The following is a 54,239-nucleotide window of genomic DNA, read 5'->3' as shown; positions in this document are numbered from 1 at the left end:
TCTGGTCGAACTCTCGACCGACCAAGGGTACGGTAGCGCCGACGAGACCGACTTCCTCAAGCCGAACCAGCAGTTCCCGAGCGTGGACGGCAAGCGCTCGATGCAGGTGTATCTCGCGCGGATGCGCGAGGCGCTGGAGGACTACGAGTCGGTCGCGGGTGCCTCTCACCCGGAGGACTTCGCGTACATTCCCTTCCACACGCCGTTCCCCGGGATGGTCCGGAAGGCGGGCCTGCTGGGCTACCGCCACATGATTCGGAACACGTCCGTCGAGGAGGAACTCGCCGAGGAGATAGGTCTCCAACCGCGCGAGGAGGACTACGAGGACCGGGAGGCCTACGAGGAGGCCATCCGGAACCACATGGACGACCTCAAATCGACCGCCGAGTACCAAGAGTGGTACGGCGAGGTCATCGAACCGACCCTCTCCATCGCGCGACAGGTCGGCAACTGGTACACCGGGTCGGTCCACATCGCCCGCGCCTCCGCGCTCAAGAGTGCGGCCGAGACCGGAGTCGATCTCGCAGGCGAACGCCTGCTTGTCGGGTCGTACGGGTCCGGCGCACAGGCCGAAATCCACGCCGAGACCGTCCGGGACGGCTGGAAGGACGAAATCGAACAGCTCAACGTGGACGAGCAGATCGAGGGTCGCTACGACCTCTCGTTCGAGGAGTACGAGAACGTCCACGACCGTCACAACCACGACAAGACCATCGAGATGGAGGACTTCACGGTACCGGACGAGGAGTTCGTGTTCACGGGTCGCGGCCGGATGAACGAGCGCCTCTACGACTTCGTGGAGTAGCGAATTAGAGCGTCTCTCTCCGCTTCTTCTCGAACTTCTCCCCCAATTTCCGACCTTCCGCAGTCTCTGTTCCTCGCCCCGCCCATCGGCTCCAGTTGTCGAGACCGGTGTGTCCGCTTCGACGAACAGATGAAGAGAACGAGCGCTAGCCACCGGCCTCCCCGCACGGCCACGCACCTGCACCGCAACTGCGGGTCTCCGGAACCCAGTTCGGAACCCGAAGCCGAAACCGCCGCCGTCAGAGTCCTTATAAACGAGGACCCCTGAACGTTCCTTCATGAGCGACGTTGGCACGGAAGGTGCGGGTGGCGCGACGCGTGCCGACCCCGAGTCGGAGGGCCCGCGAATCGCCGAGTCCGAGCGCGGCGCGGACTCGCCGGGACCCGAAGTCGAATCGACAGTGGCCAGCGACGCGTTCGAGGCGCTGGGCAACGAGGTTCGGATGTCGGTCCTCCGTGCGTTAGTGGACGACTCCGCCGAGCGTGGGGACGGCGGAGGCGACGAACTCGTCTCCGGCCGGACCATGACGTTCTCGGAACTGTTCGAGGCGAGTCCCGCCGACACCACCGCGGGGTTCGCCTACCACCTCCGACAGTTGACCGACCTGTTCCTCGACGCCGAGGACGACGAGTACGCGCTGACCTACGCCGGACTGCAGGTCGCCCGCGCCATCAGCGCCGGGACCTACACCGACCGCGTCTCGTTCGGCCCGGTGCCGACCGGCGACCCCTGCCCGCTCTGTGAGTCGGGGGAACTCGCGGCGGTCTGCGAGGCCAACTACGTCACGGTGGCTTGCGAGGACTGCGAACGTGCGGTCCTGACGCTGCCGTTTCCGCCGAGCGCGCGCCGGGACCGCGACCCGGAGCGTCTGCTCGACGCGTTCGACCGCCACCATCGCCACCGCCTCTCGGTGATGTCCGACGGGGTGTGTCCAGAGTGCGCCGCCACGATGGACGCCGCGCTGGCCGCCCCGCCGGAGTCGGTGACCGAGCAGTTGCCCGACGCCGAGGCCGACCGAGCGCAGGTCCGCCTCGACTGCCAGCAGTGCGGGTGTCGGCTCCGCGCCCCGGTGACGCTCGCGGTCCTCGAACACCCCGCCGTCGTCTCGCTCTTTCACGACCACGCGCTGAACGTTCGCGACAGACCCATCTGGAACGTCGGCGAGGAGTGGCGCGAGACCGTCGTCTCCGACGACCCCTGGTGCGTCCGGGTCAGCGCGGAACTGGACGACGAAGTGTTGGACCTGTTCGTCACCGGTGACCTCTCGGTCGCCGGGACGCGCCGCCGGGACGTCGAGGAGATTCGGCAGGCGTCGTAAATTCCGTCGTTGCTTCCTTCGTTCTGTCATTTCCGACGACGGAGCGCTGTCATCTGCGAGTTCGAGAGCGGAGCGACCGTCGCACTCACCCCTCCTAAACTACTTACTGCTATATGAAATACGGTCGAGCGTACCGGAACACAGGTTGAGAGGAGGACCGGTTTCGTCCTCCTTCGAACGGTTTTGGTACAATCCAGTAGGTATACACGCTCGAAATAGAGAGAAAACGTACTGATGTATCTCGTTACGTTTCGCCTCGACCCGGGAGAGTACGACGCGGAGTTCCACGAGTTGAACGACGCGATACAAGCGGCCGCCGAGGACACGGAGGGGTATCTGGGCAAGCGGACGTGGCACGCCCCGGAGAGCGAGGAGGTCCTCGTCGTTTACTACTGGGAGTCGCTGGACGCGCTCGAATCGTTCGGAGCAGATTCTGATCACGAACGGGCGAAACAGCGGTGGACCGAGTGGTACGACGCGTACGAAGTCACCGTCACGGAAGTCGTCGAAGCGTACGGAAGCGGGTTCGGCGACGACGCGGACCCGCCTGCGTAGGAGGGCACGGTCGCAGTGGGCGAACTGCACGACGAATAGGAGTGTCGCGAAGTTTCTCGCGATACCCGGCCTCGCGGAACCTGCCCGTCGAATTTAGGACTCACGACGACGTTCGGAAGCGCGACGCGGCGGACGCAGATTACTTCTCGGTGGTCGTGTCCAGACGCGCCAGCGACTCGTGACACCTCGACGTCGGAATTCCGAGTTCGCCCTCGGGTTCGACGACGAGCGCCCGGAGGTCCTTCTGAGGGGTCACGTAGACGCACGTTCCGTTCCACCCGGGGGCCGACGGACCGGTCGCGTCGAACTCGCGGGTGACGCTGGTTCCGTCCGCGAGGCGCGCCACCAGTCGGTACGTTCCCGTGCGCACCGCGAGGTTGGCGACGACCACCAGCGAGAGGTCGGTCGGATACGTCTCCGCGAGGACGCGGTCGCCGCTCCCGACGTGGGTGAGCCAGACCGCCACGGCGGGGTCGTCGGGGTGGAAGTTGTACAACTGAAGCTTCAGCGGTGCCTCCTCTCGATGCCCGTCGTCGTCCGTGTCGAGGGTCGCGTTCTCGCTGGCTCGGGGGCTGACGTAGGGTTCCTCCCGGCCGACGCACCGGTAGGCGTTGTAGGGAATCGTGACGTGACGGTCCGGGCCGACGTAGTGCGTGACGAAGTTGTGGTTCCGGGTCCCGCTCGCGGAGCGACTCTCGGGACAGGCGTACTCGACGTGTCCGCTGATAGCGGACGCGACGTAGACGCCGACGTCGTCGGTTAGCAGGACGCGAGTCGTCGGCTCCTCGACGTCGATGGATTTCGCACCGCCGCAACCGCCGGGGTCTACCTCGACGCCCCCGCCCTCTCCGGGATTTCCCGGGAGCAGTTGGTTGTAGACGGTGGCGCGCTCGTAGTCGCGGACGAACCGTTCGGCCGACTCTGGCGAGACCGTCTCCGGCGGTTTCGGGGTCGGTCTCGGGTCCGAGAGCGTCGTCCCGGCGTACGTCTCCGTCGCCGTGGCGTCGGGGTCGGCGACGCGGTCGTTCGGACTCGACTCACAGCCAGCGAACAGGGCGGTTCCGAGGGTCGCGAGGAGGGCACGACGGCGCATAGTTCGACTCTGTCCGGGCGTAAAATAAACGTGCGGTTATCTGTCTGACGTGTCGGGGCGAGCGCGTCTCAGGACGCCTGCGGACCGCCGTCCTCGTCGAGCAGTCCGAGCGCGTCGAGCGCGTTTCGGCGGTCGTCGGTCGGGAGCGTCCGGTACCCCGACTCCGCCGTCACGGTACCGACCGCCACCTCGGCGGGCGAGAACGTCGCGTCGTCGGGGGCCGCGAGCGCTTCCAGTGCGAGGTCCACGCCCGATTCGAGGTCCGCGTCGGCGGCGTACTCGGCTTCGAGGAACTCCCGAATCTCGCCGCTCTCGCCGCCGATGGCCGCGGCGTCCCACGCCGAGGGCGTCCCCGAGGGGTCGGTCTCGTAGAGCACGGGTCGCCCGTCCGTGACGCCCCCGACGAGCAGGGCAGTCCCGTACGGGCGCGCGCCGCCGGACTGGGTGTACTCCTGCACGTGGTCGGCGACTTCCTTGGCGAGCGGTTCGACCGGCATCGGTTCGTCGTAGGTCAGGCGGTCGCGCTGGACGGTCTGACGGGCGAACTCTACGAGTCGGCGGGCGTCGGCCGCGTTGCCCGCCGAGATGACGCCGAGGTGGTCGTCCACCTGATGGAGTTTCTCCACGCTCTCGGCGTCCATCAGCGGCGAGCGCACTCGTCGTCTGGCGGCGAGAACGACGCCTCCGGCGGTCCGGACGCCGACGCTCGAACTGCCGCGCTCGACCGCCTCGCGGGCGTACTCGACCTGATAGAGCCGACCGTCCGGCGAGAAGATGCTGGTTCCGCGGTCGTAGCCCTGCTGGTCGCCCTGCATCAGGCCACCTCCTCGCCGTCGCCCGGCGACTCCGGCGCGGCGGAGTTGCGTTCGCCCTCGTACAGTGCGGCGGGGTCGTCGTAGGTCTCGATGGTCGCGCCGTCCGCGGTGATTTCGGCCACGGTGACACCGTTTCCGCTCGCAGTGTCGCGCTCGATGGCGCTCGCCACGGCGCGGGCCGCGGCGTCGGTCGCTTCCTCGACGCCGAACCCGGGCCGGAACTCGCGTTCCAAGACACCGAGCGCGAACTGGGTCCCGCTGCCCTTGGCGGCGTAGGGCGCTTCGAGGACCGCGCCGCCACCGTCGAGGTCGTAGACGTGCGGTCCCTCGCTATCGACGCCGCCCAGAATCGGCTGGACCATGCGGTAGGGACCGTTACGGAGGAGGTTCCCCGCGTAGGTGGCGAAGGCGTCCACGCTGGGCGGGTCGCCGCGCCGGACGTCGTACTGGTCGGCGTGGGACCGAAGTCGCCGAGTGTAGTCCTGACTGCTTCCGACCGCGCCCGAGAGCGCGACGGCGGCGGTCGGGTGGACCTGCTCGACTTTCTGCGTGTCCTTGCTCGTGACGAATCGGCCGCCCACGCTGGCGCGCCGGTCGGCCATCACGACCACCGCGTCGTCGGCCGCCACGGCGACGGTCGTCGTGCCGGTCTTGGTCAGTTCCGGGTCGGCGTCGGTCGACGAACCGTGTCCGTGTCCGCTACCGGTCTCGCGTCCGCTGCCGAATCCCAGTCTGCTATCGAATTCGTGGGGTGTACCGAACGTCGGTCGGGGGTTGGCGTCTGGCATACAGATGAGATAAGAGTCCCTCCACCGAAAAGTGTTAGCTAAAATATATTTTAGCCGGGGGTGAGAACCGAAGGTCCGACGGGCGTCGGACGGCGGCCTGTCCGAACAGCGTCGCGTCCGGACAGCGGTCTGTCAGAGCAGCGGTAGCGTCCAGACGACGGCGGCGGGCCGACCCCCGAGTGCGGAGAAGAGAAGACCGGTGACAGCGGGCGAAGGACGGAAGACGGCGAGCGAACGGTAGCGGAGGCGTTCAGGGGAGTTCCCGGAGCGCCTGCAACACGTCGTCTATCGGTTCGTTCGTCACGGCCAGCGAGAACCCGTCGAGTCGGGCCATCTTCGGCGCGTGTTCCCAGAGGTCCTCGCGGTCGAGTCCGTGGAGGACCACCGCGTTCGGCGTGGGGTTCACCACGCGCATGGCGACCAGCGGCGACTCGCCGCGAGTGACGTTGGTGAACATCAGCGCCCGACTGGTACTCTGGCCGTAGAGTCGGTAGAACTCCTCGCTGGAGAGTCGGGTGATGGCCTGAATGCTGTCGATGACGGTGTGACCGGTGACGTGTTGCTGGTCGCCGCCCGCGAGTTCGGTCGCGCCCACCGCGTCGTAGAACCGGTCGAGCGCGACCGTGGTTGGGTACTCCCGGAGGTCGTTGACGATGTCGCTCTCGAACCCGGCCGACAGGACACGGGCGTACTGGCGGATGCGGTCGCCGCCGCGGCGTTCGTCGATGTCGAGCAGGCCGGTCACGACCCGCGCGACGACGCCGATGCCCGGACTCGCCCGGCGACCGCTCTCGTAGTCGCTGACGACCGACGACGACACGTCGAGTTGGTCGGCGAGGTCGGTCTGGGAGACCCCGAAGTCGGTCCGCCACTTCCGGAGGGTCGCGCCGGGGTCGTCGCTGAGCGTTATCTCGCCCGCGATTCGCTCGGCGAGGTCCTCGCGGGGGTCGGTGGCTTCGGTCATGGCTTCGACTGCGACGCTCCGGAGCAAAAACGTGTCGAAGTCCGGGTTCGACGGGCGACGAACGCACCGGGACACTGATAACGAGCCACGTTCACTATCCCCACGAATGCCCTCGACGGTTGTCCACGTCGCGCTCGCCGGTCTGGTCGGGACGGCCCTGCTCGCGGAACAGTTCGACGGAAAGGCCGTGGCGGTCGTGATGGCGGCCACCGCGCTCGTGGACTTCGACGTGTTTCTGGGGTTCTGGATACCGGGCGCACACCGGGCGGCGTTCCACACGCTGCTGGTACCACTGTTCGGGGGCGTCCTGCTCTGGGCGGACCTCAGACGACGAGACCAGTCGCTCGTCCGTTCGCGGTGGGGCGCACGTGGCGTCCGGGTCGCGTGGGTCAGTCTCGTCGCGGTCACGTTCGCGGGCATCGGTCTCGACGCGTTCTTCAACGGCGTGAACCTGTTCTACCCGGTCCACGACCGCTTCTACACCTTCTCGGGGAAACTGTTCTACTCGACCGAGGAGGGATTCGTCCAGACGCTCGTGAACGTGGACTTCGAGGCGCTGGTCGAGGCGTTCGCTCCCGAAACGTCCGCTGGCGCGGGAGGCGAAGCGAGTGCTGGCGGCGGCGGCAGTGGAGGCAGTGCGGGCAGTGGCGGAGGCGGTAGCTCCGACCCCGTACGGACGACCGAGAACACCCACTACAGCACGGGCATCGACCCGAAGAAGGGGTCCGAATCGGGCACCGTCGAGCGCCTCTTTCCCATCGCCTACACCGGCGAGCGCGCGCTCCTCGCACTGACCGGTTACTCGGTGGTCGGTCTCCGAGTGTGGATGGAGCGACGCGACTGAGTCAGAGCGGTCCCACCGGCGGAAGAATCCCGGTCTCGACTCACAACTGCTAACAACCTCGTCCGCCAACCGCGGGGTATGACCGACGCCGAGAACGTCCGACTCCGCGCGTACGACCCCGACCGCGACCCCCGCGACCTGTGGGACCTCAAGCGAGGGTTCGAGTTGGGTCTCGGAACGGGCACGGGCGACGACGACAAGCGGGCGACGTACGAGGCGAAACTCACCGAGGAGTACGGCGAGCGGTACCTCGACTGGGTGTTCTGGTGTACGAAACACGACCCGCGGTGCGTGACCGTCGCGGCGGTGGAACCCGACCGGACGACCGCCGACGGAGCGAACGCGGAGGAGGGCAACGCCGACCAAGCCAACGAGGACCGCACTTCGGAAGCGGAGACCCCGGCGCTCGCTGGCTACGTCTTCGTCCTCCCCCAGCAACTGGCGATGATATGGGACGCCGCCGTCCTGAACGAGATTTACGTCAGGCCGGAGTACCGCGGCACCCAAATCGCGGACGACCTGATGGACGCCGCCGTCGAGTTCGCGGCCGACCAAGACCTGCCGCTCGACCGTCTCGTCCTCGACGTGGACCGCGAGAACGACCGCGCCGCGGCGTTCTACGAGCGACACGGCTTCGAGCACTGGGGAGAGATGGTGGCCCGGAAGTTGGAGTAGGCGCGACCGCGAATCGTGGCTACTGGCTCTCTATCGAGTTCCCGCACTCGCTACACAGGTTCAGTTGCCACGAGACCGTCTCCACGATTGGCTGTTCCTGTCCGCAGTACTTACACAACTTCTGCATAGAGAACCAGTCACACGCCCGGCCTTTAGTGGTATGCGAACGTTTTGCACAGTAATTCCGATCGTCAGATCTCTGTCCGCCCTTACTCGTCTTCTCGCGCCACGTAACCGACGGTCGGTGGTGTTCCTGCTCCGCTTTCCGAGGGGTAGTAGACGATTAGCGTCGCGGAAGTAATCACTAACCGAGAACTGTACTCGGACGACCCGACTGCGCCCGTGTCCGCCGAACCGACGCCACTCGGAGCGGTCGTTCGAGCGCCGCGTTCAATCCGCTAACCCGACGGCGGTTCCACCGACCGCGCCGAGGACGAGGGGATAGACCGTGCCCGCGAGCAGAACCGCGGTCACGGGGTCGGTCGAGATAGCTGCCTCGGTGGTCCCGATGGCGTGAGTGGTCGCGAACGCGGCCGCCGCCGAGAGCGGGAGGTAACCGAGCGCGACGGTCGCACCCGCCGCGGCCCGTTCGGCGAGTCCGCCGCGACGACCGTACGCCGCGACGACGCCCGCGGCGAGCAAGAGCACGACCGGGAGCGCCAGCGTCAGCGCCGACCCGCCTTCGCGGGTCACGAAGTTCGCCGTGCGGGTTCCGCCCGCGATGGTCGGGAACCGCGTGGCGACGAAGTGGGCGTTGAGGAAGAGCCACGTCACGCCCTTCCACGCCGGAACGGCCTCGCCGCCGAGCAGTCGAGAGACGAACCCGACGCCCTGCAGCGCCTCCGAGACGGCCGCCGATTTCGAGACGTAGACGACCAGATAGCCGAGCAACCACGCCCCGACGCCCGCAGTCGCGCCGCGGGCCAGCGTGGCGCGCCCGACGAGTCGGTCGGTCTTCCGAGTCGCACGCTCTGCCGTAGACATACAGCGGCGTCCCACGGCCGACGGGAGTATCTTGTGGCCCTGCCACGGCGCGGTTACCATCCGGACACTGCGACTCCAGTGACGGGGGCGGACCGAAGCGTGCCACGTGAAATCACTATTCGCGGGATTCAAGAGACAGGGACAGAAACGTCCTACAAATGATTCTTCGCAACGTCCGCGTGCTGGACGGGAGGGGCGAACGCTTCGAAGGAGCGTCGCTCCGGTTCGACCCCGAGTCCGGCCGAGTCGACGCGGTGGGCGACGCCGACCCCGGAGGCGACGAACCTGTCTACGACCTCTCCGGGAAGACCGTCGTACCGGGACTGGTGGACGCGCACGTCCACTTCTCGCTGTCGGGCGAGGCCACCGTCGCCGACGTGATGGCGATGAACGACGCCGAACTGCTGCTGACCGAAGTCGGCAACGCCCGAAAGACCCTCGAATCCGGCGTCACGGGCGTCCGCGCGATGGGGGCGCGCGACCTCGACGTAGTCCTCGCCCAGTACGTCGCTCGCGGCGAGGTGGCCGGTCCCCGCATGACCGCCAACTGCCGGTCCATCACCATCACGGGCGGACACGGCCACCACCTCGGGCAAGAGGTGGACGGACCGACCGAGTGCAGGCGAGCGGTCCGCGAGCAGGTCAAGCGCGGCGCGGAGTTCATCAAGGTCATGGCGACCGGCGGCGTGACGACGCCCGGCACGGACCCCGACTCGGCCGCGTTCACCGACGAGGAGATGGCGGCGCTGGTGGACGAGGCCCACCGCCGCGGCGTCCACGTCGCGGCCCACGCCCACGGCGCGGCGGGCGCGCGCGCCGCCGTCGAGGCGGGCGTGGACACCATCGAACACGGGACGTTCCTCGACGAGGAGACCATCGACCTGCTCGTGGCCGAGGACGTGGTGCTGGTGCCGACCCTCTCGGCCCCCTACCACATCGTCCGGAACGCCGACCACGCGACCGACGACGCGCTCCAGAAGACCAACGACGTGTACGAGCGCCACCTCGAATCGTTCGCGGCCGCCGTCGAGGCGGGCGTCGATATCGTCGGGGGGACCGACGCCGGGACGCCGTTCAACTACCACGGCACGAACGCCACCGAACTCTCGTTCATGGTGGAGTACGGGATGGACCCCCACGACGCGCTCGTCGCCATGACCGGCAGGGCGGCGGAAGTCGTCGGACTGGAAGACGCCGGTGTCCTCGAACCCGGGGCCTTCGCGGACTTCCTCGTGCTGGACGACGACCCGCTCGAAGACATCGGCGCGGTCCGCGACCCGAGGACGGTCGTCAAGGGCGGCGAGGTGGTCGCGGGCGACGCGTTCGGCGTCGGCGAACTCAGTGGGTGAAGAGGAGAATCCGGTCGGACTCGCGGACGACGCAGAACCGACCGTCGGGCGAGTTGAACCTGTTGTTGCGTTTCTCGGAAATCAGCAGGTCCGAGAAGGCGTCGCCGCAGGCCGGGCAGTCGAGGCCCTTCCGGTTCTCCCAGAACTGGGTGTCGCCGGTGTCCTTGCGGAGTTTCAGCGCGTGCCGGTGGTCGTGAACGTCGAATCGTTCGTCGGTCATGGGGGTCGGTTCTCGTCAGTCCCCCTTCGTCGCTTCGTTCCACTGCTCGCGGGTGACCGTGTAGCGGTGCAAGTCGTCCACCTCGTCGCCCATCGGGACCCAGTTTCGAAGGACACCGTCGTACTGCCCGCCGAATCGCTCGACGTACTTCTCGATGGCGCGCTCGGACCGTTCGTTGCCCTCGTTGAACCCCGCCGTGACGAGTTCGAGACCGAGGCGGTCGAAGGTCAGTTCCATCAGGGCTTCGGCCCGCTCGCCCGAGTATCCTCGACCCCAGAACGGTCTGCGCAGGACGAGTCCGAGTCGTCCGGTTCGGCGCTCCCACTCGCAGTGGAGATGCGCGGTACCCGCGATTTCCCCGGCACGGGGTTCGCCCTCCGTCGGTCGCACCACGTACTCCGCGGCGGTGCCCTCCCGCCAGCGTTCCTCGGCGTCGTCGATGCGGTCGTGGGCCTCCTTCGGCGTGTTCCACGGGTCCTGCGGGACGTACTCGAACACCTGCTCGTCGGCGACGCCCGCCGCGAAGCAGTCGTAGAACGCGAGGGTATCGACCTTCTCGTGGCAGAGTCGTTCCAACAGTAGGCGGTCGGTCTCGATGCGCTCCGGGAACAGGTCGGTCATCTCCCATCGCCCCCCTCGTTGCGGTCGTTCGCGGTCGCTTCGTTCCACTGCTCGCGGGTGACCGTGTAGCGGTGAACGCCCACCGGCCCGTCGGGGGCGAGTCCGGCGTTCCGGAGCAGGCCCTCGTGCTGGCCGCCGTGGGCCGCGACGTACTTCTCGATAGCCCGCCGGGACTTGTCGTTGTCCGCGTGGTGAGTCACGGCTACGACTTCGAGGTCGAGGCGCTCGAACGCGACCCGCATCAGGGCCGCGGCGCGTTCGCCGGAGTACCCCCGGCCCCAGAAGGGCTTGCGGAGCCACGTCCCGAGGACCGCGGTCAGGCGCTCCCAGTCGGCGTGGAGTTCTGTCGCGCCCGCGATTTCCCCCGCGCCGTCCTCGCCCTCCTTCGGACGAATCACGTAGGCGGCGTCTTCGCCCGCCGACCGCGCCTCCGTGCGGGATTCGAGGAACTCCGCGGTCTCTTTCGGCATCTCGTGGGGGTCCCACGAGAGGTACTCGGTTATCTCCCCGATGTTCGGGTTCCGGCGGGAGACGCAACGGTAGAACTCCAACACGTCCACGTTCTCGGGCGTCAGCGGCGTCAACTCCAGTCGCTCGGTCTCGATTCGCTCCAGGAACAGGCCGCCCTCGGTCATCGGTCGGCCTCCGCGGCGCGCTCCGTCGACATGCTTCGAGCGTCGGAGGCCCGAACTAAAAGCGTTGCCCGGGGATGGGGACTGGTGACACTGACTGGGTTCACAGCGCGTCGATCGCCCATCGACTCAGCGTGACGGCGAGCGCGACCAGTCCTTCCAGTCGTGTGAGACGGCCTCTGGTGGCCAACAGCGCCACGACGAACGCCGACAGCGCGACGAGCCAGACCGCCGCGTCGAACGCGACCGGCGACACCGACAGCGGCCGGACCACTGCGGCGACGCCCAAGATACCCAACACGTTGAAGACGTTGCTGCCGAGCAGGTTCCCCGCTGCGATGTCGCTGCTGCCCCGGCGGGCCGCCACGACGGAGGCCGCTATCTCGGGCGTGGAGGTGCCGACGGCCACCACCGTCTCGCCGATGGCCCACTCCGAGACGCCCGCGAGCCGCGCGAGGTCGGTCGCCGACGAGACGAGAAAGCGCGCGCCGACGAGGATCACCGCCAGTCCGCCCACCGCCGCCGCGGCCGACCGGAGCGTCGATCGGTCGACACCCCCGTTCGCTGTCGTTTCACTCGTCTGAGCGCCGGTCGCGGTGTCCGTCGAGCGCCCGCCGACCTCGCCGTCACTGTCCTCCGGAGCGTCGGCGGGGCCGCCGCGGGCGAGCAGCCACCCGACGTACCCGACGAGCAGGACGACCAACACCGCCCCTTCGGCCCGGGCGACGACGCCGTCCCGAACGACCGCGGCAGCCAGCACCGCCGCTACGACCACGACCGGCCCGTCCCGGCGAACCAGCGCACTCGAGGCCGGGACCGGGTTCAGGAGGCCGACGAGCGCCAGCACCACGCCGACGTTGAAGAGGTTAGACCCGACGACGTTGCCCACGGCGACGTCGCCCGCGCCGACGAGCGCAGCGTCGACGGAGGTGGCGAGTTCGGGCGTCGAGGTCCCGAACCCCACCACGGTGAGCCCCACCACCAGCTCCGACAGCCCGGCCCGGCGGGCGATGCGTGCGGCGTTCTCCACGAGGAGCTTGGCACCCACCCAGAGCGCGCCGATACTCGCGGCGACGATAGCGAGGTCGAGTGCGATTGCGGTCGCCTCAGCCATGCGTGCGGTCGAGGACGGAGTACCGTGGTTCTCGGCGTTCGAGTGCGCCCGGTCGTCGTCTCTCGGCCGTTACGGACATCACGTTCACGGTATTTCCGTGTGGCGCGACGTTTGTAGTCGTACCGCCGTCGTCTGGCGCGCCGTCCGTCACCGGGAGGCCGAGGGACACTGCCGGACCGTCGGCCGGGACGGTCGCCTCAGTCGTCGGCGTCGCCTTCTGGCGGGTCGGTGATTTCGACGTGGTCCCGAAGCCAGTCGGTCGCGGCCGCCACCGTCTCAGCGTCGGTGCCGGTGACCTTCAGGCGGCCCGGCGTCGAACCCACGCCCGGATAGCTCCCGACCGACGCGTCGAAGCGCTCCCGGACCTCGTTCAAGCGGTCGCCGAGCGCACCTTCCGGTTCGGGGGTGTAGAGCGTCTGAGAGACCACGTCGCCGCCGAACTCCTCGCCCACCAGTTCGAACATCGCTTTCATCTCCTCGGGGATGCCCGGCAGCACGTAGACGTTCTCGACGACGCAACCGGGTGCCCACCCGGCGTCGGTGGCCAGCGCCCGACTCCCTTCTGGGAGCGACGCCGCGGCGTCGAGGTCGAGGTCGATGTCGTAGTCCTCGGCCAGTTCGGGGTTCTCCTCGCGGAACTGCCGGGCCTTCGCTTCGAGGCGGGCGCGCTCGTCGCGGTCCACCGCGAGGTCCCGGTCGAGGCCGTCGGCGACGGCCTCCATCGTCACGTCGTCGGGCGTCCCGCCGATACCGCCGGTGACGACCACCGCGTCGAACGCCGCGGCCCACTCCCGGACGGTGTCGGCGATGACTCCGCGGTCGTCCGGGACCGTCAGAATCCGGCGCACGCTCCCGCCGCGCTCGTCGATGCGGTCGGCCAGCCACGACGCGTTCGTGTTCACGGTGTCTCCGGCGAGTATCTCGTCCCCGACCGACAGGACGGCGATTTCCATGCCCGAGAGGTGGGCCGTGGTGAACTTATCCGTGTCGGCGCGACGCTCGGCCCGGTCACGCCGCCGACCATCGCCCTCGCTCTCACCGATGAGTCCACCGAAAAGCGGTCCGTTTCGCGCGACAGTATCGGCGTTCGGGCGGGGTATCTCCGGGTGCCCGGCGGATTCAGGACCACTGCACCACCGGCTCTCCGGTCTTCGACCGACGGACGTACTCGGTCTGCATCTCGCGGACGGCGTCCTCGAATCGCTCTCCAGCGTCGAGGTGCTCGGTGACGCGGGTCAGCTTCCAGCGGCTCGGAGTCGTGCGTTCGGTCCAGCGGGCCTCGATGGGTCCGAGGTACGCCTCGATAGCGTCCGACGAAACGCCCTGCTCTCGGAGGCCGCGACGAGCGAAGTCGAACATCTCCTCGTAGACGACGGCCCGGTCCGTCGTATGGTCGCCGTCGGCGGTGATCCACGCCATCTCGGCGTCCAGTCCGTTCTCGACCGCTTCGTAGAAGCTCCGCTCGGCGGCGTCGCGGTCGAGGGTCGCGAGCGGGTGGTCGGCCGCGCACAGACCGCGAACGAGTCCGGCGACCAGACACTGGAATCCGACGTTCTCGTCGATGGTCGGCTGCGTCGGGAGGGGCCGGTACTCGATGCGCACGGACCACTGGTCGCCCCGGTCGACCGGCTGACCCCCGACGACCGCCCGGAGCCACCGCCAGTACGTCCCTCGCTTGTGGTCGAGTTCCCAGAACCGATCCGCGAACGTCTCGCGGTCGCCGTCCGCGAGCCACTCTCGGAGGAACGGCGCACACGTCGGGTCGGCGACGAGTTTGTCCACGCAGTCGCCCACGCCTCGAATCCCGCTGGGAAAGCGAACTTTCTCCCACGCCGAGTTGACCGACTGCTCGAACACCGGAATCCGGAGCTCGTGATAGGTCTCGTCCACGAGTCGGTACGGCTCGTCGGTGTCGTAGAGGTCCGGTGGCAACAGCGGTGAATTGGTCGCTAACGCGAGAACCGGGCCCAGCGTGCGGACAGCGGCGTTGTAGTAGCGCGGAAACGCCTCCGCGTCGGGAACCTGGACGTGGGGCTGAATCGAGTTGGCGAGCGACTCGAACAGAATCGAGGGGAACTGACGCTCCGTCCCCGGAACCGAGAGGGTGAGCGTTCCCCCCGTCCGCGCCAAGACGTCGTTGTCGATTGCGTAGTATCGCGGCGACGGAGTCATGTTCTCGGCGATGGTCACGCCTTCGGACTCGCGCAGGTCTGTCAGGTACGTCTGAGTGCCCTCCGGTGGCGGTATCGTCCACATGGCGTCGAGGACGATCTCTCTCCCCTCTTGGTCGGCGGCGCGTCGCGCGCTCAGGAGTCGTTCGCGGAGCTGGGACGCCTGCGCGTCGATGCCCGCACCGTCGAACGACGTCGGGTCCGTCTGGAACTCGACGCTCTGCAGGCCGAGTTCTCGCTCGCAGTTCCCGTCGAACACGGTATCGGGAACTCGGGCGACCCGGTGTTCCCCGTCGATGGCGTAGGCCTCGAGTTCCAGTCCGAGGCCGAAGTCGGGGTTGTCGAACTGCCCGGCGCGAAGCGCGTCGGTGATCCGGTCGGCCTGCTCGTCCACGCGGCTGTCGAACTCTCTCCGCGCGGCCTCCCCCAGCGAACGGTTGACGAGGTCGATAACCCCCTCCATCAAAAAGATACAGCGAGTTCCAGTCGCTTAGATGTACGGTGTGAACACACCACGAGCAATCTCCGCCGAGATGCTCCGACCAACGAGTCGAAGGGCTCTCCGCAACCACTAAACACCGCTCGCACCTACCTCCCTCCAATGACCGACTGGACCGAGAAGTATCGGCCCTCCTCCCTCTCCGAGATTCGCGGGAACAACAAGGCCCGCGACCAACTGCGCGAGTGGGCCGAGACGTGGGACGACCACCGCGACACCGTCATCGTCCACGGCAGTCCGGGCGTGGGCAAGACCTCCGCGGCCCACGCGCTGGCAAACGACATGGGCTGGCCGACCATCGAGTTGAACGCCAGCGACACCCGGACCGCCGACGTCGTCGAGAAGTTGGCGGGCGGGGCCGCCAAGAATCAGGCGCTCACCGGGAGCGCCGACGGGCGACAACTCGTCATCATGGACGAGGCCGACAACCTCCACGGCAACGTCGATCGGGGCGGGTCGAAGGCCATCACCGACGTCGTCAAGGACGCCGGACAGCCGATGGTCCTCATCGCCAACGAGTTCTACGACATGTCGAAGACGCTCCGGAACAACTGCGAGACCATCGAGTTCCGGGACGTCTACGCCCGCTCCATCGTGCCCGCGCTCCGGCACATCTGCAAGGAGGAGGGCATCGAGTACGAGAAAGCGGCGCTCCGGGCCATCGCGGACAAGAATGACGGCGACCTCCGGTCGGCGGTCAACGACCTGCAGGCCATCGCCGAGACCAGCGAGCGACTCACCGAGGACGACGTGAACGTCACCGGCGAGCGCGACCGGACCAGCGGTATCTTCGAGTTCCTCGACGCGGTGTTCAAGGAGGAGGACCCCCAGAGCGCGCTGCAGCAGTCCTACGACGTGGACGAGACCCCCGACGACCTGCTGAACTGGGTCGAGGACAACGTGCCGAAAGACTACGAGGGCGCGGAACTCGCCACCGCCTACGACTTCCTCTCGAACGCCGACAAGTGGCTCGGCCGGGTCCGGGCCACGCAGGACTACTCGATGTGGCGCTACGCCACCGACAACGTCGCGGCCGGGGTCGCGGCGTCTCGCGACGGCGAGAAGGGCGGCCGAACCCGGTACGGCCCGCCGAGTTACTGGCGGAAACTCGGGAGTTCGAAGGCCAACCGGCGCAAGCGCGACTACGTCGCCCGGAAGATAGCCGAGACCGAGGGCGTGAGCATGTCCACGGCCCGCCGGGAGATGATGCCGTTCCTCGCCGCGATGACCCACCACTGCAAGAACCGCGAGATGACCGTCGCGATGACCGCGAAGTACGACCTCGACGCCGAACACGTCTCGTTCGTCACCGGGTCGGGCAAGGACACGAACAAGGTCCAGAACATCGTGGAGGAGGCCCAGACCCTCCGGGAGAAGGCGGCCGTGGAACACTCCGGGGGCGCGTTCGAGGGCAGTTTCGGGTCCCAGCGCGGCGACGACGCCGCCGACGCGAGCGACGACTCGGACGGACAGGCCGCCGACCCGGCGGTCGAAGCCAGCGGGGACGACGGCGACGACGGTCAGGCCGGACTGACCGACTTCTGAAACCGACGCCGAACGACTACCGGGGCGGCCACACCAGTATCTCGCCGTCGCCCCGGACGGTCACGTCGTGGCCCTCGTACTGGAACGTGATGCTCGTCTCCGTCTCCCGGTCGCGCATCGAGGCGACGAACTCGTGGAGCGCGTCGGGGTCCATGTACTCGTAGAGGGGCGCGAGTTGGGTCACCGAGACGTCGGTCGCCCGCGAAATCGCGCAGGTTATCGCCGAGTCCAGCGTCTCGCTGCCGGACCAGTCGGCCTGCACGCGCAGGGGTGTCTCGCTCTCGTACTCCACCGCATCGACCGTGTGCGTTTCCGTCTTCGACATGCTATCTCGCCGATTCGGACGAGGGCGGACAGGTGCTTCAAGCCCCCAAACGCTGAAATCCGATTACTGGCCCTGAGGACGGGTTGTGGTCGAGTTAATCCGAGTTAAACGCCGCAACTCGACCCTAACCCGAGTAACCCGCTCGTACCGGAAAGAAATCGGCCGTGGAACCCCCCTCGGCACCCCAAAAACGACGCAATCCCTTTTTCCTTGCGCGTCGGACGTACGTGACGAATGGGGGCACGACAGTTCGTAGCGCTGCTCGTCGCGATTCTCTGTCTCTCGACCGCAGTCGGAACACCCGCAGTCGGCACGTCCGCCGGTGAGACGGCGAGCGCGGCCGACGCGACGGCGACTGCGGACGCGTCGCCCCAGTCACAGGTGCAACAGGTCACCCCCGACACCGTCGTCCTCGACGTCCGGGTGGCCGAGAACGGGACCGCGACGTGGCAGGTCGTCTACCGCACCCGACTCGACGACCCCGAGACGGCGTCGGCGTTCCGGGGGTACAAAGCCGACATCGAGGAGAACTCGACCAAGTACAGCCAGCAGTTCGTCTCGCGGATGAACAGCACGATTCACAGCGCCGAGCAGTCCACCGGCCGGGAGATGACGGGGACCAACTACTCGGTCCGGGCCGAAATCCGGGAGTTCCCCCAGCGATACGGCGTGGTGGTCTACTCGTTCCGGTGGCGCGGGTTCGCCGCCGTCTCTGACGACCGCCTCCGCGTCGGCGACTCGCTGTCCGGACTCATCCTCAACGAGAAGACGCGACTGCTCGTCAAGTGGCCCGAGGGCTACGAGGCCACCACGATTCAGCCCAAGCCCGAGACCGGGTACGAGAAGCGCGAGCGAGCGGTCGTCTGGAACGGTCCCATCGAGTTCGCGGGCAACGAACCCCGAATCGTCATCGCCGCGCCCGGCGCGGGCGGACCGAACGTCCCGTGGACGACCGTCGCGGCGGTGGCGGGCGCGGTGGCCGTTCTCGCGGCGCTCGTCGGGGGCGGCTGGTGGCTCTACCGGAACCGGAGCGAGCGCGCCGACGAACCCGCCGACGAACCGCCGGAGGACCTGCTGAGCAACGAGGAGCGCGTCCTCCGCCTGCTCGAACGCCGGGGCGGCCGCGTCAAGCAGAAGGCGGTCGTGGACGAACTCGGCTGGACCGAGGCCAAGACGAGTCAGGTCGTCGGGAGCCTCCGCGAGCAGGGCAAGATAGAGAGCTTCAGGCTCGGTAGGGAGAACGTACTCGCGCTGGCGCAGGAGCAACACAAGTCCTGAGCCGCCTTAATTCGGGTAAATCCGGGTTCAGTAACGGCGGCTTATTGGTCGTCGAACGCGTGGAAACGACCGATGAAACCCACCTTCGTCCTGCTCCTCGCTGGCGTCGCCCTGCTCGGTGCGACGGGAGCGGTCGCGGCCGACACCGGCGGGAGCCAGTCGACGTGGCCCCACGACGACACGACGACCAACGAGAGCAACGCCACCACGATATCGCCGGGCCAGCAACTCGCCGGTGCGGTCGGCGCACAGGGGGCGGCGCTCCAAGGCGAACTCTGGAACCGAACGCTCGCGGACCGACTGGCGAACGCGACCACCGCCGCCGAGCGAGCGGAAGTAGTCGCCGACGAGACCGAGACCCTCGAATCGTATCTAGACGCGCTCACCGGCGTCCGGGGGAACCTCACCGACGCGTGGGCCGACGGCGACCTCTCCGAGGGCGAGTACCGCACCTCGCTGGCGGAGTTCGTCGTTCGAGCGCGAATCGTCGAACTCCGGGCCAACCAGACCGTGCGGGCGGCGACGAACCTCTCGCTGGCGGTGCGCGAACGGAACGGCGTCAACGTGACCCGGGTCCGGAACGTGAGCGAGCAGGCCCACGAACTCTACCAGTTCGAGGGACCCATCGGCAGAGAAGTCGCCAACGAGACGCTGGCCAACGAGAGCGTGCGGAGTCCGTTACCGAAACTCGGTGAGCGCTCTGAGTAGCCGCGGTAGCCCCGATTCGACCCCGTAGCCGCAATCCGGCCCCGCACCCCTCTGCAGAGAGACGGCGCGCGGTCTCAGTACGGGATGACTTCGAAGCCCTGCGGGAGGACGTACCCGAACAGGACGAACAGCACCGCCGCGACGGTCGCGGTGATGACCGCGTACGGAATCTGGGTCCGGACGTGGACGAGGTGGTCGCTTCCGCTGGTCGAGGACGCGAGGACGGTGGTGTCGCTGATGGGCGAGGAGTGGTCGCCGAAGATGCCGCCGCTGAACACCGCCCCGAGGACCAGCGGCAGGTTCGCGCCGGTCGTGAACGCCACGGGGATGGCGATGGGGAACATGATGCCGTAGGTGGACCACGAGCTCCCGTCGGCGAAACTGATGCCCGCGGTGGCGAAGAACAGCAACACGGGGACGAGTCCGGCCGGGACGCCCCGGAACCAGTCGGTGACGAACCCGGAGATGCCGAGGACGGTGACGCTGTTCTGGATGGACGACGCGAGCGTCAGGATGAGCGCCGCGAGGAAGATGCCCTTGAACCCGCGGACCATCGCGTCGGTCGCGTCGTCGTTGCTCGGGATGTCCCCGCGCAGGCGGTAGAGGACCGCCGCAACCACGAGCGCCGCGGTGGCCGCCAGACCGAGTTTGACGCCGCCGATGTTGAACGCCCACGGTCCCGCGGGCGGAATCAACAACTGGTAGTCGCCCAGCGCGAACAGGAGGTTCGAGGCCTCGCCGGGAACGGTGACCACGGGACTGCCGCGCCAGAACATCGCGCCGAGACCGACCAGAATCATGGTGGCGACCGGGACGGCGAAGTTGCGCCAGTCGGGGTCGGCGGTCGGCGACATCTCGTACTCGTCTATCTCCTCGGATATCATGGGGTCTTGGTCGGGGCCGACGACGCCGCCGCCCGAACGGGCGCGCGACTCCTCGCGGCCCATGCCGAAGATGTTGGGGAAGACCTGCCACGCGACGAGACCCGCGAGGACGAGCGCTATCCACGAGTAGAAGCCGAAGAAGAGGCTGTTGAAGAACAGCGGCCAGATTTCGGCGGTCACGGCGCTGGCGCTCTCGCCGGTCCCCTGCACGAACCCGCCCATGTTCTCGGGGAGGACGTTCTGACGCTGGGCCTCGGTGAGACCGCCGCCGATGAAGCCGATGAGCGCCGCGCCCCACGTCGAGTAGAACGCGAGGCGGGCGGCCGGACTCCCGGCCGAGTCCACGTAGTAGGCCAACTTCGCCCGCGAGACGTTGTACTTGTCCGTCAGCGGGCGCATCATCGACCCGACCACCAAGCAGTTGAAGTAGTCGTCGATGTGGACGGCGATTCCGGCGATGTAGGCCGCCTTCTCGGCGTCCGCCGGGGAGTCGGCCCAGTCGGTGAGCGCTTGGAGCACGCCCTGAATCGCCCCGGCCCGAATCATCAGGCCGATCATCCCGCCGATGGCGAAGATGGCGAGCAGGACGTTCTCGACGTACCACGCGGAACTGAACAGCGGCGCGGTCGCCACGAGCGTCGGAATCAACTTGAGACCGAACAGCGCGCCGAGCGCGTTGCCTACGGGCGTCCCGACGAGGTCGGGGGGCACCCCGACCGCGTCCGCGCCGGGCCGCAACGCGCCGTAAATCGGCCCGGTACTCGCTACGCCGACGAACAACCCGATGAGGGCGTCTCGGGTCGTCCACGCCAACGAGATCGCGAGGATGGCGGGGACGAGCGACCACACACCAGCGTCGATACCTTCGAGTGCCATACGTTACCCCGTGGTTGACACTGTCTAATAGAAGTTCCGTACTCCCTATCCTTCATTCACCGGTTATTTCACGCTCGTTGACCGGCCGGAAACGGGAGATTGAAATCGGCAATCGGAAGCCCGTCGGTCGGCCCGGTTACGAGAAGAGGGTCCACCGGACCGAGTCGCTACCGGTCCCGTCCCTCGACGTCGCCGATGCCGGGGATGGCGAACCGCCGTTCCACCGACGACATCACCTTCGACGCCGACAGGACGAGACCGAGGTAGAGCAGCGCGGCGAACGCGTACATCGTGGTGAACTCGAACGTCTCCGACGCGATGGCGTCGGCGCGCTCGAACAGTTCGGGCACGGTGATGAACGCCGCCAGCGACGAGTACTTGATGAGGTAGACAAGTTCGTTCGACCAACCGGGGATGGCGTAGCGAAGCCCCTGCGGCAGGACGACGTGGCGAATCCCCGCGAGCTTCGACATCCCGACCGCGCGGGCCGCGGTCAACTGCCCGGAATCGACGCCCTCGATGGCCGCGCGGATGTACTCCGACTGGTAGGCCGAGCCGTTGATTGTGAAGCCGATGATGGCGACCCAGACGGCCTGCCCGGGGACGATGCCGACGCCGACGAGGGGGAGTTCGCGTATCCACGACGACAGCCCCATGCCGTAGTAGAGGACGAACAGTTGGGCCAGCAGCGGCGTCCCGCGGATGAGTTCGGTGTACCCGAGCGAGAGCCACGCCGTCTTCTCGCCGTACACCCGCGCGACCGCGAGCGGAACGGCGATGACGAACCCCAGCGCGATGGTGGTGACAGTCAGCAAGACGGTCAGCCACGCGCCCTCCGCCAACGCGGGCAGCGCCGACGCGCCGGTCGCGAGGAACGAGAACAGTCCCGCGACCTGCGAGAGCGGCCAGCCGAGGACGCCGAGCGCGTCGGCCGTCGCCGATAGCGACTCGGCGACTCCGGCGAACGTCTCGGCCGGAATTAGCGGCTGGCCGCGCGGAACGACGCCTCCGCCGAGCAGCAAGTCGTTGACCCAGCGGAAGACGAGCCATCCCCAGAACAGCGCCGCGGCCGCGACGCCGAGCCACTGGCGGAGTCCGTACGAGCGCCAGCGCGGGGCCGCCGTCGCGCGGCGAGTGACGTCACTCATGGTCGCCGTGGACCTTGTCGAGGCGACCGAGGAACTCCCCGGTCCGCGCCTTCTCGGGGCTGTCGAACAACTGTTCGGGCGGACCGCGCTCGACGATACTACCGTCTTCGAGGAAGGTGACGGTGCTGGCCGCCGACCGGGCGAACCCCATCTCGTGGGTCACGACCAGCATCGTCATCCCGCGCTCGACCAGTTCGCGCATCACGCCGACCACCTCGCCGATGAGTTCGGGGTCGAGCGCGCTGGTCGGTTCGTCGAACAGCATCAGTTTCGGTTCCATCGCCAGCGCCCGGGCGATGCCGACCCGCTGTTTCTGGCCGCCCGAGAGTTCGGCCGGGTAGGAGTCGGCTTGCGCCGCGAGTCCGACCATATCGAGGTGTTCGTCGGCCACGCTCCGCGCCTCCTCCTTGGAGAGGCCTTTGACTCGCCGGAGACCGAGCGTGATGTTCTTGCGGGCGGTCAAGTGCGCGAACAGGTTGAAGTCCTGAAACACCATGCCGACGTCTCGCCGGAGTTCGTTCACGTCCGCGTCGGGACCCGTCGTGAGTTCGCCGTCGAGGTAGATGTCACCCGAGTTTGCCTCGGTGAGCCGATTGACACAGCGCAGGAGCGTGGACTTCCCGCTCCCGCTCGGCCCGACGACGACTTCGACGTCGCCCCGGTCCATTTCGAAGCTCACGTCTCGGAGGACGCGTTCGTCACCGTAACTCTTCGAGAGGTTCTCGACGCGTAGCAGACTCATGTGGAATCACCTGTGGGAATCGCGAAGACGTTGCCGACGTAATCCAACGTCCGGTTCGTCGCGAACGTCAGCACGAAGTACACCCCGCTGGCGAACAGGATGACCTCCAGCACGGCGTTCGTGTTCTGGACGAACAGGTCGTTGCTCCGGGTCAGCAGTTCGGAGAGACCGATAGCGAACGCGACGCTCGTGTCCTTGAGGACGATAGTGAACTCGTTCTGGAACCCCGGAATCGACCGGCGGAGCGCCTGCGGGACGACGACGTGACGAATGGCCTCGAATCGAGACATCCCGACGGCGCGAGCGGCCTCCATCTGGCCCTCGTCGATGCTCTGTATCGCACCCCGGAATATCTGGGACTGGTAGGCCGCGCTCCGCAGTCCGAGACCGAGGACGGCCGCGACGAACGCGCTCTCGATGGGCGTGCCGAAGTACGCGAACAGCAGGATGACGACGATGGGCGTGCCCCGGAGGACGACGCCGACGTTCTCGACCGCGCCGCTGGCGTACCGGCCGCCGTACACCTCGAGGGTCCCCGCCGGGAACCCCGCGAGGAAGCCGAGCAGGATGCTGGCGGCCGTCAGCGCGATAGTAAGCACTATCCCGCCGAACAGATACGGCAGGTTCTCGACGACGAACGTCCAGTCGGCCGACAGCAGCGGAGTCAACACGGCTCTACGAGTCGCTGAACCACTTGTTGCGGATCTCGGCGTACTTGCCGCTATCGCGAACGGCCTTCAGGCCGGTGTTGAGGGCCTTCTGAACCTCGCTGTCGCCCTGACGCACGCCGAAGCCGTACTGTTCGCCGGTCTCGTAGGTGAACGCGATGGAGACGTCGCGCTCGCTCTGGAACGTCTTGGCGACCGGCTTGTCGATGACGATGGCGTCGATGTTGCCGTTCACGAGGTCCTCGACCGCAAGCACGTAGCTTCCGTAGGAGTTGTAGTTCGACTCGCTCACTTTGCCCTTCGCGATGAGTTCGTCCTTGATAATGCCCTCGCCGGTGGTTCCCTTCTGTGCGCCGATGGGATGGCCAGAGAGGTCGCCGAGTTTCGACGGCGAGAAGTCGCCGCCCTTGCGCACGAGAATCGACTGGTCGGCGCTGTAGTAGGGGTTCGAGAAGTCGATTTTCTTGTCGCGCTTCTCGTTGATAGTCATCGCGCCAGCGATGACGTCTATCTTCTCGCTACTGAGCGCGGGCATGAGTCCCTTGAACTCGAACTCCTCCCATCCCGAGAGCGTGTACTCGCTCTCGGAGACGACGGCTTCTAGCAGGTCGATGTCGAAGCCGACGAGTTCGCCGCCCTGTTTCATCTCGAACGGGGGGAAACCGGGCGCGGTACCGGCGGTTAGCTTCTTGTCGCCGCCGCTTCCGGTGAGACTACCGATACATCCAGCAGTTCCAGTCAGGCCTGCGACACTACCCGCACCGACGACCTTCACGTAGGTACGACGGTCCATATCGACGGAAGTTCTGCGTTCCATACTGGCATAGGAGGGAGACTACGCTTTTGAACCTTTCTCACCAATTCCATCCCCCAAAAATTGCGAGAAACGAGTTACGTCTCGTTGTTTCGTCGGTAAATATAGTAATTCTTTCACTATCGAGTCGCGGGTGGCGACGATGCTTCGGGTCGCGGTCGCGGGTGACGACGGGCGGCCACGGGCGACGACGGGCGGCCGACCCGAGTAGCCGAGAGCGCCCGCTACAGCACTCGCTGGAGGAACTTCTTGGCCCGGTCGGTCTCGGGATGGTCGAAGAACTCGTCGGGAGGTCCCTCCTCGACGATGCGTCCCTCCGACATCAACACCACGCGGTCGCCGACCTCGCGAGCGAACCCCATCTCGTGGGTCACGACCAGCATCGTCATCCCCTCCTCCGCGAGTCCCCGCATGACCCCCAACACCTCGCCGACGAGTTCGGGGTCGAGCGCGCTGGTTACCTCGTCGAACAGCATCACGTCGGGGTCCATCGCCAGCGCCCGAGCGATGGCGACCCGCTGCTTCTGGCCGCCCGACAACTCGGCGGGGAACGAGTCCAGTTGGTCGCCGAGACCGACCTCTCCGAGCAGGTCCTCGCCGCGCTGGCGGGCGGCGGCCTCCGAGAGGCCGCGGACCCGAACCGGCGCGAGCGTGACGTTCTGGAGCGCCGTCTTGTGCGGGAAGAGGTTGAAGTGCTGGAACACCATCCCGACCTTCTGGCGGAGTCGGTTCACGTCCACGCCGGGCGCGGTGATGGCCTCGCCGCCGATTCGGACCTCGCCGTCCTGAATCTCTTCGAGTCGGTTGACACAGCGCAGGAGCGTGGACTTCCCGCTCCCGCTCGGCCCGACGACGACGACGACCTCCTGTTCCTCGACCGCGAGGTCGATGTCCTTGAGGACGTGGGCGCTCCCGAAGAACTTGTCCACGCCGTCGAACTCGACCATCGGTTGACCGGCCGCGAGGTCGTCGGTCGTCACCTCGTCCGCGTCGCTCATCGGCGCTCACCCCACCCGAACCGTTCGCGCAGTCCGCCCGACGCCTCGTCGTCGTCGCCCGTCCCCCACTCGGCGCGGTCTTCGAGATACTGGACGGTCCGCATCAGCGGGAGCGTGATGGCCAGATACGTCACCGCCACGAGGACGATGGGCGTCCACGCGTCGAACTGGTTCGAGTTTATCTCCCGGAACACGGTGATTATCTCCGGGAACGCGATGACGGTCAGGAGCGACGTGTCTTTCACCAGAATCACTTGGTCGTTACCGATAGCCGCCAGCGCGTTGCGCCACGCTTGCGGCAGGATTATCTCCCGCATCGAATCGACGTACGACATCCCGAGCGACCGGGCGGCCTCCATCTGTCCCTCCGCCACCGCGTTGATGCCGCCTTTCACCGCCTCGCCGACGTACGCGGCGTGGTTCAGCGTCAGCGCGACGACGGCCGTGATGAACGTCCAGTCCACGACGAAGACCTCGGGGGCGACGACGTACCCCTCCGAAATCGGGAACTGCCCCGGCGGCCACAGCGACGGGATGCCGAGGTAGATGATGAACAACTGGAAGAGCAGCGGCGTCCCCCTGAAGAACTGGACGTACGCGGTGGCGATGGAGTGCGTAATCGAGGTGCGCGACACCCGACCGAGTCCGACGAACACCCCCGCGGTGACTGCGAGGACGCTGGAGATGACGACCACGATTACCACGCGGACGAACGCGACGACGAACCGAGGCACCACCGAGAACAGCAGGTCGTAGTTCACGTACTCGAACAGGATGAGCGCGATGAACCCGAGGATGACCGCGGTGAACACGAGCGCCACCGCCATCCCGGCCCACTTGACGCGCTCGTCGGTCAGGAGCCCCTCGTCGGCCGCGGCTTCGCCACTGCGCTCCTCGGCGTACGTCTCCGCCATCCGGAATTACCCGCCGTTGGTGGTCGTGTCGGTCGCGTTACCGGCGGTCCCGTTGGCCGTGGTCGTGCCCGGTGCCGGACGCGCGCGCGAGAGTATCGCCTGCGGTGGCTCGCCGGTGAAATACTCCTTGTAAATCTCCGCGTACTGGCCGCTCCCGATGACCGCGTTGAGTGCCTCGTTGACCTGCTGGCGGAACTCGTCGTCGTCCTCCCGAAACGCGATGCCGTACCGTTCGACCGTCAGCGTGAGGTAGGGCGGCGCGTTCTCGAACTCTTGGGCCGCCTGCCCCTCTCCTTCGAGCATCACGATGCTGTCGCGCTCGTCGGCGTACTGCAGATTCACGGCGTTGTCGTTGATGACCGCGACGGCCTGATTGTTCAGCAGCGCGTTGAACGCCCCGGGTATCTGGTCGTAGCTGTCGATGTTGAGGTCGCCGCCGAACTGCTCCTTGAGTTGCTGGGCGGCGGCCTCGCCGGTAGTGCCCTTCTGGACGGCGACCGTCTTCCCCTTCAGGTCCTCGACGCTCTGTACGTCGCTGCCCTGCAGTATCGCCACCGTCTGGTAGGCGATGAAGTACGGCTCCGAGAAATCGACCTGCTGGTCGCGCTGGTCGTTGATGGTCATCGCCGACATGATGATGCGGAAGTTCCCGTTGTTCAGACTCGGGATGATGGTGTCGAAGCCGGTCTGGACGAACTCGTAGTCCCGGTCCATCTGCCCGGCGAAGATGGCTTCCGCGAGGTCCACGTCGAAGCCCGTCAAATCGCCGCTCTGCGTGCGGTACTCGAACGGTTTGTACGGGATGTCCGACCCGATGCGGACGACCCCTTGGTCCTGCGCTCCGGCGAGTCCGCCCAGCGAGAGACCGCCGACGATTCCTGCGCTCCCCTTGACAAACGACCGCCTGTCGATGTCCATGTGTTTTCCCCCAAGTTCACGACTACACGATACTACATAACGTTGGCTCGAAACGTCCGAATTCGGAGAACAGAGCCGCTAAAATGAGCGTCAGTCGTCGCTCGGATAACCGGTCGTCGAGTCGGCCCCGCGAGCGTCGGGGGTGCGCTCGGCCTCGTAGGACCACAGCGTCGTCGCCAAGAGCGCGCCGAAGATTATCAGCGCGGCCGTGTGGTGAGCGACTTGGACGATGGGCGTGTAGATGAAGACCGTCGCGCCGCCGAGGACGACCTGAATCGGCGTGACCGCCAGCGCGAGGGTCGCCGCGCCGCGGATGCGCTTCTCGCCGGTGTACTTCCACGACCCGATGGCGGTGCCGAGGATGAAGAACCCGGTTATCATCGCTATCAGGCGGTGGAACCACTCGACGAAACTCGGGAACGTCTGCGGAATCAGGCCGCCGTCACAGAACGGCCACTGGGCCGAACAGGACAATCCCGCGCCCATCGCGGCGGTGTAGACGCCGAGCAGGATGAGCGCGAACGTCAGACCGGTCGTGACGGCCGCGAGGTGTCGGAATCTGACCATCAGTGCGCACCTCCCGACGAGCGTCTGAGTGTGTGGGTTTGCACGGTTGGAACTCCCCTTAGCGGTGCTTTCGGCCGGTCGCACTTAGGTCTGTTCGACTGCGCCTCGGTGACTTCGACGCGAGACGGAGTTCGAGGCCGAGAGACAGACGGCGAGGCGAGAACGAACCGCCCCGCGAACCACCGAATCCACCTGCTTCAAGGCCGTCGGTGACGACCGACCAGACATGACCAAACAGAAGCGCCTCGACGGCTACCTCGCAGAGAACGACCTCGAAGCAGTCTGGTTCGCCCGGCCGAACTCCTTCGCGTGGTTGACCGGCGCGAGCAACGTCGTGGACCGCGAGGGCGACGCGGGAGTCGCCGCGGTGGGCTACGACGGGGACGGACTCGAAGTCGTGACGAACAACATCGAGGCCGACCGCCTCCGCGACGAGGAACTCCCCGAGGACGTTCCGGTCACCGAGTTCGACTGGCACCGACAGTCGCTCGGCGAAGCGGTCGCGGACCGCAGTCCCGACCCCGCCGCGGCCGACTTCGACGCGCCCGGCCTGCAGTCGGTGGACGCCTCGCCGCTACGGCAACCGCTCACCGACGAGGACATCGAGAAATACCGGGACCTCGGCCGAGAGACCGCCGAGGCGGTCGAAGCGGTCTGCCGGGAACTCCAACCCGGTGACACGGAGTCGGAAGTGGCCTCCGCGCTCCGCGTCGCGCTCTCGGCCAGAGGCATCGAGGCCCCAGTGGCGCTGGTCGGCGGTGCAGAGCGCGCCGGGAAGTATCGCCACTACACGCCGACCGACGCCGAACTCGGCGAGTACGCGCTGGTCTCGGTCACGGCCGAGCGCCACGGACTCCACGCCAGCACGACCCGGACCGTCGCGTTCGAGTCGGAGATGGACGACGCGGCCCTGAACGAACTCGGCGAGCGACACCACGCCGCCCGTATCGTGGAGGTGACCGCGCTCGGCGCGACGCGGGCGATATCCGGCCTGTCGGGCGACCCGACGAGCGTCTTTCAGGCGGTTCAGGCCGCCTACGAACACCTCGGTCACGCCGACGAGTGGGAGCGTCACCATCAGGGCGGCGCGGCCGGGTACGCGGGCCGGGAGTGGATAGCCGCGCCCGAGATGGCCGAATCGGCCGCGATCACGACGCCGATGGCCTACGCGTGGAACCCGACCGTGCAGGGCGCGAAGAGCGAGGACACCGTACTGGTCACCGAGGACGTCTCCGAGTCCGACTCGGAGGCTCGCCGGTCGGAGTCCGGCGGCGGCTTCGAGGTGCTGACCGACACGGGGCGGTGGCCCACGACCGCCGTGGACGCCTACGACTACGACGCCGTGATAGAGCGCCCCGACGTGCTCGTTCAGGAAGACGACGGGGACTGAGTTCGTCGTCTGTCGAAATCCATTTCGACGCCTTCGGATACTTTTATATCGGCGGGTACGATTCTTCGGTCTATGGGACTAGACGAAGATTCACTCGACTATCACCGCGAGGAGCCGCCCGGGAAGATCGAGATCTCGACGACCAAGCCGACGAACACACAGCGCGACCTGAGTCTGGCGTACTCGCCCGGCGTGGCCGCGCCCTGCCGCGCCATCGACGAGAACCCCGAGGACGCCTACAAGTACACGGCGAAGGGCAACCTCGTGGGCGTCGTCTCGAACGGGAGCGCGGTCCTCGGACTGGGTAACATCGGCGCGCAGGCGTCCAAACCCGTGATGGAGGGCAAGGGCGTCCTGTTCAAGCGGTTCGCCGACATCGACGTGTTCGACATCGAGTTAGACCAAGAGGGCGCCGACGAGATAATCCGGACGACCAAGGCGATGGAACCCACGTTCGGGGGCATCAATCTGGAGGACATCAAGGCCCCGGAGTGCTTCCAAATCGAGGAGACGCTCCGCGAGGAGATGGACATCCCGGTGTTCCACGACGACCAGCACGGCACCGCCATCATCTCCGGGGCGGCCCTGCTGAACGCAACCGAGATAAACGACAAGGACATCGAGGACCTGAAAATCGTCTTCTCGGGCGCGGGCGCGTCGGCCATCGCCAGCGCGCGATTCTACGTCTCGCTGGGCGCGCGCAAGGAGAACATCATCATGTGCGACTCCTCGGGCATCATCACCGAGGACCGGGCCGAACACGGCGACGTCAACGAGTACAAGGCCCAGTTCGCCCGCGACGTGCCCGAAGGCGACCTCACTGACGCGATGGAGGGCGCGGACGTGTTCGTCGGTCTCTCGGTCGCAGACATCGTCTCCCAGGAGATGGTCCGGTCGATGGCCGACGACCCCGTCATCTTCGCCATGGCGAACCCCGACCCCGAAATCGGCTACGAGGAGGCCAAGGAGGCCCGCGACGACACCGTCATCATGGCGACCGGGCGCTCGGACTACCCGAACATGGTCAACAACGTCCTCGGGTTCCCGTTCATCTTCCGGGGCGCGCTCGACGTTCGCGCGACCGAAATCAACGAGCAGATGAAAGTCGCCGCCGCGGAGGCGCTCGCGGACCTCGCCAAGCAGGACGTGCCCGACGCGGTGGTCAAGGCCTACGGCGACCAACCGCTCCAGTTCGGGCCGGAGTACATCATCCCGAAACCGCTTGACCCCCGCGTCCTCTTCGAGGTCGCCCCCGCAGTCGCCGACGCCGCGATGGAGTCGGGCGTCGCCCGCAGCGAACTCGACACCGAGCAGTACGTCGAGACGCTCGAAGCGCGCCTCGGCAAGTCCCGCGAGATGATGCGCGTCGTCCTCAACAAGGCCAAGTCCGACCCCAAGCGCGTGGCGCTGGCCGAGGGCGACGACGAGAAGATGATTCGGGCGGCCTACCAGATGCAGGAGGAAGGCATCGCCAACCCCGTCCTCATCGGCGACAGCGAGTCCATCGAAGCCACCGCGGCCGACCTCGGTCTCGACTTCGACCCCGAAATCGCCGACCCCGCGAACGGCGACTACGACGAGTACGCCCGACGCCTCTATCAACTCCGGCGGCGCAAGGGCATCACCGAGAGCGAGGCCGCAGACCTCGTGCGCAAGGACAGTAACTACTTCGGGAGCGTGATGGTCGAACAGGGCGACGCCGACGCGATGTTGACCGGTCTGACCCATCACTACCCCTCGGCGCTCCGACCGCCCCTGCAGGTCATCGGCACGGCCGACGACGCCGACTACGCGGCCGGAGTGTACATGCTGACGTTCAAGAACCGCGTCATCTTCTGTGCGGACGCCACGGTCAATCAGGACCCCGACGAGGACGTGCTGGCCGAAATCACGCGCCACACCGCCGACCTCGCCCGCCGGTTCAACGTCGAACCGCGCGCGGCGATGCTGTCGTACTCGAACTTCGGGAGCGTGGACAACGAGGGCACGCGCAAACCTCGCAAAGCCGCCAAGCAACTCCGCGCGGACCCCGACGTCAACTTCCCGGTTGACGGCGAGATGCAGGCCGACACCGCGGTCGTCGAGGACATCCTGAACGGCACCTACGAGTTCTCGGAACTCGACGACCCCGCGAACCTCCTCGTCTTCCCGAACCTCGAAGCGGGCAACATCGGCTACAAACTGCTCCAGCGACTCGGCGGCGCGGACGCCATCGGTCCGATGCTGGTCGGCATGGACAAACCGGTCCACGTCATCCAGCGCGGCGACGAGGTCAAGGACATCGTGAATCTCGCGGGCGTGGCGGTCGTGGACGCACAGCAGAACGAGTAAAACCGCCAGTCTGGCGCTCCGGTTCTCCCTCACAGGTTCGCGGCGACGACCGCCACCTGCGAGGCGCAGAGCGCGACCAGCAGGAGATTGACGGCGACGTCGTAGACGAAGCGGGCCGCTCGCACCTCGTCGCGGACGCCGGGAAGCAACGCGACGGCTCTGACGACGACGTACGCGCCGGTCGCCACGGCGGGAACCGCGAAGGTAGCCACCGGTCGCGGGGCGCGCGTGAGTCGCACCGCGCCGTCGAGTCCCACGTGCCACCCCATCACCATCCGGCCGGGGAGGTCCCCGTAGAAGGCGATTCCGACCGCGAGCGTGAGTACGAGGAGCGCGAACGCGGTCAGGTCGGACAGGCGGACGTCGTGCGCGGTGAGCGAAATCGTCATCTCGGGTTCCGCTACGCACTCCGTAGTGTTAGCGGGGCGGACGCGACTTCACGCGCTGAAGCTGTCGTCAGGTTTTTATACCGATTCGGAACGTAACTCGATAACAGTGAGTGAGGACTGCGACGTGGAGGACATCGCCGCTCTCCTCGAAGACGAGACGGTACGCGCGATCCTCACAGCAACCAGCATCGAACCCATGTCAGCCAACGCATTGAGCGAACGGTGCGGCGCATCGGAGCCGACGATTTACCGGCGACTGGAGGACCTGCGAGCGTACGACCTCGTGGAGTCCCAGACCCGCCTCGACACCGCGGCGGGCCACCACCACAAGGTGTACTCGCCCCGCCTCGAACGCGTGACCGTCGAACTCGTCGAGGGGTCGCTCACCGTCGAAGTCAGTCGCCGCGAGGACGTTGCCGACCGATTCACCGACCTCGTCGAGGGGATGTGACGTGCTGGGACCGCTCCAAATCGCGCCGCCGGACATCCCGAGTTGGGTGAGACTGCTGTCCCAGGGGATGAACTTCGTCGCCGCGCTCGTCGGTCTCCTCGTCGCGTATCAGGCCTACCGCGGCTACCGGCGCAACGACAGCAGACCGATGCTGTTCATCGCGGTCGGCTTCATCCTCACCGTCGGTCTCCCGTTCGTGCTGGTCGTTCCCATGCTCCTCCTCGGAAACAGCCCCACCGCGGCGTCGGCGTACGTCGTACTCTCCAACGGCAGTACGCTGGTGGGACTCGGCTGTATCCTCTACGCGCTCAGGATGCCGACGTGACTCGAAGCGGGTCGCGCGGAGTCACACTACAGGCATCAGCCTCCATTCGTAGCGCAGGCAGTAGCTTCAACTGCCGCGCCGGAGAGGAACGCACATGGACTACCGCTCCGAGCGCGTCACGCTCGCGCGCCTCCCGTCGGGCGTCGAAATCGAGACGACGGTTCACACCTACGACGGCGAAGCGGACGGACCGACCGTCTACGTGCAGGCCGCACAGCACGGTCGGGAGATTAACGGCACCGAGACCCTGCGGCGGGTCCACGACCGCCTCACGTCGGGCGGAACCGAACTCGGGGACGGAGAGACCGAACTCGCGGGCCGAGTGGTCGCCGTGCCCGTCGCCGACCCCCTCACGTTCGACCGGGTGTCGTACACGACGCCCGAGCAGTTGGACAGCGTCAACCCGAACATGAACCGGGTCTGGCCGGGCGACGCCGACGGGACCCTCCACGAGCGCATGGCCGCGACGCTCTGGGAGTACGTCGCGGACGCCGACGCCGTCCTCGACCTCCACACCGGGAGCGCGGACATGCTCACCCACGTCGTGTTCATGGAGGGCGACGAGGAGTCTCGGGCGCTCGCGGAGGCGTTCGGCACCGACCTCCTGCTCTCGGAGGAGGCGGGCGAGGACGCAGACGCCGAGTGGGACGCCCGCGACTTCGGCGGGAAACTTCGGGTCGCGGCGACTCGGGAGGGCATCCCGACCGTCACGCCGGAACTCGCCCACAACAAGCACCTCGTGGAGGACGCCGTCGAGGCGGGCGTGTCGGGTACGCTGGACGTACTCCGCCACCTCGACCTGCTCGCGGGCGACCCCGCCGACGGCGACCCGACGGTGGCGCGCAACCACCTCGGCCGAGTCACGGCCGACGACTCCGGCCTGTTCCGGGCCGACCCCGACCGCGAGGTCGGCGAGCGCGTCGCGGCGGGCGAGCGCGTCGGCACGCTCTACGACCCGACGACCTACGAGGTGCTACAGCGCGTCGAGACCGACCGCGAAGGAATCCTCTACTCGCTCACACAGGAGGCGACCGTAACCGCCGGTAAGAAACTGCTGAGCGTCGCGCTCGTCCGCGAAGAGTGAGAGATGGAGTCCCCCGACGGAGCGGGTCGGGCAGTTCCACGACGGAACGGGGGTATCGTTCGGGAGTGGAGTCCGTGTCGCGTGACGAAGTGTGGAAAAGTGCCGGGTACTCGCGCGGCGTTACTTTCGCGCCGTGACGTACAGCACGGGCGCGACGACCAACAGCGCGATGCCGAGGAACTTGTAGTGGAGCGGCGCGAGACTCGACGGGACCACGACGAACAGCAGGCCGAACGTGATAGCGTTCAGTGACAGCACTTTCCGGGAGCCGAGCGGGATGGCCGCCACCACCGACAGGACGAACGCCAACAGCAGTACCTGCCCGACGTTGTACTTGAGCAGGAAGTCGTCGATGAGCGGCATTGGCACGAACTCTAGCATCTTTACCGGAAACTCGGCCCGAAATACCCTTTAAAGTTCCGCTATCCGGCAGTCATCCGGCGGTGCCTTCGAGGTTCAGCGGACGAACCCAGACGTACCAGATTGCCAGTATCGCCGTGAGATAGCCGCTGACCCAGACCGCGGTGCCGAGGGCGTCGTAGCCCGCGGCGGTCAGCGCGTACTTGAGCAGTCCGGGGAGGACGACGCCGAGCGCGAGCGCCGCTCCGAACCGGATCTTCTCGCCGCGGCCCATCAGCGACCACCGTCGTTTCGTCTGGTCATGCCCGCGAGTTCGAACTCCAAGACAGTCAAATCCTCGGTTCCGTTCGACGGACGACTCGGACGACGCTCCGCTTCGCCGGTTCTCTCCGTTCCTCACCGCGTCACCGTAACGCGCTGCTGTATCGACGAAGTACAAAAACGCAGATGGGGGAAGGGGATGAGACGACGTAGCACGACTGTTGGCTGACTGGTTGTGGCGTGCGGTGGCGAGATGACAGGTGCCTAGTGTCGGGGTGCGGCGCAACCGGTTGTGCACGCCACGTCGGGAGCGACCCATCCGAGGGTGAAAAGGCTCGCTAATTGACGATTATAGCTCTCCGTACTGCTATACTGGGCTCCCGACATCGGCGGGTTCGGACGGCGGCCCGCCACCCCGGTCGAATCGCCGCGGAATCTGCGGAAAACTCGCGTTCGGGAACTCCGGATTGTCGTGCACCGTCCCGTCGAAGTTACGGCGGCCGGACCACAGTTACTTGGTCTGGCCCTGAGAACCCCGAAATATGCGACGTGTCACGACCATCGGTCTCGTCGTGCTTGCGCTCGTCGGGTCCGCAGTCGTGGGGTCCGCGGTCGTGAAGTCAGCAGCCGTAGCGTCGGCCCTCACGGTCGAGCAGGGCGGCGTCGAAGCGGACGCAGTCGGACCGAGTGCGGTCGGAGTAGACGCAGTCGGCCTCGGCGCGGTCCGAGCGGACGAAACCGGACCGACCGCGAACGGGAGCGCCGACGCCGCCGGAGCGACGCTGGTCAGCGTCGGCGACACCCGAATCTGGCCGTACGTCGCTCCCGGCCGGACGTTCGACCGGCGGGCGAGTTCCATCAACGTCGTCGTCCGCGACGACCCTCGACGCGTCGAGCGGTACCTCACGGGCCGCCGCGAGTGGAACCACAGCGACGACGAGTGGGTCGGCGACCCGCCCGACGAGACCGGCGTCGTCAGCGACGAGCGCGTCCCGTGGCGCGACGCCCCCGGCGCGGCCCGCTACGTCTACGTCGCCGACCGGGGATGGGTCACCGAGCGGTACCAACTCCACCGCGGGGAGTACTTCGGCGCTCGCCACCACCTCCGGGCCTACGGACCGCGCGACGGGAACTGGACCGCGGTGCAGGCCCACGCCGAACACTGGGACTGGTTCACCATCACGCACACCGTCGATAGCGTGGAGGTCGCCCAGCGGCGGGTCGAGTCGGCGTTCCTCGGCAAGCCGGGGTTCACGGTCCGCCGCGTGTACCACGCCAACGACGACACCTACGACGCCGACGGGTGGACCACGGTGGTCGCGGTGGCGCTGGCACCCCTGCTCGGCCGTAAATCCCGGCGTTATCTCGCACGGCTCACCGACCGACGGAACCGCCGACGGGTCGCTCTGGCGGGGACGCTCGCCGCGCTCCCGCTCGTCGTTCGGTTCGGCGGCGTCCTCTGCGAGCGCCACCTCCCGTGGCTGTCGCCCGACGCGGTGGTCGCGCTCTGGTATCCGGTGCTGGTCGCGGGCGTCCCGCTGGCGGCCGTCGCCCTCGGTCGGCGTCTCCCCCGGATAGAAGCTGGCGCGCTCGCGTCGCTCGGGTTCGGCGCGGGTCTCGTCCTCGACTACGCCTCCCTCGGGGTCGCGGTCCTGCCGATTCCGGTCGCCGCGCATAGAGCGGTCGTGGTGGTCGCTGTCGGACTCATCGCGGCCGGGGCAGGGTCGGACGACGCGGGAGTCGCTGTTTCGTCGGCTGACGGGTGGACACCGGCGCTCCGGGCGGGTGCGGTGCTGTGGGTCGTCGCCGTGGTCGCGGGACACCTCGTCTGAGCGGCGGTTTTTTGCCGTCGGTCCGCGACGGAGCGTTCGTGAGCGCGATTACGTTCTTCGCAACGACCGACTCCGAGCGCATCGTCGAGTTCTACACCGACACCGTGGGTGCGGACGTGTGGCTCGAACAACCCGACTGCACGATTCTGAAGTACGACAACCAACTGCTCGGCTTCTGCGAGCGAGACGAGGCCGACACCGAGGGAATCGTGACCTTCGTCTACCCCGACCGGGAGAGCGTGGACGCGATGTACGAGACGCTGGCCGACCGCGCCCGCGACGAACCCCACGAGAACGAGACGTACGAGATTTACCAGTTCTTCGCGACGGACCCGGACGGGCGAACCGTGGAGTTCCAGACGTTCCTGCACCCGACGGACGACGTGTAGCTGTCGCTCGAAGCGTCTCCGTCTCAGAGGAGCGACTCCACGTCGGCGACCGAATCGAGGACGTGGTCCGGGGTCACGTCCGAACGCTCCGCGTCCGCGCGGGTACTCACGCCCGAGAGGACGAGCGCGGTCGTCAGTCCCGCGCGGTCGCCCAGCGCGATGTCGGTGTCGAGTCGGTCGCCGACGACCAGACACTCCGGTCCCCGGCCCGCGACTCGCGACTCGACCGCCTCGGCCGCGGTCCGGCCGGGTTTGCCGAGCATCGCGTCGGGGGCGCGGTTCGCGGCCTCGGCGAGGGCGGCGACGACGGGACCCGACCCCGGAACCGGGCGGTCGGCCGCCGGAATCGTCCGGTCGGGGTCGGTCGCCACGAACGCCGCGCCGTCTAACGCCCAGAGCGCGTCTCGAAGTCGGTCGTAGGTGAACTCCCGGTCGATGGAGGCGACGACCACTTCGGCGGCATCGGGGTCCGCGACCAGCGGGACGCCGCGCGCGGTCAGCATCTCGCGCAGACCCGCTTCGCCGAGCAGGTAGGTCGGAGTATCGGGATACTCGGCGGCCACGTGGTCCGCGGTGAGCGACCCGCAAGTGACCACGTCGTCGGGACCGACCGCGAAGCCGAGACCCGCCAGCCAGTCGGCGTAGTCGGCCGGTGGCCGCGTCGGGTTGTTCGACAGCAGGAGGAGGTCGAGACCGGCTCGCGGAGTCGGTCCACCGCCTCGATAGCGCCGGGAACTGGCTCGTCCCCGCGAACGAGGGTCCCGTCTACGTCGAGGACGACGCTTCTGATGGACATTCGCCGACTGTTCGGGCCGGAGGACCAAGATTCTGTCCGCACTCGGACCGGGTTCCTGTCCCCCCGAGAGCGCCGGGTCGGTTCACGAGACCGGACGTCGCCTACCGACCACAAGACACTTTATACGCACCTGTGAGACTCGGAACATGAACCGTGAGCGGATGTTGGCGGGCGGAATCGCGCTCGTCGTCGCGGTGTCCGTCCTCGCCGTCGCCGTGGTCCCCGGGACGATAGCCGAGTCCGAGTCGGACCCGGTCCGGCCCGGCCACCTCGACATCCAAGAGGTGTCCATCGCGCCCGGACCGGTGTCGGGCGGCACTGCGACCCTCCGAGTCGATACGCGCCTCGCACACTCCGACGGCGAATCCGAGAACGTGACCGTCCTCGTTCGGGCGGTCCACCTCGAATCCGGACTGGTCGAGACGACGAAGCAGACGGCCGTCCCGACCATCTCCGGCGACCGCGAGGTGTCGGTCGTCCAGAACCTCTCGGTCGAGCGCTCCGGCGGGTACCGCGTCGAGACCGTCGTCTTCCGCCACGGCGCCCGCATCGCCGAGGGGAGCAAGGAGGTCCGGGGCGTCGGCACGCTGACGCCGGAGTACGCCCGGACCAGCGTCCGGTTCCACTGGCAGGGGAGCGACGGTCTCCCGCCGATAGAGTACACCGTCGGGAGCACGGCGGACAACCGGACGACCCTCGACGTTTCGACGTTCCTGACCAACGAGGGTGACGCGGCGTCCGAGGAGCTGCGGGTCGTGTTCACCGCGAGGCAGGCCGACTCGAACATCGTCGCCGACCGCGCGTCGGTCGAGGTCGGCACCGTCCGACCCGGGCGGACCGTCACCCCGAGCGTCGAACTCGCGGTCCCCGACGGCTACAACTACTACCTCGACGCGGTGCTGTGGAAGGACGGCGTCATCGTCGGCACCGCCCGGAGCGTGGCGAACCTGAACCCGACCGAGACCGTCCGAGCGAACGAGACGGTCCGAGAGGTCGGACTGGAGGTCAGCGACTTCGAGAACGGCCCGACGGGCGGCCGAGGAGCGCCCGAGACGACCGTCGAGGAGGCGGCGTCTGCCGGTAGCATGCCCGGCTTCGGAACCGGCGCGGCCGCCCTCGCACTGGTCGGCGCGCTACTCCTCGCACGGAGGCACGCATGAGTGAGGCAAACACCGACACCGAGATGCCCGAGGAATCGACTGCCGACTTCGAGATACGGACGAACCTCTACCGGGCCGCACTGGGCCTGTTCGTCCTGTTAGCCGTGGTCGCGGTGGTTCAACTGTACACCAGCGCGAACGCGAGCATCAATACGTTCGTCGCCCGGACGTATCGGCCGCTGTTCCGAATGGCGCTCAACTTGGTGGTACTGTTGGTCTCGGCCATCGGAATCTCGTGGACCGTGCGAGAGCTGAGCGAGGGCTGATTTCCATCCATCATCCGCAAAAGAATTAATAGTATATAGGGTATAAAATAGGGCATGGGTACGGACGACCTCGACGAACTAGAAGACTCCCTCGATGGATTCGGAGAAAACGTCGGCCAAACGGAGGAGAACCAAATCACGGCAGACGACGTCTTTCCCGCCGCGTTCATGGAACAGTACACGAATTACGGGTCGTTACAGGAGTTCTTCGACGATAGCAGGTGGGACATCGAATCGGAAGACGACCTCGACGCGGTTCCGACCGACGAGTTCGACGAACACGTAGCGAACAACACCAACTTCGGCGACTGGGAGGAGATGAAATCGAGGGCGGGAGCCGAGTGGATGGGTCGTCAACTGAAGGGCAACTAAGTACGAATCGAGACGGTCCCCTCTCACGTACTATCGCTTCCCGCAGAATCGAAGAAGTGGGCCAACGCGGATTTGAACCGCGAACCTCCCGGTTATCAGCCGAGCGCTCAACCTGATTGAGCTATTGGCCCGAGCGAGTGCATTCACTGCTTGCGGCCATGAATGTTTAAGCGTTTCCTTTCGACTCGCCTTCGGGACGCCCTCACGGAGTTTTACGGGGAAAAAAGGCGACTCCGCCTCGCCGTCGTGCGGCGTCACGCACGACCGTTCGAGGCGCGTCGTCCTCGCTACTTCTCGTCGTCTTCGAACTCGATGTCGTAGGAGTCGTCGTCCACGCGGTAGGTGTCGTCCGAGGAGTCGGACTGACTACTCGACGTCGACCCGCCAGCGCCACCTGCGCCGGTACCTGCACCGGTTCCGCTCACGTCCTCCGCGTTCGGGAAGCCGAACGTGTAGATGTTCCCGGTGGCGAACCCGCCGGTCTTCTTCTCGATGTAGGGCGTGACGACCCACTTCTGGACCGCCTCGCGAACGAGGATGCGCGTGGGCGGGAACGCCAGCAGGAAGCCCACGGTGTCGGTGACGAGACCGGGCGTGAGCAGGAACGCACCCGCGGCGATGAGCAGCGCGCCGTCGGTGAGTTCGTCGGCCGGGACCTCACCCTTGCCGACGGCCTCTTGGAGTCGCCGGATGGTGTGGCGGCCCTCCGCGCGGACGAACAGCGTCCCGACCAGCGCGGTCAGGACGACCAGTGCGACCGTGAGTACGGCCCCGAGTTCGCTCGCCACGTAGACGAGGAACAGCGCGTCTAGGAGCGGGATGAGGAGGAGTCCGAAGAGTACGCGTTTGAGCATCGGTTCGTTCTTGTCTCTGAATAGACGTTCACGCGGTAAAACCCTTTAGGTGACCCCTGCGGCGGAATACTTCCGGACGAAAACCGACCGACACCGCGTCGCCCACCGACCCCCGTACACTTTTCACCGACCGAGCGGTCACTCCGTCCATGCGACTCCTGTTCGTCCACTCCGACCACCTCGAGTTCGAGACCACCACGGAGGCCGGAGCGGGACTCGCCGAGACCGAGGACGTCCCGATGGAGGGCCGGATGGAGGACTGCGTGACCGCGTTCGTCAGCGTCGAGCGCGAGGACGAGACCGACCTCGACGCCGTGGTCGAGAACGCCGCCGACGAACTCCGGGACGTGACCGGCCAACTCAACACCCGGAAGGTCGTCCTCTACCCGTACGCCCACCTGAGCGACGACCTCGCGTCGCCGGACAGCGCCAAGACCGTCCTCCGCGATCTCCAGTCCGAACTCGACGCCGACTACGACGTTCTGCGCGCGCCGTTCGGCTGGTACAAGTCCTTCGAGGTCTCGTGTAAGGGCCACCCGCTCTCGGAACTCTCCCGACACGTCACGCCCGACCGGACCGACGGAGACGCGGGCTCGGAGACCGCCGACCGCGCGCCGAGCGAGTGGAAACTCCTGTTCCCCGAGGGCGGGACCGCGGCCCTCCCCGAGCGGAGCGCGTTGGAGGCGCTCGACGACGAAGACGTCGACCGCGTGAGCGACGACATGCGCGCCCTCGTCGCCGACGAAGTGGAAGGGAAGACCGCCAACGAGGGCGACGAACCGCCCCACGTCGAACTCATGCGGGAGAAGGAACTGGTCGGCTACGACGAACTCAGCGACGTCGGCAACCTGCGGTGGTACCCTCGCGGGAAACTGGTCCGGGACTCGCTGATGGAGTACGTGAACGACCTCGCGGTCGAGTACGGCGGGATGCCGGTCGAGACGCCGGTGATGTACGACCTCGGGGTGCGGGCGGTCCGGGACCACGCCGACGAGTTCGGCGAGCGCCAGTACCGTTTCGAGTCGGGCGACCGCCGGATGATGCTGCGGTTCGCGGCCTGCTTCGGCCAGTTCTCCATCATGCGCGACATGCACGTCTCGGAGAACGACCTGCCGCTCCGCATCTACGAGATGTCCACCTACTCGTTCCGGCGCGAACAGCGGGGCGAGGTGATGGGCCTGAAGCGCCAGCGCGCGTTCACCATGCCCGACATGCACACCGCGACCAGAGACGTGGAGCAGGCCAAGGAGGAACTCCGAGCGCAGGCGAAACTCGCCCTCGGGACGAGCGAGGACCTCGGCCTGAACTACGAACCCGTCGTCCGGACGACCCGGCGATTCTACGAGGAGAACGAGGCGTGGGTCGAGTCGCTGGTCGAGGACCTCGGCAAGCCCGCACTGCTCGAAATTTTGCCCGAGCGCCGCCACTACTGGTCGGCCAAGGTGGACTTCGCGGCCATCGACCGACTCGGCCGCCCCATCGAGAACCCCACGGTCCAGATAGACGTCGAGAGCGCAGAGCGATTCGACATCACCTACGACACCGGCGAGGAGTCTCACCACCCGCCCATCCTCCACTACTCGCCCTCGGGCGGCATCGAGCGCGTGCTGGCCGCCCTGCTGGAGACGGCCGCCGGGCGGGAGACGCCGAGACTGCCGACGTGGCTCTCGCCCACGCAGGTCCGATTCGTGCCAGTCGGCGAGGAACACGTCGACTACTGCGACGCCCTCGCGGACGACCTCAAATCGGCGGGCGTCCGGGCCGACGTAGACGAGCGCGAGGAGTCGGTCGGCAAGCGCATCGCCCGGGCCGAGACCGACTGGGTGCCCTACTACGCGGTCGTCGGGGACCGCGAGACAGAGGGAGACTCCGAGGGACTCAAGGTCAACGTTCGCGGGGAGGGCGAGGAGCGGGAGATGGAGTTCGAGGAGTTGCGAGCGACAGTCCTCGAAGACGTGGGCTACCTGCCGAAGAAGCGACGCTATCTGCCGAAACACGTCAGTAACCACCCGCACTTCACCGGGCGTTAGCGTCCGACTGTCACCGTGTGAGGCGACCCGCACTTCACCGAGCGATAGACTCCGCTTCCCGACTGCGACATAGTTTCCGGCCGATTTCTCCGATTCCCTGTTTGAGAGGCTGTCGATAGCTTCCAGTCGTGGTTGTCGATACCAAACCGCAATTTGAATATTCTCTACACGAATAAAATCGCTCCAGTTTAATACTCCCGGGTAATAATCCAAGATGTCAATGGCTTCGCTCGACTTCGAACCGCTGACGTACGGAGAACTGTCGCCGGAGCGACGGCCGACGCTCGCACAGGCGCTCGTGCCCGTACTCGGCGTAATCGTCTTCCTCGGTATCGGCTCAGGGTACCTCGGACTCGCACCTCACGCGCCGCTCCTCTGGAGTATCGTACTGACGGGACTGGTCGGTTACTTCTGGCTCGACCTCTCGTGGGACGACCTGTACGACGGCATGGCCAACAGCCTGCTGATGGGACTACAGGCGCTGCTCATCCTGTTCACCATCTACGCGCTCATCGCGACGTGGGTCAGTTCCGGGACGATACCGGGACTGATGTACTACGGCCTGTCGATACTCACGCCGAAAGTGTTCCTGCCCGCGACCGCGATTCTCGCGGCGGTCGTCGCGTTCTCCATCGGGTCGTCGTGGACCACCGCTGGCACGCTCGGCGTCGCGTTCGTCGGCATCGGGTCGGGTCTCGGAATCCCCGAACCGATGACCGCCGGTGCGATTCTGACCGGGGCGTACGCGGGCGACAAGCAGTCGCCGCTCTCGGACACGACTAACCTCGCGGCCGCGGTCACGAACACCGACCTCTACGACCACATTCGGGCGATGCGCACGGGGACCGCCATCGCGCTCGGCATCTCGCTGGTCCTCTACGCCCTGCTCGGACTCCGAGCGGGCGGAGCGATTCCCGAAGGGCAGGTCGCCGAGATTCAGGGCGCGCTGGCGGGCACCTACAACCTCTCGCCGCTCGTGTTCCTCCCGCTGGTAGTCACCTTCGGTCTCGCGCTCTACGGCTACCCGGCGCTCCCCTCGCTCGTGGCGGGCGTCTTCGCGGGCGTCTTCACGACGTTTGCAGTGCAGGGCGTCGCGTTCACGGCCGCGTGGGACGTGTTCCTGAACGGCACCGCGCCCGAGACCGGCACCAAGTTGGTCAACGACCTGCTGGCCGCCGGGGGTCTCTCCGGGTCGGCGTGGACCATCACCGTCGTCGTCGCCGCGCTCGCGCTCGGCGGACTGCTCGAAGGAATCGGCGTCCTCGCAGTGCTGGCCCACCACCTCGCGCAGGCGGTCCGGAGTTCGACCAGTCTCGTCGTGAGTTCCGGTCTCTCGGCGATTCTGGTCAACGTCTTCAGCGCCCAGCAGTACATGGCCATCGTGATTCCGGGGATGACGCTCCGAAACCTCTACGACGAGTACGACTTGGAGAGCAGCGACCTCTCCCGGGCCGTCGAGGCCGCGGGGACCCCGACGGGTGCGCTCATCCCGTGGCACGCCGGAGCGGTCTACATGTCCAGCGTCCTCGGCGTGACGACGTTCTCGTGGACGAACTTCTGGGGGTCGTACTTCCCGTACTACTTCTTCGCGTTCCTCTCGCCGCTCGTCCTGTTCGTCATGGCGCTGACCGGACGTGCCACCACTCCGAAGGACGCCGCCGACCCGTCGGCCACCGCGGCGGCCGACGACTGAGACGGCGCGTCCGACGCCGTTTTTTCCGAGCGACTCGTTTCTCTCACGGATACTTCAGAATCGTCGCTTCGAGTCGGGTCGGCCGTCGAACCGCCCCGAAGTTCGTTCGAGATGGTATCCTCGAACGCCGCTTACTCCCGCCGAACGCCGGTTCCGACTCGGTCGAGTCCGGCGAGGTCGATGTCGCCCTCGGGCATCGCCACGCCGTCGTAGGGGTCGTCGTCCAGCAGGAGCGACCCGTCGAGGTCGGCGTAGTCGAGCAGGGGCGCGAGGTGTGCGGCCGCAGAGATGGCGGCGTTCGTCTCTATCATGCACCCGAGCATGACCTCCAGTCCGTGGGCGCGAGCGGTGTGAATCATCCGCTTGGCCTCGCGCAGGCCGCCGCACTTCATCAGTTTCAGGTTGGCGATGTCGGCCTTGTCCGCAATCTGGGGCACGTCTGGCAGAGTCACGCACGACTCGTCGGCCGCGATGGGCAGGGCCGACCGGTCCCGGACGAACTTCAGGCCCTCGGGGTCGGCGGCCGGGACGGGTTGCTCTACGAATTCGAGGTCGTACGCCGCGAGGCGGTCTATCTTCCGAACCGCCTCGCGGGGCGACCACGCCTCGTTGGCGTCCACTCGGATGGTCGCGTCGGGCGCGTGGTCCCGGACCGTCGAGACGATCTCCTCGTCGCGGTCGGTGCCGACCTTGACCTTCAGCGTGGAGTAGCCGCGTTCGACCGCGGTCTCGGTCTTCTCGGCCATCCGCTCGGTCGAGTCGATGCCGATGGTGTAGGAGGTCGAGACCGCCTCCTCGGGGTCCAAACCCCAGTAGCGATACAGCGGGAGGTCCGCGCGCTTGGCCGCCAAGTCGTGGAGCGCGACGCTGACCGCGCATCTGGCGGCGGGGTTGCGCTCGACGGTCTCGGCCATCCGGCGCTCGATGCGGTCGAGTTGGTGAGGGTCGCCAACGTCCTCGACCGTTTCGAGCAGGTCGGGCAGAACGGCCTCGACGGTGTCGGCGGTCTCACCGTAGTGTGCGGAGGGCGCGGCCGCACCGATGCCCTCGGTGCCGTCCTCGTCCTCGATTCGGACGACGACGTTCTCCGCGGTCTCTTGGGTCCCCCGCGCGATGGTGAACGCGTTCTCCAGCGGGAGCGAGACCCGCTCGAAGTCCGTCGCGAGACTCATAGGAGTTCGTCCACCACCTCGTCGGCGTCGAAGCGCACCGGGTCGGTCGCGGGCGCGTCCAGTTCGTCGGCGAAGGTCGCCACGGCGTCGCGGGCGGCGTCGTCGTCCTCAACGTGTTTGGTGTTGAGCGCCCCGGCGACGATTTCGGTCTCGTGGACCGGCCGGGCGAGGTCCTCGTAGAGGGCCGCGTAGTCGGCCACCGGCGGGAGGTCGAACTCCTCGTAGCCGTGGACCGCCTCGCGGCCCGCCTCGTGACAGAGGACGAGTTTGTCGGCCATCGACCCGTGGAGGATGCCGCAGGTCACCGCGGAGTAGGCGGGGTGGACGATGCTCCCCTGCCCCTCCACGAAGAGGTAGTCGTAGTCGTCGCCGCGCTCCAGAATCATCTCCTCGACCGCCCCGGCCGTGAAGTCCGAGACGACGCGGTCGATTGGGTTCCCCCATCCCTCTATCATGATGCCGGTCTGGCCCGTGGGGATGAACCCCGCGTCGGCACCGCGCTCGCGGGCGGCCTCCAGCAGTTCGAGCGTGGCGGTCATCTTGCCGACCGAGCAGTCGGTGCCCACGGTGAGAATCACCTCGGCGTCAACCTCGTCGGCGACGCCCTGCGCGACCGTGAGGTCCTCGGGCGGGTTGCGCACGTCCCAGATGTCGGCGTCGTTCTCGGCGGCGAGTCGGGCGAACTCCTCGTCGTCTTCGAGGAAGTAGTGGAGACCCGAAATCAGGTCGCACCCGCGTTCGAGGGCGGTGGTCACGTCCGAGCGCCACGACTCGTCGAATCCGCCGCCGATGGGCGCGATGCCGATGACGAGGGCGTCCACCTCGGGGGCGTCGGCCATCTCGGCGACTATCGGTGCGTCCTGCACGTCGGGCACGAGGTCCGAGACGCGCTTCCCGGCGTTGTCCCGGTCCAGCACGGCTTCGACTTCGTAGTCCGCGTAGCGCAATAGGCCGACCGCGGTCTTGGCGCGGTCGGGGAACTTCTCGTGAGCGAGTACGGCGACGTTCATGGATAGAGCGTGGCGATACGGGGGTATAAATCTCGGTGTGTCGGTAACGCAGTCGAGGGACTGACAGTAACGCCGTGACGCGATTCCCCCGCGAACCTGCACGCCCCGCACGACTCCTCCGTCCTGCACGCCTCGCACGTCACGCACGCAGATTCAGTCTTCGAGGACGGCCCGCCGGAGCGGGGAGTACAGCGTCTCGACGGCGACGAGTGCAATCGAGAGTACCACGAGACCGACCAGTGCGAACAGCGCCGGGACGTCGGCCGCGACGGGAATCGACAGGCAGACCGCGCCCGCTACGAGCAGGCGGAGGACGCTGACGCTCCCCGCGTCGAACACGCGGAAGGCGTTCTGCCCGAGCAGGTAGAGCGCGGTGCCGCCGTAGAGGGCCACGGCGGAAATCACGCCGAGCGGTTCCGAGACGTGGGCGACCGTCTCTTCGAGACCGAGCGCGACGAAGATGATGCCCGCGATTATCGGGAAGTGGAGGTAGGCGTAGGAGTTTCGGGCGACGACGCCGCGCTCGTACCCCTCCAGACCGACGAAGTACTCCTCGGCGGCGAGCGTGACGTAGTCGAAGTAGAGCCACCCCAGCGCGGCGACGTAGACGATGCCGAGGAAGGCGGCGACGACGACTCGGAGCGGGAGTTGCGGGTCGGTCTCGGCTACGGTGAACCCCATCGCCAGAATCGACTCGCCCAGCGCGATGATGACGATGCCGCGGTATCGCTCCACGAAGTGTTCGACGTGGACGTCGAACTTGGCGACGCCGCCGACAGCCAGCGTGCCGTAATCGACACCGATGCCCGCGACCCAGAGTCCGGCCCGGAGCGGTTCGCCCGCGAACCCGGCGGCCGCGAGCAGCGCCGGACCGCCCAGAAATCCGGGGACGAGACCGAGAAATCGCTCCCGGGCACGGCCGTGGGTCGTCCGCACCGAGAGACCGACGTGGAGTGCCCGGACCGCGAAGTACGCGACGCCGAACAGGACCGCGGTGTCGCCGAACGCTCCCGGGACGGCGAGCGCGACGACGAACATGACCGCGGTCGCGGTCAAGATGACCACGCGCTCGGACAGCACCGATTCGGTGGGAGCCGTGTCCATCAGCCACGAGTAGGTGACCCACGCCCACCACAGCGCCGCGAGCAGCGCGACGCCGCGAATCAGTCCGGCCCACGAGTGGTTGTGCGAGACGAAGGCGGTGACCCGCGTGAACGCGAAGACGAACACGAGGTCGAAGAACAGTTCCAAGGGGTCCGACTCCACGTCGGCCGACGCCTCCCCGGCCTCGGTCTCGGACGACGGTCTCTCGCTCTCTCCCATCCGTTATACCGTGACGACGGTTCGGGTCACGACTCAGGACCGCCCGGAGTCGCGGGTCTCCGGTTCGCGGGGCGGCGGCGCGTTCTGGTCCTCGCCCGGCGGCATGCCCAACCCCGGCGGTTCGGGCGCGGGATGCTCCAGCCAGCCCTTCTGGCCGTGAATCGCTTTGTACGCCCGGCGAAGAACCTGTTGGGACGGACTCCGGTCCACTCGCGGTTCCACCCGTCCGTCGCGAATCGCGGCCGCGACGCTCTCCGGGGTGAGTTCGTCGGTCTCCACCCGTGTGTAGGCCCGGCCGACCTCGACCGGGTAGTGAGCGTCGCTCCCGCCGACCAGCGGGAGGCCCCGGTCGCGGGCCAACCGCTCGACCCACTCGGCGGGGTCGGTGCCCTTCCCGTTGACCTCGATGGCGTCGAAGTCGGCGTCGGCCTCCCGGACCGTGCTGTTGCGGAACGGGTGGGCGACGATGGCCGCACAGCCGCGCTCGTGGGCCATCTCCACCGCTTGCTCGGGCGTGAGTTCGCCCTGCGGGGTGCGCTCGGGCGGGTCCGGCCCGACCACGAGGACGTGGCCCTTCGTCGTCGTCACCTCGATGCCGGGCAGGAGCGAGAACGACTCGTCGCCGAGGTCGAACTCGCGGTAGTAGTCGTGGTTGGTCGTGACCACCCCGTCGAGACCGCGGTACTTCGCGGTCCGCGCGAGCAGTCGCGCACCCAGCGGGTCGAACGCTCGCCCGAGACTCGGGAATCCGTGGAAGAACCGGGTGTGAGCGTGAAAATCGACTGCGAACATCTGTCTCGTAGACGAGCGAGAGCAAGTTATCGGTTGGGGCGGACCGGGGTAGAGCCAGACTCCAATCGAGGCGGACTATCGGTCGGACTGACCGGCCTCGCGTCCGGGCCAGTCTACGGACCGGGTCGCAGAAGCAGCCACGCGGCGAACACCGCGACCGCACCGAGACCCGTACTCACGACGGCCTGCGCGCGGAGGCGGTCCAGCAGTTCGTGAGCGTCGTCGGTTATCTGGGCGACTTCGTACACCTCGCCGCCGAGTTCGCACCGCGGCAGGAAGTCCATCGCGATGTGGAGGAAGATTCCGGCGGCGAACCCGAAGACGACGGCGTTCACGGGGGCGCTGGAAGGTAGCGTCAGGAGCGCGGCCGGAATCGCGGTGAGACCGACGCCCGCCGCCGGGAGCAACAGGACCGAGACCGGCTTGTCGGCCCGGCGGAGTCGGTCGGCCGCGGCGTACCCCGCCGGACCCTTGTGGGAGACGATAGCCAGTCCGAGCAGGAGACCGAGGTCCGTCATGTTGCCGTACACCAGCCCGATGATGGACCCCGCGGCCAGCGAGTGGGCGGTGAGTTCGACCGCGGTGTGGTCGAAGGGGAGGTCGGCGTGCATCGCGCGGTGGCCGAGCGTGTGGGCCGAGAACCCCACCAGCACGCCGAACGCGATGCCGAACCCGCCGAACTTCGGGTGGTGGCCGATGGCACCGGGGACGATGAACACGGCCGCGCTGGTTATCATCGCGCCGCTGGCGAGACCGTACCCCCAGACCAGTCGCCCGGCGTCGGTCGTGGCCCCGGAGCGTTCGCCGACGAACGCCGCCCCGCCCATCGCGGCGAACGCTATCCACGCGATGGCGAGGACCTTCGTCAGTCCCGCCCGGAGCGCGAGCGGCGTGAGAGCGAGAAGTGCGAGCGGACCGAGCAGTCCGAGACGGGAGATGCGCATGTTGTTAAAACAAAATCCCGAATTAATAAGGTCGTCGGTTCGCGGGACCGGCGGTCACAGTTCGTGAGTCTCCGACCGACCGTCCGCCGAGATGCGGACCGCGCGGACGCTGAAGTTCGCGGCGTCGATTCCGCGGTCGTCCGCGCGGACGCGGTCCGTCAGGTCGAACTTGGTCCGGGAGGGGACGTAGGTGAGATACGCCGTCTCGTCGTAGGGCATCGTCGCCATCTCGGTGACCGTGACGTACCCCCCATCGACGGTCACCGTCGCGCCCTTCGGTAACGTCTCGCCGTCGCGGGTCGAGATTGCTATCACCTGAATCCGCGAGTCGTTCGCCGTGACCGTCTCGACGGACGCGTCGTATCGCTGGCCGGAATCGAGTGAAAGGCCGCTACAGCCAGAGAGCAACACCAGTCCGAGGAGGGCGACGGTTAGTGCGGTCCGCCTCATCAGCGAGGTGTTATCTTCGGTTCGAGAAAACCGTTGTCACTGGCGGGGGACGTATCGACCGGTCGTGACGTTGCTCACGTCTAGTCAGGGGAGATTTACCCGCGCTCTCCCGAGACTGAAAGACACCTTTCACCCACTAGAAGCTTTATTCCCGACGGTTCCGGAGTTCGACGTGTGACGCAGAATACACGACGCTCGGTCCTCGCGGCGGTCGGCGGGAGCCTCGCACTCGGAGGCTGTCTCTCCGACGTTCCCGGCGGATACGGGACCGAAACGGCCACGGAGACAGGCACCACCGGAGACTGGATAGAGCGCGCTTCGAACAGCCCCGACCCCGACCACGCGATTTCGCTCCGAAACGAGGCGTCCGAATCGCGGACCCTCCGAGTCGAGATAGTCCGGCGAGCGACGGGCGAGACCGTCTTCGACACGACCGAGGGCGTCTCACCCGGCGGCGAGGTCACGGTGTACGACCTCCGGCGGGCGAACCCCGACGGCGTCGAGACGTTCGAGGTCTGCGCCGAACTGGTCGGGAAGGACGGAACCGGCGGTGTCGTCGGGAACGCCACCGCCACCGTCGGCGACAGCGACGGCGAGTCCGTCGCCGACGCGGGGTCGGAGGCGACGACCACGGACTCCTCGCGCCGGGACTGCGCGACAATCGACACGAGCGAGTGTTACGGCGACGCTCACGCGACCGTCGCGGAAGACGGGTCGCTCCGGATAATCTATGCGATCTGCTGAGGGTCGCCGATGACGACCGACACCGCGTCGGCGGGTCCGACCGCCACCGTCCGCCAGTTCGTGACGGACCGCGCCGACCGCGTCCGCCTCGCTGTCGCGGCCGTGGCCCTCGTCGCGTTGGTCGCGCGCTTCTCCGCGCTGGGCGCGCGGATTGCCCATCAGGACGAGGCGCGGGTCGCGTACTGGGCGTACCGCTACGCGGAGTCGGGCGTCTACTGGTACCGGCCCGTGGTCCACGGTCCGTTCCTGACCATCGTGGACGGCCACCTGTTCGGCCTGTTCGGTGCCTCGGACTTCACGATGCGACTCGTGGTCGCGCTCGTCGGCGGCCTGCTCCCGCTGTCGGCGCTCCTGTTCCGCGAGCGACTCCGGGACTCCGAGGCGGTGGCGCTGGCGCTCGTCCTCGCGGCGAACCCGCTTCTGCTCTACTTCTCGCGGTTCTACCGCAACGACGTGTTGCTGGCGGGACTGATGCTGGTCGCGTTCGGCTTCTTCGTCCGGACCTACGACCACCGGCGGCCCGCTTTCCTCTACGCCGGGACTGCGGCCCTCGCGCTGGCGTTCACCACCAAGGAGAACGCGCTGGTCTACCCCGTCTGCTGGGCCGGGGCCGCGGTCCTACTGTGGGACCGCAGACTGCTCGTCGAGCGACCTGACGACACGCTGGGCGCGGTCCGCGACCGACTCGCCCGAATCGCTCGCGGCGTCTGGAACTGGCGGTCCCACTTCACACTGGCGGGCGTCGAGTTCTTCGCTGTCGTCGTGTTCTTCTACGCGCCCCGCGGCGAGGGCGCGGGGGCGTCGCCGACGCTCGGCCGAACGCTGGCCGACCCGACGCTGCTGCCCGCGCTGGTGGGCGAGGCGACGCTCGGGTCGTGGCGCGCGTTCACCGGCAAGTGGGTCGGCGGCAACGACCACTCGTACCTCTGGACCGCGAAGGCGCTCTGGCCGCCGCTGGCCGAGGGCGGCGCGGTCGTGCTGGCGTTCGCCGCGCTCGGGTTCCTCGCGGACCGCTACGCCCGCGACCGACCCCGGGACGTGGTGGCGTTCGCCTCCTTCTGGGGAGTCGCCAGCCTACTGGGCTACCCCGTCATCGTGGACAACCCGTTCCCGTGGGAACTCGTCCACGTCGTCGTCCCGCTGGTGATTCCGGCGGCGGTCGGTCTCGCACTGGTCGCCCGCCTCGGGGTCGAGAGCGTCGCGGACGGCGACGCGATTTCGGCGACCGCCGCGGCGGTGGTCCTGCTGGTGGTGGTCGGGCAGGTCGGCGCGACAGCGGTCGGCACCTCCTACCGCCGCCCGCAGAGCGCGGACAACGAGTTCGTCCAGTACGCCCAGTCGTCCAGCGAGATGAAACCGCTCCTCGGGGAGGTTCGCGAGGCGGTGCAATCGAACGAGGGAATCGACGTGATGTACTACGGTTCGACGTTCTACGCCGCCGACGAGCGGGCGTTCCGGACGCCGAACGCGGACACCCACGGCGGGTGGTTCGGCCGTCTCCCGTTCGCGTGGTATCTGGAGCGATACGGCGCGGCGGTCGATAGCACGACCGAACCCGAGATACTCGACGGCGACAAGCCACCGGTCGTCGTCGCGCTCGGTCGAGTCGAGACCTGCGACGAGGCGTACGCCAACGCGAGCGACATCGACCCCTACATGTCGGGCTACGACCGCCACGAGGTCGAGCGCTACCTCCACGACAGCGGTTGTCACAAGAGCAGCGTGGTCGTCTACGTGGCCGAGAACGCGACCGAGGGCGAGAAGTCTACCGGGTGACCGCGCGTTCCGAACCGGCCGACTCTCACGCGGTCGCCTTCCGGAACTCCTTCAGACCGACGACGCCGCCGTCCACCGCCTCGGCGGGCGCGTCGGTCGCGGCCCAGAGGAAGAGGTCCGCGGCGTCGGCGGGGTCCCGGCCCCGCCCGCCGGTCAGGTCGGTGGCGACCACGCCGGGGTCCACGACGCCCGCGGTCTGGTCGATTTCGGCGGCGAACTGCCGGACGACCGCCTCGGCCGCCGCCTTCGAGACCGCGTACGACCCGTAGCCAGCGTCCGCCTCGCGGGCGACGTTGCCGGATGGGACCAGCACTCGCGCGTCGTCGGTGAGATGCGGCAGGGCCTCCGTGACCGCGGCGAAGACGCCGCGCGCGTTCGTCCGAAACGAATCGTCGAAGGCCGAGTAGGCGTCGTCGGCCAGCGGGGTCTCGCCGGGGTCGCCGTGGTAGACTCCGGCGCAGGCGACCACCGCGTCGATGCCGCCGTCGCTCGCGCGGGCCGCGGTCTCCATCAGGCGCTCCACGTCGTACTCGTCGCGCACGTCGGCCCGTAGTCCCTCGATTTCGCCGCCGTCGGCGTCGATGCGTTCGATGGTCTCGTCCAGCGCGTCCCGTTCCCGGGCGCAGACGACGACGCGCGCGCCATCGGCGGCGAACCGCCGCGCGACCGCCTCGCCGATGCCCCGACTCGCGCCCGTCACGACCGCAGTCTGTCCGTCCATACCTCACCGGAGGGCCTCCGAACCCAAACCGGTTTCTGCGACCGGCGGTGCGATTCGCGCAGGGGACCTATAAGCGTGGCTCCCGGAGAACACGGTATGGTGGAACTGGACAACGTGGACCGGGGCATCCTCCACGAACTCCAACTCGACGCGCGAAACCGGACCGCCCAAGAGATAGCCGACAAGGTCGATGTGTCCGCCAGCACCGTCCGGAACCGAATCGAGGAACTCGAAGACGACGGAATCATCGAAGGCTACCACCCGAAGATAGACTACGAGCGGGCGAACCTCCCGCTCCAAATCATGTTCGTCTGTTCGGCACCGCCGACCGAGCGGTCGGACATGGTCGAACAGATACTCGACGTGCGGGGCGTCGTGGACGTTCGGGAGACGTTGACCGGTCACCGGAACATGTACGTCGAAGCCGTGGGGACCGACACGGCCGACACCGTCCGCATCTCCGACGCGATGCACGAGATCGGTCTCTCGATAGAGAGTTCGGAAATCCTGCGCCAGCGCCGGGTCCAACCGTTCAACCACTTCTTCTTCACCGACCCGTACGACAGCGGGCAGGACGCCGACGAGGAAGGGTGAGCGGGACGGGTCGCTCGCGAGTTGCGGAATCCGCAGTTCTTCCGGGCGAAGTGCGTCGAGCCACACCGGGCGGTGTGGGAATTGCAACTAACGAAGCGGAAGTTGCGAAATGCGCAATCCATAATTTATCCACTAAACAACGCTTATCCCGTCCAGAGCGCTACGGTCATGCGTGACTACACGACCCTCGGAGACCGACGTATCTGAGTTCGACGTGGGGACCGACCGGCGGGACGAACTCTTCGACGTGCTGTCCCACCCTCACCGTCGATTGATGCTTCACGTCCTAGAGACCGCCGAGGTGCTGACTGCGGTCGGGGCGCTGACGACGGAAATCGTAGCGTGGGAGACTCGACAGCGTGTCTCGGACCGCTCGGGTGCCGATAGGGACGCTATCGAACTCTCGCTCGTCCACAACCACCTCCCGAAGATGGCCGAGGCCGGACTCGTCGACTGCGACGCCGCTGGGCGCACAGTGACGCTCGCGGAGCGGACCGACGAGGTACGGGCACACCTTCGGACGAGCGGACCGACTGACACCGGTGGTGACTGACCGTGAAATCGCTCTCTCAGTGGGTCGGTGCAGTCGGTGAGAGGGTCCGACGTACCGGAGGGCGAGCGGGAACGACGAGCGACTCGGGAGCGACGCGGCGAGACGAGTCGCGGTCGTCGCTGTTTCGCTGTCCGGACTGCGAGGCGGTCTACATCGCCACCGACAAGGACACCTGTTCGACCTGCGAGACGACCGTGCAGCGAGTTCCATCGACCCCGGCCGAAACCGCATAGGTCGCTTCCGGACCGCCTCTCGTGTGGCGACGACGTTCGGACGGAGCGGGCCACCGCGAGAGCGAATCCGCGCTCGGACCGACGGGAGTCGTCCCACTCCGCCACAGTTACG

59 protein-coding genes, 1 tRNA gene and 1 pseudogene (1 of these 61 only partly in view) are annotated in these 54,239 nt (G+C 67.3%); 26 read left to right on the top strand and 35 right to left on the bottom strand.

Annotated elements, in window-relative coordinates; translation table 11 throughout:
- The 3 genes from hmgB to NGM06_RS02605 form a co-directional block, all read left to right on the top strand.
- Positions 1-805, top strand: the 3' portion of a protein-coding gene (gene hmgB / locus NGM06_RS02615) for a hydroxymethylglutaryl-CoA synthase (RefSeq protein ID WP_254268805.1). Its footprint begins 533 nt before the window's first position; the window shows 805 of its 1,338 coding nt (coding positions 534-1,338); its start codon lies beyond the left edge, outside the window; it ends in the stop codon at positions 803-805.
- A gap of 277 nt (positions 806-1,082) precedes the next feature.
- Positions 1,083-2,123: a DUF7351 domain-containing protein gene (locus NGM06_RS02610; RefSeq protein ID WP_254268804.1), complete on the top strand. Its 1,041-nt coding sequence runs from the start codon at positions 1,083-1,085 to the stop codon at positions 2,121-2,123.
- A gap of 234 nt (positions 2,124-2,357) precedes the next feature.
- Positions 2,358-2,678: an antibiotic biosynthesis monooxygenase family protein gene (locus NGM06_RS02605; protein ID WP_163520373.1), complete on the top strand. Its 321-nt coding sequence runs from the start codon at positions 2,358-2,360 to the stop codon at positions 2,676-2,678.
- 139 nt (positions 2,679-2,817) lie between these two features.
- Here NGM06_RS02605 and NGM06_RS02600 read toward each other — a convergent pair whose 3' ends face one another.
- From NGM06_RS02600 to NGM06_RS02585, 4 genes are all read right to left on the bottom strand, one after another.
- Positions 2,818-3,771: a hypothetical protein gene (locus tag NGM06_RS02600; protein WP_254268803.1), complete on the bottom strand. Its 954-nt coding sequence runs from the start codon at positions 3,769-3,771 to the stop codon at positions 2,818-2,820.
- A gap of 68 nt (positions 3,772-3,839) precedes the next feature.
- A complete protein-coding gene (locus tag NGM06_RS02595) occupies positions 3,840-4,586 on the bottom strand; it encodes an archaeal proteasome endopeptidase complex subunit alpha (protein ID WP_254268802.1) in 747 nt (248 codons plus the stop codon).
- Positions 4,586-5,374: an Ntn hydrolase family protein gene (locus NGM06_RS02590; protein ID WP_254268801.1), complete on the bottom strand. Its 789-nt coding sequence runs from the start codon at positions 5,372-5,374 to the stop codon at positions 4,586-4,588. The genes NGM06_RS02595 and NGM06_RS02590 overlap by 1 nt, the downstream gene beginning before the upstream one ends.
- Positions 5,375-5,624: 250 nt before the next feature.
- Entirely contained in the window at positions 5,625-6,338 is a 714-nt protein-coding gene (locus NGM06_RS02585; protein WP_254268800.1) for a helix-turn-helix domain-containing protein, read from the bottom strand.
- Positions 6,339-6,444: 106 nt separating this feature from the next.
- On the opposite strand from NGM06_RS02585, the gene NGM06_RS02580 reads away from it, so the two are divergent.
- Both NGM06_RS02580 and NGM06_RS02575 read left to right on the top strand, forming a co-directional pair.
- Positions 6,445-7,182: a metal-dependent hydrolase gene (locus NGM06_RS02580; RefSeq protein ID WP_254268799.1), complete on the top strand. Its 738-nt coding sequence runs from the start codon at positions 6,445-6,447 to the stop codon at positions 7,180-7,182.
- A gap of 78 nt (positions 7,183-7,260) precedes the next feature.
- The gene (locus NGM06_RS02575) at positions 7,261-7,857 is read left to right on the top strand and encodes a GNAT family N-acetyltransferase (protein WP_254268798.1); all 597 of its coding nucleotides are present in this window, start codon (positions 7,261-7,263) and stop codon (positions 7,855-7,857) included.
- A gap of 390 nt (positions 7,858-8,247) precedes the next feature.
- On the opposite strand, the gene NGM06_RS02570 is transcribed toward NGM06_RS02575, so the two are convergent.
- Entirely contained in the window at positions 8,248-8,841 is a 594-nt protein-coding gene (locus NGM06_RS02570; protein ID WP_254268797.1) for a DUF7978 family protein, read from the bottom strand.
- A gap of 158 nt (positions 8,842-8,999) precedes the next feature.
- On the opposite strand from NGM06_RS02570, the gene NGM06_RS02565 reads away from it, so the two are divergent.
- The gene (locus NGM06_RS02565; protein ID WP_254268796.1) at positions 9,000-10,190 is read left to right on the top strand and encodes a metal-dependent hydrolase family protein; all 1,191 of its coding nucleotides are present in this window, start codon (positions 9,000-9,002) and stop codon (positions 10,188-10,190) included.
- Here NGM06_RS02565 and NGM06_RS02560 read toward each other — a convergent pair.
- The 6 genes from NGM06_RS02560 to NGM06_RS02535 all read right to left on the bottom strand — a co-directional run bounded on the left by NGM06_RS02560 (position 10,180) and on the right by NGM06_RS02535 (position 15,411).
- On the bottom strand, positions 10,180-10,410 hold the full coding sequence (locus tag NGM06_RS02560) for a DUF7385 family protein (protein ID WP_254268795.1): 231 nt from the start codon (positions 10,408-10,410) through the stop codon (positions 10,180-10,182). The two genes, NGM06_RS02565 and NGM06_RS02560, sit on opposite strands and share 11 nt — an antisense overlap.
- Before the next feature lie 15 nt (positions 10,411-10,425).
- The gene (locus tag NGM06_RS02555; RefSeq protein ID WP_254270066.1) at positions 10,426-11,022 is read right to left on the bottom strand and encodes a GNAT family N-acetyltransferase; all 597 of its coding nucleotides are present in this window, start codon (positions 11,020-11,022) and stop codon (positions 10,426-10,428) included.
- A gap of 5 nt (positions 11,023-11,027) precedes the next feature.
- Positions 11,028-11,651 (bottom strand): GNAT family N-acetyltransferase, encoded by a 624-nt coding sequence (locus tag NGM06_RS02550; RefSeq protein WP_368410504.1) that lies wholly within the window; start codon positions 11,649-11,651, stop codon positions 11,028-11,030.
- A gap of 115 nt (positions 11,652-11,766) precedes the next feature.
- Positions 11,767-12,777 carry a calcium/sodium antiporter gene (locus NGM06_RS02545; RefSeq protein ID WP_254268793.1) on the bottom strand — a complete coding sequence of 337 codons (1,011 nt, stop codon included), beginning with the start codon at positions 12,775-12,777 and terminating at the stop codon, positions 11,767-11,769.
- Positions 12,778-12,974: 197 nt separating this feature from the next.
- Positions 12,975-13,730, bottom strand: coding sequence for a competence/damage-inducible protein A (locus NGM06_RS02540; RefSeq protein WP_254268792.1), 756 nt, complete (start codon positions 13,728-13,730; stop codon positions 12,975-12,977).
- A 166-nt stretch (positions 13,731-13,896) separates the two neighbouring features.
- Positions 13,897-15,411 (bottom strand): glutamate-cysteine ligase family protein, encoded by a 1,515-nt coding sequence (locus tag NGM06_RS02535; protein WP_254268791.1) that lies wholly within the window; start codon positions 15,409-15,411, stop codon positions 13,897-13,899.
- Between the two features lie 138 nt (positions 15,412-15,549).
- On the opposite strand from NGM06_RS02535, the gene NGM06_RS02530 reads away from it, so the two are divergent.
- Positions 15,550-16,992: a replication factor C large subunit gene (locus NGM06_RS02530; RefSeq protein WP_254268790.1), complete on the top strand. Its 1,443-nt coding sequence runs from the start codon at positions 15,550-15,552 to the stop codon at positions 16,990-16,992.
- 16 nt (positions 16,993-17,008) lie between these two features.
- Here the strand turns inward: NGM06_RS02530 and NGM06_RS02525 are convergent, their stop codons facing one another.
- Positions 17,009-17,317: a HalOD1 output domain-containing protein gene (locus tag NGM06_RS02525; protein WP_254268789.1), complete on the bottom strand. Its 309-nt coding sequence runs from the start codon at positions 17,315-17,317 to the stop codon at positions 17,009-17,011.
- 234 nt (positions 17,318-17,551) lie between these two features.
- Between NGM06_RS02525 and NGM06_RS02520 the strand changes: the two genes are divergently transcribed.
- Together NGM06_RS02520 and NGM06_RS02515 are read left to right on the top strand one after the other, a co-directional pair.
- Positions 17,552-18,595 carry a helix-turn-helix transcriptional regulator gene (locus NGM06_RS02520; protein ID WP_254268788.1) on the top strand — a complete coding sequence of 348 codons (1,044 nt, stop codon included), beginning with the start codon at positions 17,552-17,554 and terminating at the stop codon, positions 18,593-18,595.
- Positions 18,596-18,667: 72 nt separating this feature from the next.
- Positions 18,668-19,303, top strand: a complete 636-nt coding sequence (locus NGM06_RS02515; RefSeq protein ID WP_254268787.1) for a hypothetical protein — start codon at positions 18,668-18,670, stop codon at positions 19,301-19,303.
- Between the two features lie 74 nt (positions 19,304-19,377).
- Here the strand turns inward: NGM06_RS02515 and NGM06_RS02510 are convergent, their stop codons facing one another.
- The 9 genes from NGM06_RS02510 to NGM06_RS02470 all read right to left on the bottom strand — a co-directional run bounded on the left by NGM06_RS02510 (position 19,378) and on the right by NGM06_RS02470 (position 27,832).
- The gene (locus NGM06_RS02510; protein WP_254268786.1) at positions 19,378-21,063 is read right to left on the bottom strand and encodes a Na+/H+ antiporter NhaC family protein; all 1,686 of its coding nucleotides are present in this window, start codon (positions 21,061-21,063) and stop codon (positions 19,378-19,380) included.
- 167 nt (positions 21,064-21,230) lie between these two features.
- The gene (locus tag NGM06_RS02505; RefSeq protein WP_254268785.1) at positions 21,231-22,211 is read right to left on the bottom strand and encodes an amino acid ABC transporter permease; all 981 of its coding nucleotides are present in this window, start codon (positions 22,209-22,211) and stop codon (positions 21,231-21,233) included.
- A complete protein-coding gene (locus NGM06_RS02500) occupies positions 22,204-22,953 on the bottom strand; it encodes an amino acid ABC transporter ATP-binding protein (RefSeq protein ID WP_254268784.1) in 750 nt (249 codons plus the stop codon). Before NGM06_RS02500 ends, NGM06_RS02505 begins: the two co-directional genes overlap by 8 nt.
- A complete protein-coding gene (locus NGM06_RS02495; protein WP_368410460.1) occupies positions 22,950-23,624 on the bottom strand; it encodes an amino acid ABC transporter permease in 675 nt (224 codons plus the stop codon). The genes NGM06_RS02500 and NGM06_RS02495 overlap by 4 nt, the downstream gene beginning before the upstream one ends.
- A gap of 4 nt (positions 23,625-23,628) precedes the next feature.
- Complete coding sequence (locus NGM06_RS02490) at positions 23,629-24,438, bottom strand: basic amino acid ABC transporter substrate-binding protein (RefSeq protein ID WP_254268783.1); 810 nt, start codon at positions 24,436-24,438, stop codon at positions 23,629-23,631.
- Positions 24,439-24,659: 221 nt separating this feature from the next.
- Complete coding sequence (locus tag NGM06_RS02485; RefSeq protein WP_303658844.1) at positions 24,660-25,433, bottom strand: amino acid ABC transporter ATP-binding protein; 774 nt, start codon at positions 25,431-25,433, stop codon at positions 24,660-24,662.
- A complete protein-coding gene (locus NGM06_RS02480) occupies positions 25,430-26,347 on the bottom strand; it encodes an amino acid ABC transporter permease (protein ID WP_254268782.1) in 918 nt (305 codons plus the stop codon). Before NGM06_RS02480 ends, NGM06_RS02485 begins: the two co-directional genes overlap by 4 nt.
- 6 nt (positions 26,348-26,353) lie before the next feature.
- Positions 26,354-27,259, bottom strand: coding sequence for a basic amino acid ABC transporter substrate-binding protein (locus NGM06_RS02475; RefSeq protein WP_368410503.1), 906 nt, complete (start codon positions 27,257-27,259; stop codon positions 26,354-26,356).
- A gap of 96 nt (positions 27,260-27,355) precedes the next feature.
- The gene (locus NGM06_RS02470) at positions 27,356-27,832 is read right to left on the bottom strand and encodes a COX15/CtaA family protein (protein ID WP_254268780.1); all 477 of its coding nucleotides are present in this window, start codon (positions 27,830-27,832) and stop codon (positions 27,356-27,358) included.
- A 226-nt stretch (positions 27,833-28,058) separates the two neighbouring features.
- Between NGM06_RS02470 and NGM06_RS02465 the strand changes: the two genes are divergently transcribed.
- A complete protein-coding gene (locus tag NGM06_RS02465) occupies positions 28,059-29,222 on the top strand; it encodes a M24 family metallopeptidase (RefSeq protein WP_254268779.1) in 1,164 nt (387 codons plus the stop codon).
- A gap of 72 nt (positions 29,223-29,294) precedes the next feature.
- Positions 29,295-31,553 (top strand): NADP-dependent malic enzyme, encoded by a 2,259-nt coding sequence (locus NGM06_RS02460; RefSeq protein WP_254268778.1) that lies wholly within the window; start codon positions 29,295-29,297, stop codon positions 31,551-31,553.
- A gap of 29 nt (positions 31,554-31,582) precedes the next feature.
- Here the strand turns inward: NGM06_RS02460 and NGM06_RS02455 are convergent, their stop codons facing one another.
- Positions 31,583-31,942, bottom strand: a complete 360-nt coding sequence (locus tag NGM06_RS02455) for a hypothetical protein (protein ID WP_254268777.1) — start codon at positions 31,940-31,942, stop codon at positions 31,583-31,585.
- 106 nt (positions 31,943-32,048) lie between these two features.
- Between NGM06_RS02455 and NGM06_RS02450 the strand changes: the two genes are divergently transcribed.
- From NGM06_RS02450 to NGM06_RS02440, 3 genes are all read left to right on the top strand, one after another.
- Positions 32,049-32,393, top strand: coding sequence for a winged helix-turn-helix domain-containing protein (locus tag NGM06_RS02450; RefSeq protein ID WP_254268776.1), 345 nt, complete (start codon positions 32,049-32,051; stop codon positions 32,391-32,393).
- Position 32,394: 1 nt separating this feature from the next.
- Positions 32,395-32,718, top strand: a complete 324-nt coding sequence (locus NGM06_RS02445) for a DUF7521 family protein (protein ID WP_254268775.1) — start codon at positions 32,395-32,397, stop codon at positions 32,716-32,718.
- Positions 32,719-32,812: 94 nt separating this feature from the next.
- Positions 32,813-33,802 carry a succinylglutamate desuccinylase/aspartoacylase family protein gene (locus tag NGM06_RS02440; protein WP_254268774.1) on the top strand — a complete coding sequence of 330 codons (990 nt, stop codon included), beginning with the start codon at positions 32,813-32,815 and terminating at the stop codon, positions 33,800-33,802.
- Between the two features lie 120 nt (positions 33,803-33,922).
- Here NGM06_RS02440 and NGM06_RS02435 read toward each other — a convergent pair whose 3' ends face one another.
- Both NGM06_RS02435 and NGM06_RS02430 read right to left on the bottom strand, forming a co-directional pair.
- Positions 33,923-34,183 (bottom strand): DUF8006 family protein, encoded by a 261-nt coding sequence (locus NGM06_RS02435; RefSeq protein ID WP_254268773.1) that lies wholly within the window; start codon positions 34,181-34,183, stop codon positions 33,923-33,925.
- A gap of 52 nt (positions 34,184-34,235) precedes the next feature.
- On the bottom strand, positions 34,236-34,436 hold the full coding sequence (locus NGM06_RS02430; protein ID WP_254268772.1) for a DUF7996 family protein: 201 nt from the start codon (positions 34,434-34,436) through the stop codon (positions 34,236-34,238).
- 529 nt (positions 34,437-34,965) lie between these two features.
- On the opposite strand from NGM06_RS02430, the gene NGM06_RS02425 reads away from it, so the two are divergent.
- Entirely contained in the window at positions 34,966-36,255 is a 1,290-nt protein-coding gene (locus tag NGM06_RS02425) for a hypothetical protein (RefSeq protein WP_254268771.1), read from the top strand.
- 38 nt (positions 36,256-36,293) lie between these two features.
- Positions 36,294-36,644, top strand: a complete 351-nt coding sequence (locus NGM06_RS02420) for a VOC family protein (protein WP_254268770.1) — start codon at positions 36,294-36,296, stop codon at positions 36,642-36,644.
- Between the two features lie 23 nt (positions 36,645-36,667).
- Here the strand turns inward: NGM06_RS02420 and NGM06_RS24285 are convergent, their stop codons facing one another.
- Complete coding sequence (locus NGM06_RS24285; protein ID WP_368410502.1) at positions 36,668-36,907, bottom strand: HAD hydrolase-like protein; 240 nt, start codon at positions 36,905-36,907, stop codon at positions 36,668-36,670.
- A gap of 279 nt (positions 36,908-37,186) precedes the next feature.
- Positions 37,187-37,440, bottom strand: a pseudogene (locus tag NGM06_RS24280) (HAD-IIA family hydrolase); the annotation flags it as partial.
- Between the two features lie 146 nt (positions 37,441-37,586).
- Here NGM06_RS24280 and NGM06_RS02410 point away from each other — a divergent pair.
- From NGM06_RS02410 to NGM06_RS02400, 3 genes are read left to right on the top strand one after another with little or no spacing between them, the layout of a single operon-like run.
- Positions 37,587-38,600, top strand: a complete 1,014-nt coding sequence (locus NGM06_RS02410) for a DUF7490 domain-containing protein (RefSeq protein ID WP_254268768.1) — start codon at positions 37,587-37,589, stop codon at positions 38,598-38,600.
- Positions 38,597-38,866, top strand: coding sequence for a DUF8060 family membrane protein (locus NGM06_RS02405; protein ID WP_254268767.1), 270 nt, complete (start codon positions 38,597-38,599; stop codon positions 38,864-38,866). Before NGM06_RS02410 ends, NGM06_RS02405 begins: the two co-directional genes overlap by 4 nt.
- Positions 38,867-38,920: 54 nt before the next feature.
- Entirely contained in the window at positions 38,921-39,238 is a 318-nt protein-coding gene (locus NGM06_RS02400) for a hypothetical protein (RefSeq protein WP_254268766.1), read from the top strand.
- Between the two features lie 57 nt (positions 39,239-39,295).
- On the opposite strand, the gene NGM06_RS02395 is transcribed toward NGM06_RS02400, so the two are convergent.
- A tRNA-Ile gene (locus NGM06_RS02395) sits at positions 39,296-39,369 on the bottom strand.
- A 156-nt stretch (positions 39,370-39,525) separates the two neighbouring features.
- The gene (locus tag NGM06_RS02390; protein ID WP_254268765.1) at positions 39,526-40,092 is read right to left on the bottom strand and encodes an FxsA family protein; all 567 of its coding nucleotides are present in this window, start codon (positions 40,090-40,092) and stop codon (positions 39,526-39,528) included.
- A 149-nt stretch (positions 40,093-40,241) separates the two neighbouring features.
- Here NGM06_RS02390 and NGM06_RS02385 point away from each other — a divergent pair, with 149 nt between their 5' ends.
- Together NGM06_RS02385 and arcD are read left to right on the top strand one after the other, a co-directional pair.
- Positions 40,242-42,122: a threonine--tRNA ligase gene (locus tag NGM06_RS02385; protein WP_254268764.1), complete on the top strand. Its 1,881-nt coding sequence runs from the start codon at positions 40,242-40,244 to the stop codon at positions 42,120-42,122.
- A 220-nt stretch (positions 42,123-42,342) separates the two neighbouring features.
- Entirely contained in the window at positions 42,343-43,815 is a 1,473-nt protein-coding gene (arcD, locus tag NGM06_RS02380) for an arginine/ornithine antiporter ArcD (protein WP_254268763.1), read from the top strand.
- Between the two features lie 131 nt (positions 43,816-43,946).
- Here the strand turns inward: arcD and NGM06_RS02375 are convergent, their stop codons facing one another.
- The 6 genes from NGM06_RS02375 to NGM06_RS02350 form a co-directional block, all read right to left on the bottom strand.
- The gene (locus NGM06_RS02375) at positions 43,947-44,987 is read right to left on the bottom strand and encodes a dipeptide epimerase (RefSeq protein WP_254268762.1); all 1,041 of its coding nucleotides are present in this window, start codon (positions 44,985-44,987) and stop codon (positions 43,947-43,949) included.
- Positions 44,984-45,997, bottom strand: coding sequence for an N-acetyltransferase DgcN family protein (locus tag NGM06_RS02370; protein ID WP_254268761.1), 1,014 nt, complete (start codon positions 45,995-45,997; stop codon positions 44,984-44,986). The genes NGM06_RS02375 and NGM06_RS02370 overlap by 4 nt, the downstream gene beginning before the upstream one ends.
- Before the next feature lie 153 nt (positions 45,998-46,150).
- Positions 46,151-47,320 (bottom strand): low temperature requirement protein A, encoded by a 1,170-nt coding sequence (locus tag NGM06_RS02365; protein ID WP_254268760.1) that lies wholly within the window; start codon positions 47,318-47,320, stop codon positions 46,151-46,153.
- Between the two features lie 33 nt (positions 47,321-47,353).
- Entirely contained in the window at positions 47,354-48,112 is a 759-nt protein-coding gene (locus NGM06_RS02360; RefSeq protein ID WP_254268759.1) for a CehA/McbA family metallohydrolase, read from the bottom strand.
- A 113-nt stretch (positions 48,113-48,225) separates the two neighbouring features.
- Positions 48,226-49,056, bottom strand: a complete 831-nt coding sequence (locus NGM06_RS02355) for a ZIP family metal transporter (protein ID WP_254268758.1) — start codon at positions 49,054-49,056, stop codon at positions 48,226-48,228.
- Positions 49,057-49,110: 54 nt separating this feature from the next.
- Positions 49,111-49,506 carry a hypothetical protein gene (locus NGM06_RS02350; protein WP_254268757.1) on the bottom strand — a complete coding sequence of 132 codons (396 nt, stop codon included), beginning with the start codon at positions 49,504-49,506 and terminating at the stop codon, positions 49,111-49,113.
- Between the two features lie 174 nt (positions 49,507-49,680).
- Between NGM06_RS02350 and NGM06_RS02345 the strand changes: the two genes are divergently transcribed.
- The gene (locus tag NGM06_RS02345) at positions 49,681-50,250 is read left to right on the top strand and encodes a hypothetical protein (RefSeq protein WP_254268756.1); all 570 of its coding nucleotides are present in this window, start codon (positions 49,681-49,683) and stop codon (positions 50,248-50,250) included.
- 9 nt (positions 50,251-50,259) lie between these two features.
- On the top strand, positions 50,260-52,026 hold the full coding sequence (locus NGM06_RS02340) for a flippase activity-associated protein Agl23 (RefSeq protein WP_254268755.1): 1,767 nt from the start codon (positions 50,260-50,262) through the stop codon (positions 52,024-52,026).
- A 25-nt stretch (positions 52,027-52,051) separates the two neighbouring features.
- Here NGM06_RS02340 and NGM06_RS02335 read toward each other — a convergent pair whose 3' ends face one another.
- On the bottom strand, positions 52,052-52,747 hold the full coding sequence (locus NGM06_RS02335) for an SDR family NAD(P)-dependent oxidoreductase (RefSeq protein ID WP_254268754.1): 696 nt from the start codon (positions 52,745-52,747) through the stop codon (positions 52,052-52,054).
- A gap of 96 nt (positions 52,748-52,843) precedes the next feature.
- Here NGM06_RS02335 and NGM06_RS02330 point away from each other — a divergent pair, with 96 nt between their 5' ends.
- The 3 genes from NGM06_RS02330 to NGM06_RS02320 all read left to right on the top strand — a co-directional run bounded on the left by NGM06_RS02330 (position 52,844) and on the right by NGM06_RS02320 (position 54,127).
- Complete coding sequence (locus tag NGM06_RS02330; protein ID WP_254268753.1) at positions 52,844-53,341, top strand: Lrp/AsnC family transcriptional regulator; 498 nt, start codon at positions 52,844-52,846, stop codon at positions 53,339-53,341.
- Positions 53,342-53,513: 172 nt separating this feature from the next.
- Entirely contained in the window at positions 53,514-53,894 is a 381-nt protein-coding gene (locus tag NGM06_RS02325) for a DUF7344 domain-containing protein (protein ID WP_254268752.1), read from the top strand.
- A 2-nt stretch (positions 53,895-53,896) separates the two neighbouring features.
- Positions 53,897-54,127: a hypothetical protein gene (locus NGM06_RS02320; protein WP_254268751.1), complete on the top strand. Its 231-nt coding sequence runs from the start codon at positions 53,897-53,899 to the stop codon at positions 54,125-54,127.
- Positions 54,128-54,239 lie beyond the last annotated feature (112 nt).

The organism is Halorussus aquaticus, assembly GCF_024218795.1.
GTDB lineage: Archaea > Halobacteriota > Halobacteria > Halobacteriales > Haladaptataceae > Halorussus > Halorussus aquaticus.
The sequence above is the reverse complement of the archived record's forward strand: the minus strand, read 5'-3'. Positions and strand labels throughout refer to the sequence as shown.

What these genes read in the sequence shown, in the direction of transcription:
- NGM06_RS02340 (WP_254268755.1), top strand. Translation starts at nt 50,260, where the DNA reads ATGACGACCGACACCGCGTCGGCGGGTCCGACCGCCACCGTCCGCCAG.
- NGM06_RS02330 (WP_254268753.1), top strand. Translation starts at nt 52,844, where the DNA reads ATGGTGGAACTGGACAACGTGGACCGGGGCATCCTCCACGAACTCCAA.
- NGM06_RS02460 (WP_254268778.1), top strand. Translation starts at nt 29,295, where the DNA reads ATGGGACTAGACGAAGATTCACTCGACTATCACCGCGAGGAGCCGCCC.
- NGM06_RS02515 (WP_254268787.1), top strand. Translation starts at nt 18,668, where the DNA reads ATGAAACCCACCTTCGTCCTGCTCCTCGCTGGCGTCGCCCTGCTCGGT.
- NGM06_RS02580 (WP_254268799.1), top strand. Translation starts at nt 6,445, where the DNA reads ATGCCCTCGACGGTTGTCCACGTCGCGCTCGCCGGTCTGGTCGGGACG.
- NGM06_RS02440 (WP_254268774.1), top strand. Translation starts at nt 32,813, where the DNA reads ATGGACTACCGCTCCGAGCGCGTCACGCTCGCGCGCCTCCCGTCGGGC.
- NGM06_RS02540 (WP_254268792.1), bottom strand. Translation starts at nt 13,730, where the DNA reads ATGGAAATCGCCGTCCTGTCGGTCGGGGACGAGATACTCGCCGGAGAC.
- NGM06_RS02465 (WP_254268779.1), top strand. Translation starts at nt 28,059, where the DNA reads ATGACCAAACAGAAGCGCCTCGACGGCTACCTCGCAGAGAACGACCTC.
- NGM06_RS02390 (WP_254268765.1), bottom strand. Translation starts at nt 40,092, where the DNA reads ATGCTCAAACGCGTACTCTTCGGACTCCTCCTCATCCCGCTCCTAGAC.
- NGM06_RS02365 (WP_254268760.1), bottom strand. Translation starts at nt 47,320, where the DNA reads ATGGGAGAGAGCGAGAGACCGTCGTCCGAGACCGAGGCCGGGGAGGCG.
- NGM06_RS02350 (WP_254268757.1), bottom strand. Translation starts at nt 49,506, where the DNA reads ATGAGGCGGACCGCACTAACCGTCGCCCTCCTCGGACTGGTGTTGCTC.
- NGM06_RS02400 (WP_254268766.1), top strand. Translation starts at nt 38,921, where the DNA reads ATGGGTACGGACGACCTCGACGAACTAGAAGACTCCCTCGATGGATTC.
- NGM06_RS02435 (WP_254268773.1), bottom strand. Translation starts at nt 34,183, where the DNA reads ATGCTAGAGTTCGTGCCAATGCCGCTCATCGACGACTTCCTGCTCAAG.
- NGM06_RS02505 (WP_254268785.1), bottom strand. Translation starts at nt 22,211, where the DNA reads ATGAGTGACGTCACTCGCCGCGCGACGGCGGCCCCGCGCTGGCGCTCG.
- NGM06_RS02585 (WP_254268800.1), bottom strand. Translation starts at nt 6,338, where the DNA reads ATGACCGAAGCCACCGACCCCCGCGAGGACCTCGCCGAGCGAATCGCG.
- NGM06_RS02425 (WP_254268771.1), top strand. Translation starts at nt 34,966, where the DNA reads ATGCGACGTGTCACGACCATCGGTCTCGTCGTGCTTGCGCTCGTCGGG.
- NGM06_RS02455 (WP_254268777.1), bottom strand. Translation starts at nt 31,942, where the DNA reads ATGACGATTTCGCTCACCGCGCACGACGTCCGCCTGTCCGACCTGACC.
- NGM06_RS02430 (WP_254268772.1), bottom strand. Translation starts at nt 34,436, where the DNA reads ATGGGCCGCGGCGAGAAGATCCGGTTCGGAGCGGCGCTCGCGCTCGGC.
- NGM06_RS02410 (WP_254268768.1), top strand. Translation starts at nt 37,587, where the DNA reads ATGAACCGTGAGCGGATGTTGGCGGGCGGAATCGCGCTCGTCGTCGCG.
- NGM06_RS02565 (WP_254268796.1), top strand. Translation starts at nt 9,000, where the DNA reads ATGATTCTTCGCAACGTCCGCGTGCTGGACGGGAGGGGCGAACGCTTC.
- NGM06_RS02595 (WP_254268802.1), bottom strand. Translation starts at nt 4,586, where the DNA reads ATGCAGGGCGACCAGCAGGGCTACGACCGCGGAACCAGCATCTTCTCG.
- NGM06_RS02485 (WP_303658844.1), bottom strand. Translation starts at nt 25,433, where the DNA reads ATGAGCGACGCGGACGAGGTGACGACCGACGACCTCGCGGCCGGTCAA.
- NGM06_RS02610 (WP_254268804.1), top strand. Translation starts at nt 1,083, where the DNA reads ATGAGCGACGTTGGCACGGAAGGTGCGGGTGGCGCGACGCGTGCCGAC.
- NGM06_RS02385 (WP_254268764.1), top strand. Translation starts at nt 40,242, where the DNA reads ATGCGACTCCTGTTCGTCCACTCCGACCACCTCGAGTTCGAGACCACC.
- NGM06_RS02520 (WP_254268788.1), top strand. Translation starts at nt 17,552, where the DNA reads ATGGGGGCACGACAGTTCGTAGCGCTGCTCGTCGCGATTCTCTGTCTC.
- NGM06_RS02605 (WP_163520373.1), top strand. Translation starts at nt 2,358, where the DNA reads ATGTATCTCGTTACGTTTCGCCTCGACCCGGGAGAGTACGACGCGGAG.
- NGM06_RS02480 (WP_254268782.1), bottom strand. Translation starts at nt 26,347, where the DNA reads ATGGCGGAGACGTACGCCGAGGAGCGCAGTGGCGAAGCCGCGGCCGAC.
- NGM06_RS02575 (WP_254268798.1), top strand. Translation starts at nt 7,261, where the DNA reads ATGACCGACGCCGAGAACGTCCGACTCCGCGCGTACGACCCCGACCGC.
- NGM06_RS02375 (WP_254268762.1), bottom strand. Translation starts at nt 44,987, where the DNA reads ATGAGTCTCGCGACGGACTTCGAGCGGGTCTCGCTCCCGCTGGAGAAC.
- NGM06_RS02530 (WP_254268790.1), top strand. Translation starts at nt 15,550, where the DNA reads ATGACCGACTGGACCGAGAAGTATCGGCCCTCCTCCCTCTCCGAGATT.
- NGM06_RS02525 (WP_254268789.1), bottom strand. Translation starts at nt 17,317, where the DNA reads ATGTCGAAGACGGAAACGCACACGGTCGATGCGGTGGAGTACGAGAGC.
- NGM06_RS02360 (WP_254268759.1), bottom strand. Translation starts at nt 48,112, where the DNA reads ATGTTCGCAGTCGATTTTCACGCTCACACCCGGTTCTTCCACGGATTC.
- NGM06_RS02560 (WP_254268795.1), bottom strand. Translation starts at nt 10,410, where the DNA reads ATGACCGACGAACGATTCGACGTTCACGACCACCGGCACGCGCTGAAA.
- NGM06_RS02355 (WP_254268758.1), bottom strand. Translation starts at nt 49,056, where the DNA reads ATGCGCATCTCCCGTCTCGGACTGCTCGGTCCGCTCGCACTTCTCGCT.
- NGM06_RS02405 (WP_254268767.1), top strand. Translation starts at nt 38,597, where the DNA reads ATGAGTGAGGCAAACACCGACACCGAGATGCCCGAGGAATCGACTGCC.
- NGM06_RS02370 (WP_254268761.1), bottom strand. Translation starts at nt 45,997, where the DNA reads ATGAACGTCGCCGTACTCGCTCACGAGAAGTTCCCCGACCGCGCCAAG.
- NGM06_RS02535 (WP_254268791.1), bottom strand. Translation starts at nt 15,411, where the DNA reads ATGGAGGGGGTTATCGACCTCGTCAACCGTTCGCTGGGGGAGGCCGCG.
- NGM06_RS02500 (WP_254268784.1), bottom strand. Translation starts at nt 22,953, where the DNA reads ATGAGTCTGCTACGCGTCGAGAACCTCTCGAAGAGTTACGGTGACGAA.
- NGM06_RS02590 (WP_254268801.1), bottom strand. Translation starts at nt 5,374, where the DNA reads ATGCCAGACGCCAACCCCCGACCGACGTTCGGTACACCCCACGAATTC.
- NGM06_RS02470 (WP_254268780.1), bottom strand. Translation starts at nt 27,832, where the DNA reads ATGGTCAGATTCCGACACCTCGCGGCCGTCACGACCGGTCTGACGTTC.
- arcD (WP_254268763.1), top strand. Translation starts at nt 42,343, where the DNA reads ATGGCTTCGCTCGACTTCGAACCGCTGACGTACGGAGAACTGTCGCCG.
- NGM06_RS02490 (WP_254268783.1), bottom strand. Translation starts at nt 24,438, where the DNA reads ATGGAACGCAGAACTTCCGTCGATATGGACCGTCGTACCTACGTGAAG.
- NGM06_RS02335 (WP_254268754.1), bottom strand. Translation starts at nt 52,747, where the DNA reads ATGGACGGACAGACTGCGGTCGTGACGGGCGCGAGTCGGGGCATCGGC.
- NGM06_RS02510 (WP_254268786.1), bottom strand. Translation starts at nt 21,063, where the DNA reads ATGGCACTCGAAGGTATCGACGCTGGTGTGTGGTCGCTCGTCCCCGCC.
- NGM06_RS02570 (WP_254268797.1), bottom strand. Translation starts at nt 8,841, where the DNA reads ATGTCTACGGCAGAGCGTGCGACTCGGAAGACCGACCGACTCGTCGGG.
- NGM06_RS02545 (WP_254268793.1), bottom strand. Translation starts at nt 12,777, where the DNA reads ATGGCTGAGGCGACCGCAATCGCACTCGACCTCGCTATCGTCGCCGCG.
- NGM06_RS02600 (WP_254268803.1), bottom strand. Translation starts at nt 3,771, where the DNA reads ATGCGCCGTCGTGCCCTCCTCGCGACCCTCGGAACCGCCCTGTTCGCT.
- NGM06_RS24285 (WP_368410502.1), bottom strand. Translation starts at nt 36,907, where the DNA reads ATGCTCGGCAAACCCGGCCGGACCGCGGCCGAGGCGGTCGAGTCGCGA.